The organism is Mycobacteroides saopaulense (assembly GCF_001456355.1).
Taxonomy (GTDB): Bacteria; Actinomycetota; Actinomycetes; order Mycobacteriales; family Mycobacteriaceae; genus Mycobacterium; species Mycobacterium saopaulense.
On record NZ_CP010271.1, the window covers coordinates 2,323,920 to 2,381,590 of the forward strand.

52 protein-coding genes, 1 tRNA gene and 2 pseudogenes (2 of these 55 cut by a window edge) are annotated in these 57,671 nt (G+C 63.1%); 26 read left to right on the forward strand and 29 right to left on the reverse strand.

Going from position 1 to position 57,671, the window contains the following annotated elements:
• From MYCSP_RS11610 to MYCSP_RS11620, 3 genes are all read left to right on the forward strand, one after another.
• On the forward strand, positions 1–478 hold the end of the coding sequence (locus MYCSP_RS11610) for a Gfo/Idh/MocA family protein (protein WP_088413824.1). The gene continues 521 nt to the left of window position 1, outside the view; the window shows 478 of its 999 coding nt (coding positions 522–999); its start codon lies off the left edge, out of view; the stop codon is at positions 476–478.
• 41 nt (positions 479–519) lie between these two features.
• Positions 520–930, forward strand: a complete 411-nt coding sequence (locus MYCSP_RS11615; protein WP_088413825.1) for a hypothetical protein — start codon at positions 520–522, stop codon at positions 928–930.
• Positions 931–992: 62 nt separating this feature from the next.
• Complete coding sequence (locus tag MYCSP_RS11620; protein WP_070910175.1) at positions 993–1,457, forward strand: DUF5078 domain-containing protein; 465 nt, start codon at positions 993–995, stop codon at positions 1,455–1,457.
• Between the two features lie 139 nt (positions 1,458–1,596).
• On the opposite strand, the gene MYCSP_RS11625 is transcribed toward MYCSP_RS11620, so the two are convergent.
• The 4 genes from MYCSP_RS11625 to MYCSP_RS11640 form a co-directional block, all read right to left on the reverse strand.
• Positions 1,597–4,587, reverse strand: coding sequence for an MMPL/RND family transporter (locus MYCSP_RS11625; RefSeq protein ID WP_088413826.1), 2,991 nt, complete (start codon positions 4,585–4,587; stop codon positions 1,597–1,599).
• Positions 4,584–5,000, reverse strand: coding sequence for an MmpS family transport accessory protein (locus tag MYCSP_RS11630; protein ID WP_083013272.1), 417 nt, complete (start codon positions 4,998–5,000; stop codon positions 4,584–4,586). The genes MYCSP_RS11625 and MYCSP_RS11630 overlap by 4 nt, the downstream gene beginning before the upstream one ends.
• A gap of 854 nt (positions 5,001–5,854) precedes the next feature.
• Positions 5,855–8,794 (reverse strand): MMPL/RND family transporter, encoded by a 2,940-nt coding sequence (locus MYCSP_RS11635; RefSeq protein WP_088413827.1) that lies wholly within the window; start codon positions 8,792–8,794, stop codon positions 5,855–5,857.
• Complete coding sequence (locus MYCSP_RS11640; protein WP_207547377.1) at positions 8,791–9,186, reverse strand: MmpS family transport accessory protein; 396 nt, start codon at positions 9,184–9,186, stop codon at positions 8,791–8,793. Before MYCSP_RS11640 ends, MYCSP_RS11635 begins: the two co-directional genes overlap by 4 nt.
• Positions 9,187–9,550: 364 nt before the next feature.
• Here MYCSP_RS11640 and MYCSP_RS11645 point away from each other — a divergent pair, with 364 nt between their 5' ends.
• Positions 9,551–10,216: a TetR/AcrR family transcriptional regulator gene (locus tag MYCSP_RS11645; RefSeq protein WP_083013270.1), complete on the forward strand. Its 666-nt coding sequence runs from the start codon at positions 9,551–9,553 to the stop codon at positions 10,214–10,216.
• Between the two features lies 1 nt (position 10,217).
• Here MYCSP_RS11645 and coaE read toward each other — a convergent pair whose 3' ends face one another.
• Positions 10,218–11,405: a dephospho-CoA kinase gene (coaE, locus tag MYCSP_RS11650; RefSeq protein ID WP_088413829.1), complete on the reverse strand. Its 1,188-nt coding sequence runs from the start codon at positions 11,403–11,405 to the stop codon at positions 10,218–10,220.
• 143 nt (positions 11,406–11,548) lie between these two features.
• Complete coding sequence (gene rpsA / locus MYCSP_RS11655) at positions 11,549–12,994, reverse strand: 30S ribosomal protein S1 (RefSeq protein ID WP_083013268.1); 1,446 nt, start codon at positions 12,992–12,994, stop codon at positions 11,549–11,551.
• A gap of 208 nt (positions 12,995–13,202) precedes the next feature.
• Between rpsA and MYCSP_RS11660 the strand changes: the two genes are divergently transcribed.
• From MYCSP_RS11660 to MYCSP_RS11670, 3 genes are all read left to right on the forward strand, one after another.
• Positions 13,203–14,366 carry a PrsW family intramembrane metalloprotease gene (locus MYCSP_RS11660; RefSeq protein ID WP_407661698.1) on the forward strand — a complete coding sequence of 388 codons (1,164 nt, stop codon included), beginning with the start codon at positions 13,203–13,205 and terminating at the stop codon, positions 14,364–14,366.
• Between the two features lie 45 nt (positions 14,367–14,411).
• Complete coding sequence (locus MYCSP_RS11665; protein ID WP_088413831.1) at positions 14,412–15,893, forward strand: flavin-containing monooxygenase; 1,482 nt, start codon at positions 14,412–14,414, stop codon at positions 15,891–15,893.
• A gap of 131 nt (positions 15,894–16,024) precedes the next feature.
• Positions 16,025–16,294 (forward strand): VOC family protein, encoded by a 270-nt coding sequence (locus MYCSP_RS11670; protein WP_268873086.1) that lies wholly within the window; start codon positions 16,025–16,027, stop codon positions 16,292–16,294.
• Between the two features lie 280 nt (positions 16,295–16,574).
• Here MYCSP_RS11670 and MYCSP_RS23105 read toward each other — a convergent pair whose 3' ends face one another.
• The 7 genes and pseudogenes from MYCSP_RS23105 to MYCSP_RS11705 all read right to left on the reverse strand — a co-directional run.
• On the reverse strand, positions 16,575–17,003 hold the full coding sequence (locus tag MYCSP_RS23105; RefSeq protein ID WP_157886175.1) for a hypothetical protein: 429 nt from the start codon (positions 17,001–17,003) through the stop codon (positions 16,575–16,577).
• Positions 17,000–18,376 carry a hypothetical protein gene (locus MYCSP_RS23505; protein ID WP_070910185.1) on the reverse strand — a complete coding sequence of 459 codons (1,377 nt, stop codon included), beginning with the start codon at positions 18,374–18,376 and terminating at the stop codon, positions 17,000–17,002. The genes MYCSP_RS23105 and MYCSP_RS23505 overlap by 4 nt, the downstream gene beginning before the upstream one ends.
• A gap of 449 nt (positions 18,377–18,825) precedes the next feature.
• The gene (locus tag MYCSP_RS11685) at positions 18,826–19,110 is read right to left on the reverse strand and encodes a hypothetical protein (protein ID WP_157886176.1); all 285 of its coding nucleotides are present in this window, start codon (positions 19,108–19,110) and stop codon (positions 18,826–18,828) included.
• 16 nt (positions 19,111–19,126) lie between these two features.
• Positions 19,127–19,642: an LppU/SCO3897 family protein gene (locus tag MYCSP_RS23720; RefSeq protein ID WP_456080955.1), complete on the reverse strand. Its 516-nt coding sequence runs from the start codon at positions 19,640–19,642 to the stop codon at positions 19,127–19,129.
• Positions 19,643–19,776: 134 nt separating this feature from the next.
• Complete coding sequence (locus MYCSP_RS23110; RefSeq protein WP_157886177.1) at positions 19,777–20,769, reverse strand: hypothetical protein; 993 nt, start codon at positions 20,767–20,769, stop codon at positions 19,777–19,779.
• Positions 20,770–21,860: 1,091 nt separating this feature from the next.
• Positions 21,861–22,451 (reverse strand): annotated as a pseudogene (locus MYCSP_RS23725) (hypothetical protein); the annotation flags it as partial.
• 600 nt (positions 22,452–23,051) lie between these two features.
• Positions 23,052–23,171: pseudogene (locus MYCSP_RS11705) on the reverse strand (MspA family porin); the annotation flags it as partial.
• Between the two features lie 430 nt (positions 23,172–23,601).
• Here MYCSP_RS11705 and MYCSP_RS11710 point away from each other — a divergent pair.
• On the forward strand, positions 23,602–24,804 hold the full coding sequence (locus tag MYCSP_RS11710) for an FAD-dependent oxidoreductase (RefSeq protein ID WP_088413835.1): 1,203 nt from the start codon (positions 23,602–23,604) through the stop codon (positions 24,802–24,804).
• A 9-nt stretch (positions 24,805–24,813) separates the two neighbouring features.
• On the opposite strand, the gene polA is transcribed toward MYCSP_RS11710, so the two are convergent.
• From polA to MYCSP_RS11725, 3 genes are read right to left on the reverse strand one after another with little or no spacing between them, the layout of a single operon-like run.
• Positions 24,814–27,522, reverse strand: a complete 2,709-nt coding sequence (polA, locus tag MYCSP_RS11715) for a DNA polymerase I (RefSeq protein WP_088413836.1) — start codon at positions 27,520–27,522, stop codon at positions 24,814–24,816.
• 32 nt (positions 27,523–27,554) lie between these two features.
• Complete coding sequence (locus MYCSP_RS11720; RefSeq protein WP_083013263.1) at positions 27,555–27,953, reverse strand: VOC family protein; 399 nt, start codon at positions 27,951–27,953, stop codon at positions 27,555–27,557.
• A 10-nt stretch (positions 27,954–27,963) separates the two neighbouring features.
• Positions 27,964–28,389 (reverse strand): winged helix-turn-helix transcriptional regulator, encoded by a 426-nt coding sequence (locus MYCSP_RS11725; RefSeq protein ID WP_088413837.1) that lies wholly within the window; start codon positions 28,387–28,389, stop codon positions 27,964–27,966.
• Between the two features lie 116 nt (positions 28,390–28,505).
• Here MYCSP_RS11725 and MYCSP_RS11730 point away from each other — a divergent pair, with 116 nt between their 5' ends.
• The 4 genes from MYCSP_RS11730 to MYCSP_RS11745 all read left to right on the forward strand — a co-directional run bounded on the left by MYCSP_RS11730 (position 28,506) and on the right by MYCSP_RS11745 (position 31,656).
• The gene (locus tag MYCSP_RS11730; RefSeq protein WP_157886179.1) at positions 28,506–29,216 is read left to right on the forward strand and encodes an SDR family NAD(P)-dependent oxidoreductase; all 711 of its coding nucleotides are present in this window, start codon (positions 28,506–28,508) and stop codon (positions 29,214–29,216) included.
• Positions 29,217–29,284: 68 nt separating this feature from the next.
• Positions 29,285–29,725, forward strand: coding sequence for a Zn-ribbon domain-containing OB-fold protein (locus MYCSP_RS11735; RefSeq protein ID WP_070910194.1), 441 nt, complete (start codon positions 29,285–29,287; stop codon positions 29,723–29,725).
• Positions 29,722–30,927: a lipid-transfer protein gene (locus tag MYCSP_RS11740; RefSeq protein WP_070910699.1), complete on the forward strand. Its 1,206-nt coding sequence runs from the start codon at positions 29,722–29,724 to the stop codon at positions 30,925–30,927. Before MYCSP_RS11735 ends, MYCSP_RS11740 begins: the two co-directional genes overlap by 4 nt.
• A gap of 9 nt (positions 30,928–30,936) precedes the next feature.
• On the forward strand, positions 30,937–31,656 hold the full coding sequence (locus MYCSP_RS11745) for a YwaF family protein (protein WP_088413839.1): 720 nt from the start codon (positions 30,937–30,939) through the stop codon (positions 31,654–31,656).
• Here MYCSP_RS11745 and MYCSP_RS11750 read toward each other — a convergent pair.
• The 6 genes from MYCSP_RS11750 to MYCSP_RS11775 form a co-directional block, all read right to left on the reverse strand.
• Positions 31,638–32,363: an ABC transporter ATP-binding protein gene (locus MYCSP_RS11750; RefSeq protein ID WP_070910196.1), complete on the reverse strand. Its 726-nt coding sequence runs from the start codon at positions 32,361–32,363 to the stop codon at positions 31,638–31,640. The genes MYCSP_RS11745 and MYCSP_RS11750 overlap by 19 nt on opposite strands.
• Positions 32,364–33,299 (reverse strand): ABC transporter ATP-binding protein, encoded by a 936-nt coding sequence (locus MYCSP_RS11755; RefSeq protein WP_088413840.1) that lies wholly within the window; start codon positions 33,297–33,299, stop codon positions 32,364–32,366.
• The gene (locus MYCSP_RS11760) at positions 33,296–34,465 is read right to left on the reverse strand and encodes a branched-chain amino acid ABC transporter permease (protein ID WP_070910197.1); all 1,170 of its coding nucleotides are present in this window, start codon (positions 34,463–34,465) and stop codon (positions 33,296–33,298) included. The genes MYCSP_RS11755 and MYCSP_RS11760 overlap by 4 nt, the downstream gene beginning before the upstream one ends.
• Positions 34,462–35,532: a branched-chain amino acid ABC transporter permease gene (locus MYCSP_RS11765; RefSeq protein WP_088413841.1), complete on the reverse strand. Its 1,071-nt coding sequence runs from the start codon at positions 35,530–35,532 to the stop codon at positions 34,462–34,464. The genes MYCSP_RS11760 and MYCSP_RS11765 overlap by 4 nt, the downstream gene beginning before the upstream one ends.
• A 30-nt stretch (positions 35,533–35,562) precedes the next feature.
• Positions 35,563–36,747 (reverse strand): branched-chain amino acid ABC transporter substrate-binding protein, encoded by a 1,185-nt coding sequence (locus MYCSP_RS11770; RefSeq protein ID WP_088413842.1) that lies wholly within the window; start codon positions 36,745–36,747, stop codon positions 35,563–35,565.
• Positions 36,748–36,844: 97 nt separating this feature from the next.
• Entirely contained in the window at positions 36,845–37,462 is a 618-nt protein-coding gene (locus MYCSP_RS11775; protein WP_083013373.1) for an ANTAR domain-containing response regulator, read from the reverse strand.
• Between the two features lie 124 nt (positions 37,463–37,586).
• Here MYCSP_RS11775 and MYCSP_RS11780 point away from each other — a divergent pair.
• Both MYCSP_RS11780 and MYCSP_RS11785 read left to right on the forward strand, forming a co-directional pair.
• Positions 37,587–37,663, forward strand: a tRNA-Leu gene (locus MYCSP_RS11780).
• Positions 37,664–37,771: 108 nt separating this feature from the next.
• Complete coding sequence (locus MYCSP_RS11785) at positions 37,772–38,320, forward strand: hypothetical protein (RefSeq protein ID WP_088413843.1); 549 nt, start codon at positions 37,772–37,774, stop codon at positions 38,318–38,320.
• Between the two features lie 13 nt (positions 38,321–38,333).
• Here MYCSP_RS11785 and MYCSP_RS11790 read toward each other — a convergent pair whose 3' ends face one another.
• Positions 38,334–38,705 (reverse strand): hypothetical protein, encoded by a 372-nt coding sequence (locus MYCSP_RS11790; RefSeq protein WP_070910200.1) that lies wholly within the window; start codon positions 38,703–38,705, stop codon positions 38,334–38,336.
• A gap of 147 nt (positions 38,706–38,852) precedes the next feature.
• Here MYCSP_RS11790 and MYCSP_RS11795 point away from each other — a divergent pair, with 147 nt between their 5' ends.
• From MYCSP_RS11795 to MYCSP_RS11815, 5 genes are all read left to right on the forward strand, one after another.
• Positions 38,853–39,329: a nuclear transport factor 2 family protein gene (locus MYCSP_RS11795; protein WP_083013257.1), complete on the forward strand. Its 477-nt coding sequence runs from the start codon at positions 38,853–38,855 to the stop codon at positions 39,327–39,329.
• Between the two features lie 73 nt (positions 39,330–39,402).
• A complete protein-coding gene (locus tag MYCSP_RS11800; protein ID WP_083013256.1) occupies positions 39,403–40,665 on the forward strand; it encodes a class I SAM-dependent methyltransferase in 1,263 nt (420 codons plus the stop codon).
• Complete coding sequence (locus MYCSP_RS11805; protein WP_083013255.1) at positions 40,662–41,450, forward strand: glycosyltransferase family protein; 789 nt, start codon at positions 40,662–40,664, stop codon at positions 41,448–41,450. Before MYCSP_RS11800 ends, MYCSP_RS11805 begins: the two co-directional genes overlap by 4 nt.
• Positions 41,414–42,100: a PIG-L deacetylase family protein gene (locus MYCSP_RS11810; protein WP_235629472.1), complete on the forward strand. Its 687-nt coding sequence runs from the start codon at positions 41,414–41,416 to the stop codon at positions 42,098–42,100. The genes MYCSP_RS11805 and MYCSP_RS11810 overlap by 37 nt, the downstream gene beginning before the upstream one ends.
• Positions 42,097–43,122, forward strand: coding sequence for an NAD-dependent epimerase/dehydratase family protein (locus tag MYCSP_RS11815; protein ID WP_070910205.1), 1,026 nt, complete (start codon positions 42,097–42,099; stop codon positions 43,120–43,122). The genes MYCSP_RS11810 and MYCSP_RS11815 overlap by 4 nt, the downstream gene beginning before the upstream one ends.
• A 5-nt stretch (positions 43,123–43,127) precedes the next feature.
• Here MYCSP_RS11815 and MYCSP_RS11820 read toward each other — a convergent pair whose 3' ends face one another.
• Positions 43,128–43,685: a dTDP-4-dehydrorhamnose 3,5-epimerase family protein gene (locus tag MYCSP_RS11820; RefSeq protein WP_088413844.1), complete on the reverse strand. Its 558-nt coding sequence runs from the start codon at positions 43,683–43,685 to the stop codon at positions 43,128–43,130.
• Here MYCSP_RS11820 and MYCSP_RS11825 point away from each other — a divergent pair.
• Entirely contained in the window at positions 43,674–44,804 is a 1,131-nt protein-coding gene (locus tag MYCSP_RS11825; protein ID WP_088415584.1) for a class I SAM-dependent methyltransferase, read from the forward strand. The genes MYCSP_RS11820 and MYCSP_RS11825 overlap by 12 nt on opposite strands.
• Here the strand turns inward: MYCSP_RS11825 and MYCSP_RS11830 are convergent.
• Positions 44,801–45,835, reverse strand: a complete 1,035-nt coding sequence (locus MYCSP_RS11830) for a glycoside hydrolase family 6 protein (protein ID WP_157886180.1) — start codon at positions 45,833–45,835, stop codon at positions 44,801–44,803. The two genes, MYCSP_RS11825 and MYCSP_RS11830, sit on opposite strands and share 4 nt — an antisense overlap.
• 126 nt (positions 45,836–45,961) lie before the next feature.
• On the opposite strand from MYCSP_RS11830, the gene MYCSP_RS23120 reads away from it, so the two are divergent.
• Positions 45,962–46,975: a glycosyltransferase family 4 protein gene (locus MYCSP_RS23120; RefSeq protein ID WP_157886181.1), complete on the forward strand. Its 1,014-nt coding sequence runs from the start codon at positions 45,962–45,964 to the stop codon at positions 46,973–46,975.
• Here the strand turns inward: MYCSP_RS23120 and MYCSP_RS11840 are convergent.
• The 3 genes from MYCSP_RS11840 to MYCSP_RS11850 are packed head-to-tail and all read right to left on the reverse strand — an operon-like array spanning position 46,940 to position 51,446.
• Positions 46,940–47,968 (reverse strand): glycosyltransferase family 4 protein, encoded by a 1,029-nt coding sequence (locus tag MYCSP_RS11840; RefSeq protein WP_235629560.1) that lies wholly within the window; start codon positions 47,966–47,968, stop codon positions 46,940–46,942. The two genes, MYCSP_RS23120 and MYCSP_RS11840, sit on opposite strands and share 36 nt — an antisense overlap.
• Before the next feature lie 14 nt (positions 47,969–47,982).
• Positions 47,983–49,965, reverse strand: coding sequence for a glycosyltransferase (locus MYCSP_RS11845; RefSeq protein WP_083013368.1), 1,983 nt, complete (start codon positions 49,963–49,965; stop codon positions 47,983–47,985).
• Between the two features lie 5 nt (positions 49,966–49,970).
• Positions 49,971–51,446: a flippase gene (locus MYCSP_RS11850; RefSeq protein WP_083013251.1), complete on the reverse strand. Its 1,476-nt coding sequence runs from the start codon at positions 51,444–51,446 to the stop codon at positions 49,971–49,973.
• A 122-nt stretch (positions 51,447–51,568) separates the two neighbouring features.
• Here MYCSP_RS11850 and MYCSP_RS11855 point away from each other — a divergent pair, with 122 nt between their 5' ends.
• Positions 51,569–52,561, forward strand: coding sequence for a glycosyltransferase family 4 protein (locus tag MYCSP_RS11855; RefSeq protein WP_234809079.1), 993 nt, complete (start codon positions 51,569–51,571; stop codon positions 52,559–52,561).
• Here MYCSP_RS11855 and MYCSP_RS11860 read toward each other — a convergent pair whose 3' ends face one another.
• Positions 52,562–53,371, reverse strand: a complete 810-nt coding sequence (locus tag MYCSP_RS11860; protein WP_133054104.1) for a WecB/TagA/CpsF family glycosyltransferase — start codon at positions 53,369–53,371, stop codon at positions 52,562–52,564. It abuts the gene before it with no gap.
• A 55-nt stretch (positions 53,372–53,426) separates the two neighbouring features.
• On the opposite strand from MYCSP_RS11860, the gene MYCSP_RS11865 reads away from it, so the two are divergent.
• The 4 genes from MYCSP_RS11865 to MYCSP_RS11880 form a co-directional block, all read left to right on the forward strand.
• Entirely contained in the window at positions 53,427–54,428 is a 1,002-nt protein-coding gene (locus MYCSP_RS11865; protein ID WP_157886182.1) for a hypothetical protein, read from the forward strand.
• Entirely contained in the window at positions 54,400–55,743 is a 1,344-nt protein-coding gene (locus MYCSP_RS11870; RefSeq protein ID WP_088413848.1) for an O-antigen ligase family protein, read from the forward strand. Before MYCSP_RS11865 ends, MYCSP_RS11870 begins: the two co-directional genes overlap by 29 nt.
• Positions 55,704–57,077, forward strand: a complete 1,374-nt coding sequence (locus MYCSP_RS11875; RefSeq protein WP_083013247.1) for a glutamate-1-semialdehyde 2,1-aminomutase — start codon at positions 55,704–55,706, stop codon at positions 57,075–57,077. Before MYCSP_RS11870 ends, MYCSP_RS11875 begins: the two co-directional genes overlap by 40 nt.
• Before the next feature lie 129 nt (positions 57,078–57,206).
• A protein-coding gene (locus tag MYCSP_RS11880) for a cytochrome ubiquinol oxidase subunit I (RefSeq protein WP_088415586.1) crosses the window boundary here: on the forward strand, positions 57,207–57,671 show its start. Its footprint extends 990 nt past the window's final position; 465 of the gene's 1,455 nt are visible here — the first part of the coding sequence; it begins with the start codon at positions 57,207–57,209; its stop codon lies off the right edge, out of view.

Consider the following 57,671-nt stretch of genomic DNA (forward strand, 5'->3'; position numbering starts at 1 on the left):
AGCATTGCTCGACCTCGGCGTTTATGTGGTTTCGCTGGCCCAGTACTTCTTGGGGGATCCCGCGGCGGTGGTGGCTCACGGCTCGTTGTTCCCCACGGGAGTGGACGCCGAAGCCGGCCTGCTGTTGCGGTACGACGACGGACGCAGCGCAACCCTGCTGTGCTCACTTTTGCATCCCACACCCGGTCAGGCGCGCATCTTCGGCACCGAGGGTTGGATCGACATCCTCCCCCGCTTCCATCATCCGCGCGAGATCGTGTTGCACCGCAAGGGATCTGATCCCGAACCGATAGTACGTCCGCCCGTCGGCGGCGGGTACAGTCACGAACTCGCGGAGGTCACCCGGTGCCTGCTGGAGGGCAGAGCGCAGAGCGCGGTGATGCCGCTGGCCGACACGTTGGCGGTGCAACGGGTACTCAACACGGCCTGCGAACAACTCGGGGTTGATCACACCGAAGACCCCGCTGACCTGGACTGATCGCGTTGCCGCCGTCTCCCGGGCCCCGGTAGGATGCCGATATGCGCGCCTTCCTCCGAGGACTGGGCGCTGGCGGGACGGCGGCGGTAACCCTGGCTCTCCTGGCAGCACCAGCCTCCGCAGCCGAGCTGCACAACATCAGCTACATCGCCCGTGTCGATGGGCTCGGCCGTGGTATCTCCGTGACGTTCAAGACCGATCCGGTGGACCGGCGGACCGAACAACCTCGTTTGGGGCCCGGCGAGACCTGGGAGGTCAACCTGGTGATGGACGACCCGCAGCAGGCGGGGATGACCGTGCGGGTGCTGCCTCCCTACGGTGTCGGATTGCACTGTGAAGTGCAGGTCGACGACGTGGTTGTCGACTCGCAGGACCTGACGGTGCCACCCGCGCTGGGCATCTTCAACGGACCCGTCAACGACAGCGTCACCTGTGGTCACTTCAACTCGTAAGCACGAGTCAAATTAGTCACTTCTGTACCCCGGACCTGCACAAAAACCGCTACAATGGCGCCATGCGCCTGAACTCCATTCGTCGTCCCATTCGCAGTGCGGGAATTGCGATAGTCGCCGCGGGAATTGCCGCGAGCACAATCCCCGCGATTGCCTCCGCCGACTCGACCGATGACTATCCAATTCCCCGGCGAATGCTGAAGACCACGTGTACTGCCGAGCAGTATCTGGCAGCGGTTCGCGATTATGACCCGATCTACTACACGCGGTACATGATCGATAAGAACAACAAGCCCGATTATGTGCAGCAGGCGACAATCGACCGGATTCACGAGTTCTTCGCAAAGGACTACGCCGGCCGCCGCGCGGAGTCCGAGGTTTTCGCGGTGAACTACCCGCCGGAGGCACTGACGTCGCAGTGGCCCAACTGGGGCAAGATCTTCTTCAACAACAAGGGTGTCGTCGCCAAGGGCACCGAGAACTGCAGCAAGTACCCGTCCGACATGTCGGTCTGGGACGGCCCCTAACCAAGCGCATAGAAAACGCCCCGCGGTGATCGCACCGTGGGGCGTTTTTTCTATTCCGGACAGGACCCCGGCGCACCGATTCCCCAACAACGAGTTCGGCCCCCATGCCATAAGCACGGGGGCCGAACTGCACTAGCCGTTAGACCTGCGGTCGTGGAAACTCCGTGGTGACCGGGTCGTCATGTCCGGGACCGACATTCGGTCCAACGGGCACGGGTGCCGGTGGTGGCGGAACCTGCTCGACCGGCACCGGAGGCGGCGGAGGATCCGTCGCGTACTTGCTCACCTTCATGGGCCACCAGAACCACCGGCCCATGAGAGCGGCGATCGCCGGTGTCATGAATGCCCGGATGATGAAGGTGTCGAAGAGCAGCCCGAGGCAGATCGCCGACCCGGACTGTCCGATGGCGATCAGATCGCTGGTGATCATCGATCCCATGGTGAACGCGAACACCAGACCGGCCTGGGTGGCGACGCTTCCGGATCCACCCACACCGCGCAGGATCGCCGTGTTCAGGCCGCCGTGGAGTTCTTCCTTGAATCTGGATACCAATAGCAGGTTGTAGTCCGATCCGACCGCCAACAAGATGATGACGGTGAACGGCAGCACGAACCAGTGCAGCTGCAGGCCGAGGATGTGCTCCCACAGCAGCACCGACAGACCGAACGACGCGCCCAGCGATATCGCGATGGTGCCGACAATCGTGAAGGCCGCCACGATACTTCGCGTGATCACCAGCATGATCACGAAGATCAGGCACAGCGACGCGATGACCGCGATCATCAAGTCGTACTTCACCATTTCGCCGATGTCGTGGTAGGTCGGAGCGGTACCGCCGAGGTAAAGCTTGGCTTCGTCCAGTGGCGTGCCCTTGATCGCATTCTTGGCGGCCTTGAGTTCGACCTCCGTGTTGGCCAGTGACTCATTACTGGCGTAGTCACCCTCGTGCGTGATGATGAACTGCGCGGCCTTGCCGTCCGGCGACATCATCAGCTTGACGCCCTTCTTGAAGTCTTCGTTGTCGAAGGCTTCCGGCGGCAGGTAGAAGAAGTCGTCGTTCTTCGCCTCGTCGAACGCCTGACCCATCACCGTTGCGGTGTCGGTCATGCGATCCATCTGGGTGATCATGCCGTTCATCGTGCTGTACATGGTCAGCATGGTGTTTCGCATGTTCTTGGTGATGGCGATCATCGGTGGCAACTGCTCCACCATCTGCGGCATCAGCTTGTCCATATTGGTCACATCCGCGAGCAACCCCTGCATGCTCTCGGTGAGCTTGTCGATGCCATCGATGGTGTCGAATAGCGAGCGCATGGACCAGCACATCGGAATATCGAAGCAGTGCTTTTCCCAATAGAAGTAGTTGCGCAACGGCCGGAATTGATCATCGAAATTCGCAATGTTGTCGCGCATTTCATTGGCCACTGCCAACATATCCGGAGTAGTGACGGTAGCCATATGGTGCGTTACGCCGACGAGCTCCTTCATGATGCTGTACATGCGTTCCATGATCGCGATCATCGAACCCATATCGTCGGCCATCTTCAACATGTCCGACATGCTGTTCTTCAGGTAATTCATGTTCTCGGTCATGGATACCGATTGCATGCTCACCTGGAATGGCACCGAGCTGTGGTCGATGGGAGCACCCATCGGCCGGGTCATGCTCTGCACCTTGTTGATGCCCTCGACGCGGAACACGTTCTTCGCGATCCGGTCCAGCACCAACATGTTGGCCGGGGTGCGCAGATCCTTGTCTGCCTCGACGATCAGGATGTCCGGGTTCATTCTCGCCTTGGAGAAGTGGCGGTCGGATGCCTGGAAGCCCTGGATCGACGGCAAGCTGCCCGGGATGTAGTACCGGTCGTTGTAGTTGACCGTGTACGACGGCAGGATTCCCAGGCCCAGCAGCGCGATGATCATGGTGACGGCCAGGATCGGTCCGGGCCAGCGCACGATGGCGGTACCGACCTTGCGCCAGGTCCGGTTCTTGATGGTGCGCTTGGACTCCAGCAAGCCGAACTTCGTCGCGACCAGCAGCACCGCAGGCCCGATGGTCAGCGATGCGGCCACCACGACCAGCATGCCGATCGCGCACGGCACACCCAAGGACTCGAAGTACGGCAGACGGGTGAACTTCAAGCAGAACGTCGCGCCGGCGATGGTCAAGCCCGAACCCAGGATCACGTGCGAGACACTGTGATACGTCAGGTAGAAGGATTCGAGACGCTCCTTACCCTCCGCTCTCAACTCTTGATATCGCCCGATCAAGAAGATCGCGTAGTCGGTACCGGCCGCGATGGCCAACGACGTCAGCAGGTTCACCGCAAATGTCGACAACCCGATGATTTCGGCGTTACCGAGGATGGCGACCACACCACGGGCGGCACCCAGTTCCACGAACACCATGAACAGGATGAGCAGCACCGTCGTTATCGACCGATAGATGAACAACAGCATGATCGTGATGACGATGAAGGTGATGCCCGTCATCTTGAGCATGCTCTTGTCGCCGGCGTCGTTCATGTCCATCGTCAGCGCGGCCTGCCCGGTGACGAAGACCTTGAGGCCGTCCGGATATGTGTTGTTCTTCTTTGTCTCGTCGATGAGCTTGGCGACGAGATCCTGGACCGCGGTGACGGACTCCTTGCCTTCCGTCGTGCCCTGGTCGCCCCGCAGGTTCAGCTGAACGTAGGCGGCCTTCTCGTCGACGCTCTGCGCGCCACCGGCGGTGATGCGATCGCCCCAGAAGTCCTGGGCGTATTCGACGTGTTTGGTGTCGGCGCGCAGCCGCTTGACCAGCTCGCGGTAGAAGGTGTGCGCCTTGTCGTTCATATCGGTGGAGAACTTGGTATCGCTCTCCAGCAGCACCATGACCATGCTGTCGGAGTTGAACTGCTGGAACAGTTCTCCTTGACGCTTGATCGCCTGGTATGACGGCGCGTCCTTGGACGCCAACGACACCGAGTGCTCTTTGCCGACCTCTTCGAGCTGAGGCACCACCACGTTGACGATCACGGTCAGCACCAGCCAAGCGAGAATGATCGGCACTGAGAACGTGTGGATGAAACGCGCTATGCGCGAAGGCTTTTGGGTTGCGCCGTGAGTAGGAGCGCTATGTGTACTCATGCAGATTTCACCATGCAGAAGACTTGGGCGTTGTGGTTGGACGCGTTTTGTTCGTCCTTGACTTCACCGTTGGACAGGATGCGGCAGCCGATTTCGTCGCTGTCCCCCATCGCGACGACATTGGCGAAAACGGACGTCATGGTCGTCGTGATGGTCAGCTTCCACGGCAGCGTGGTGAACACGGCACGCTGCGGCTGGGCCTTGTCATCGAGGTAGTTGACCTCGCCCTTTGTCCCCGCGGGACCGAAGATTTCATAGACGATGTCTTTCGGGATGATGTTCTTGGAATCATCCTTGATGCCAATCGCCGAATTGATGCTCGTCGAGCCGAACACCCCGTGAAGCCGATAGACGCCGAAGGCAGCGGCCGCGATGACCACCACAACGACGAGCGGGATCCATACCCGCGTCAATATCTTGAAAATCGTCCGATCCCCTTCACCCGTGTGGCCCGGGGGCCAACAACTCGACTCTGCTTATCGCGCCCCGGCCCAAACGCCGGCGCGATTCGCGCGCAAATAGTTACCAGCTAGTACGACACCGTGTTGTTTTTGCGGAGTCAGTGAGGTCAGGGGGCGTCCGGTCACATCGTCGGTTCATCCCACTTGGCTCCGCTCATGCTGATTTCTCAGTAATTCGTAAGGGATACTACATACGTTTGTCAGGGAACTGTACATGTGTCGTCAGTCACAACTTGCCCGTTTCGTCCCCTGGGCACCCGCAACAGCCTAGTTAGCTACAAGCAAAAGTCAACAACCGATGACACGGTTCTATTCCCCGCTTCTTTTCCTATATGTAACGAAAGGGCCTGCTCGCACATTCGAGTTGGTGTCTGGCCTGAGAATCGCAGCAGCTAACGGACCTACCCACTATTTGCCATCGCTACCTTTGGAGCGACCGCCCGTGACGCCTTTCGGCGCTTGGTGCGGGTCCGATGTGCGTGCGCGTCGCGACGCGCAATGGTGACCGATAACAACAAGCGCCACCGGGCGTGTCGTTGGTCACGAATGGCTGCAGCTCGGTGAGCAACGCCCCTGGGTGCGCATGAAAGCGGTCGCCGGCTGGCCAATCAGCAAACATTTTCAGATGACCGTGGGTCGTTTTGGAGTCCGCGATCGAATCGCCCCAATGCGTCTCAGCCGAGTTTCGCGTCGCGGCTGCGAGTACGGAACACCTCGCATATTACGAAGGGATCTTGAACGGCGCCCAGCTACGCATGCCGCTTCTCGAGGAGAGCGGAATGCGTTCAGGTGGACACGTGACGGAGTCAGACCGAAGGTCTTGGGAACTCCGTCGTCGCGGGGTCGGCGCCGTCGCCTGTGCCCACGGGCACGGGCTGTGCCGCGGCAGGTGTCTTGGGCGGCGGCAGCGGTCGCGTCCGCACGTTCAGCGGCCACCAGAACCACCGGCCGAGGATGGTCGCGATGGCAGGTGTCATGAACGACCGCACGATGAGCGTGTCGAACAGCAGTCCCAACGCGATTGTCGTACCGACCTGGCCGATGATGCGCAGATCGCTGACCACCATGACGGCCATCGTGAAGGCGAAGACCAGTCCCGCAGAGGTCACGACGCTGCCGGTACCACCCATCGAGCGGATGATGCCGGTCTTGAGGCCCCCGTGCAGCTCTTCCTTGAGTCGCGACACCAACAGCAGGTTGTAGTCGGAGCCCACGGCAAGCAGCACGATGATGGCCATCTGCATGACGAGCCAGTGCAATTCGATGCCGAATATGTACTGCCAGATGATGACCGACAGACCGAACGATGCACCCAGCGATAGCGCAACCGTGCCCACGATGACGAGCGAGGCCACGAAGCTTCGTGTGATGAGCAGCATGATCAGGAAGATCAGGCACAGGGCGGAGATACCGGCGATCATCAGGTCGTAGCGGGCACCGTCGGACATGTCCTTGAACACGGCCGCGGTACCACCGAGCTCGATCTTGGCGTCCTCCAGCGGCGTGCCCTTGACGGCCTCGATAGCGGCCTGCTTGATCGGTTCGACGTGCGACAGGCCTTCCGGCGTCGCGGGATCCCCTCGATGGGAGATGATCATCCGGACGGCCTTGCCGTCGGGTGACAGGAACGATTTCATTCCGCGTTTGAAGTCTGCGTTGTCGAAGATCTCCGGCGGCAGATAGAACGAGTCGTCGTTCTTCGCGGCATCGAACGCCTTACCCATGGCGGTCGAGTTCTGGCTCATCTCGTCCATTTGGTTGTAGAAGCCGGACATGGTGCTGTGCTGCGTCAGCATCATCTTCTGCATGTCTTCCATGATCGGGACCATGGCCGACATATCCGACACCATCTTGGGCATCAGCTGATCCATCCGCTCCATGTTGACGACCATGCCGTCCATGGTTTCGGTCATTTCGTCGATCTTGTCGAGGGTGTCGAAGATCGAGCGCATCGCCTGACACATCGGGATGTCGAAGCAGTGCTTCTCCCAATACAGGTAGTTGCGAATCGGACGGAACCAGTCGTCGAAGTTCGAGATGCTGTCCCGCATCTCGTGGATGGTGCCCTGCAGGGTGTGCATGTCACCGACGAGTGAGTGCGTGATGCCCGCCATCGTGGTCATGTTGGCCAGGGTCCGCTTCATGATGACGACGTTCTCGCCCATCTTGTCGGCCTGGACCTTCATATCGGCCATGCGGTCCTTCATCAGCTTCATGTTCTGCAGCTGGCCCACGCTCTGCATGCTGATGAGGAACGGGATCGAACTGTGCTCGATCGGAGTGCCCTGCGGACGGGTGATCGCCTGTACGCGTGCGATTCCCGGAACGCGGAAGACGGCCTTGGCGACCTTGTCGATCACCAGGAAGTCCGCCGAGTTCCGCATGTCGTGATCGGACTCGATGAGAAGCATCTCCGGGTTCATACGAGCCTGGGAGAAGTGGCGGTCGGCGGCCTGGAAGCCGGCGTTGGCCGGGATGTCCTTGGGGATGTACTTTTTGTCGTCGTAGCTGGTCCGGTAGCCCGGCAGGGCGGCCAGGCCGATGATCGCGATCGACAGCGCGGCGGCCAGTACCGGACCGGGCCAACGCACGATGGTGGTGCCGATCTTGCGCCAGGTGCGGATGCGCATGGCGCGCTTGGGTTCGAACAATCCGAAGCGGCTGCCAATGGTGATCAGGGCAGGCCCCAATGTGAGCGATACGAGCACGCCCACGAGCAGACCCACAGAGCAGGGCACGCCCAAGGTCTGGAAGTAGGGCATGCGGGTGAAGCTCAGGCAGTACATGGCACCGGCGATGGTCATACCCGAACCCAGGATGACGTGCGCCGTGCCGTGGAACATCTCGTAGTACGCCGCCTCTTTGTCGGAGCCCATCGCTCGGGCTTCCTGGTAGCGGCCGATGAGGAAGATGGCGTAGTCGGTGCCCGCGGCGATGGACAGCATCACCAGCAGGTTCACTGCGAAGGTGGACAGGCCGATGATCTCGGTGTCACCGAGGAAGGCGATCACGCCCCGCGCCGCGCTCAGCTGGATGCCGACCAGCATGAAGACCATGATCACGGTGAAGATCGAACGGTAGAAGAACAGCAGCATCACCACAATGACCAGGAAGGTCAGTCCGGTAATCAGCTGGAGGCTGCCGTCACCGGCGTGGTTCATATCGGTCTGCAAGGCACCCGGTCCGGTGACGTAGACCGTGAGTCCATCGGGCAGCTTGGCGCCGTCCTTGGTCCAGTCGGCTTCGAGTTGTTTGACGATGTTGCGGGCGGCCTCGGTGGACTCGTTGGACAGCGTCTCGCCCATGTTGCCGGCGAGGTTCACCTGAACGTAGGTGGCCTTGCCGTCGGTGCTCTGTGCACCGGCCTCGGTAAGCGGGTCGCCCCAGAAATCCTGAACGTGCTGAACGTGTTTGGTGTCGGCACGCAACCGCGACACCATCTCGTCGTAGAACTTGTGCGAATCGGGCCCCAGACGCTCCAGCCCCTCGAGCACGATCATGACGACGCTGTCGGAGTCGGACTCCTTGAACATCTTGCCCATGTTCTTCATCGCCTGCATGGACGGTGCACTCTGCGGGCTCAGCGAAACGGTGTGCTCCTTGCCCACCTGCTCCAACTGCGGCACAAACGTATTGAGTGCGAAGACAATGGCTAGCCAACCGATGACGATGGGGATCGACAGGCGCCGGATCCATTTGGCCATGAAGGTGGGTTCGGCCAAACGTCCTGTGTGTGACCCGCTCATGCGGACTTCACAAAGCAGTAGACGTAGGCGCTCACCTCGTTGGTATACCTTTCATCTTTTTTCTCGTCATTGGCCGTGATGCGGCAACCCAGCCCGTCGGCATTGCGGGTTTGCGCCAGGATGTTTCCCGTCATCGACGGTGCCGTCGTGACGATCTCGATCGACCACGGCAACACCGCACCGTTGATCTGATGCGGTTCGCCCTCTTTGTCGATGTAGTTGATGTCGGCGACGGTGCCGGGCGGGCCGAAGATCTCGTAGACCACGTGCTTGGGCTTGGAGTTGTTCTTGTCGTCGGTCATGCTGCCGGCGTAGGTGGGTAACTGGTGGGAGCCGAAGATGCCGCGGATCCGCCACACCGCGAAGCCCGCGATGGCCAGGACCAGCACCATCACCACCGGGATCCAAGCCCGCTTGAGAACGCTGAGAATCGTAAAACCCCTTCACCCGTTGGCGTTTCGCAAACCGTCGCCGCCGCTTGCTCGACCCTGGCTCAACTGCTGATCAGATTCCGCACCCGTCCGCCCCACGTGCAGGAGGCGGCGCAGCAATCGCCGCGTGATGGCTGCTTCGAGCCTCTACCGTCCGCGCGAGCCCGCCCGGACATTTCCCGAAGTAAACCATGCCTAAGGTCCGAACAGTCCGCTCCCTTCCAGCGCGTTTCATCAGGATCTTTAACGCATATCACGTGCGTAACGCACGCTACCGGGTGGTTCGCTGCCTCGCAAATCACACGCCGTGCGTTATCCTCGGCAAGTGGCGCAACTGACATTCCAACGCGCCCGCACTGACGAAAAGAAACGTCAGCGGGCCGCAGCGATCGTGGAAGCCGCGCGATCACTGGCTGTGGAATCCGGTGTCACCTCGGTGACGCTGACGGCAGTCGCCAACCGTGCCGGGGTGCACTATTCGGCGGTTCGGCGCTATTTCAGCTCGCACAAAGAAGTGTTGTTACACCTGGCCGCGGAGGGCTGGACGCGATGGTCCGACACGGTGTGCGCCGCCTTGGCCAAGCCCGGCCCCGACTCCCCCGCTCGGGTGGCCGAGTCCCTTGTGCACGGCCTCGTCGACGACCCGCTGTTTTGTGACCTATTGGCCAACCAGCATCTGCACCTGGAACACGAAGTCGACGTGGAACGTGTCGCCGAGGTCAAGCAAGTCAGCAACGTCGCGGTCATGGCGATCGCAGAATCGATCGAACGCGCGCTCCCGGAAATCGGCCGCAAAGGCTCTCTGGATATCCTCGTCGCCGCGTTCTCGCTGGCAGCGATGCTCTGGCAGATCGCACATCCACCCGAGGGGCTGGAGCACGACTACCGCAGCGAGCCGGGGGTACCGTCGGATTGGAGCCTTGACTTCGAGCCGGCATTGACCAGGTTGTTGACAGCGACCTGCATCGGCATCGTCGAGCAACAGCGCTGAATCAGGGCGCCGGCGGCGTCCAGCCGGTGTCGGCGGCCCAGGCCAGTGCCCGCGGGTACGCCCGCGCGAACCACGGTTCCTTAGCTTCCACGTAGGTTCCCGAATCGCCGTCCGCCGCGCGCTCGGCCGCCTGCTTGATCGAGAGGTACTCGGCACGCGCCTGCTGGTCGGCACGCAGCCAATCCCGGAAGATCAGCGCGAATCGCTGACCTGGCCATCCGTCCACCCGCAGATGCACCAGAGCGGCGCGTCCCGGATCGGCGGCTGCGTGGATGCGTTTGCCCCAGGTGGCAGTTTCGGCATCATGCGGATCATCCGCGGTGATACCCGCGATGGGCGGCAGGCCTATGTCTGCCAAGGGATCCGCCAGAGCGTCCGCCACGTCGAGGGATTCGACGGTCACCTGAATGTCTATGACGTCCTTCGCGTCCAGTCCGGGCACCGCCGTGGAACCGACATGGTCGATGCGCAACGCCTTCGAACCGCAGGCCACCGCGAGCCGATTGATAATGCGTTGCGCCTGTACCGGCCATGTCGGATCCGCGGGCACGAGCTGCGGCTGCCAGGGCGCCCGTTGGCGCGTGCGCAGGTTATGCGCATACGGCAGCAACCGGGCGGCCCAGAGATCACGGACGTTCTGCGCGAGTGCGTCCGTGTCACCCGAATTATCCAGCCACACATCGGCAATCGCGCGGCGTTGTTCGTCGGAGGCCTGCGCCGCCACCCGCGAGCGTGCATCCTTTTCATCCATGCCCCGGTGGCTGACGAGCCGGGCCACGCGGGTTTCGATCTCGGCGTGCACCACCAGCACGAGATGATAGAAGGGTGCGAGCGAATTCTCGGTCAGCAGCGGGATATCTTCCACCACAACGGCATCCTCGCCTGCCGAGGCAATCAACTCGGCCCGGCGAGCCCCGACCAACGGGTGCACGATTCCGTTGAGTGTGGCCCGATGGGCGTCATCCTGGAACGCGATGGCCGCCAACGCTGGGCGGTCCAGAGCGCCATCGGGCCGCAGGATCGATTCACCGAAGGCTTCCACGAGTGCGGTCAAGCCGGGTGTACCGGGTTCCACGACTTCGCGTGCGATCACGTCGCTGTCCACGATGAAGGCTCCACATTCCGCCAGGGTCCGTGACACCGTGGACTTTCCCGCGCCGATTCCTCCGGTCAGGCCGATCCGCAACATGCCCGCAGTCTGTCACCCCCGGTACCTAGGCGATGCGTTGGGGGCGTTGCCCTCTCGCCTTTCCCCGGATACTGCGGCCGGAGAAGAACAACCAAAGAAGGCCCCGGTCGCGATGACCGTGGCCTTCTTTGGAGAACACGTGCTTAGGCGTTGCCTGCCAGCTTCTCGCGCAGTGCGGCGAGCTGCTCGTCGTTGGCGAGTGAACCACCCTGCGAAGCCGAATCCTCGGACCGCGAGGAGCCGTTCGAGGACGCGGCCGCAGCCTCGGCCTCGGCGGCAGCCGCGGACTTCTCCATCTGAATGGTGTGCATCTTGTGGCGACGCTCGGCCTCGGCGTACCGGGCCTCCCACTCTTCACGCTGCTTGTCGAAGCCCTCGAGCCACTCGTTTGTCTCCGAGTCGAAGCCCTCCGGGAAGATGTAGTTTCCGGCCTCGTCGTAGCTGTCGGCCATGCCGTACTTCGAGGGGTCGAACTCCTCGGTGTAGTCCTCGTTGGCCTGCTTGAGGCTCAGCGAGATCCGGCGACGCTCCAGGTCGATGTCGATGACCTTGACCATCGCGTCGTCGCCGACGCCCACAACCTGGTCCGGCACCTCGACGTGGCGCTCTGAGAGCTCGGAGATGTGCACCAGGCCTTCGATGCCCTCTTCGACGCGGACGAACGCACCGAACGGCACCAGCTTGGTGACCTTGCCGGGCACGATCTGGCCGATGGCGTGGGTCCGGGCGAAGTGACGCCACGGATCTTCCTGAGTCGCCTTGAGCGACAACGAAACCCGCTCGCGATCCATATCCACGTCGAGGACCTCGACGGTGACCTCGTCGCCCACCTGAACCACCTCGGACGGGTGGTCGATGTGCTTCCAGGACAGCTCGGACACGTGAACCAGGCCGTCAACCCCTCCGAGATCGACGAAGGCGCCGAAGTTGACGATCGAGGACACGACACCCTTGCGGATAGCGCCCTTGGTGAGCTGGTTAAGGAATTCAGAACGAACTTCGCTTTGTGTCTGCTCCAGCCAGGCACGACGGCTCAGCACCACGTTGTTGCGGTTCCGGTCGAGCTCGATGATCTTGGCCTCGATCTCCTTGCCGATGTACGGCTGCAGATCGCGGACACGACGCATCTCGACCAGCGACGCGGGCAGAAAGCCGCGCAGACCGATGTCGAGGATCAGGCCGCCCTTGACGACCTCGATGACGGTGCCCTTGACGGCCTCGTCCTTCTCCTTGAGCTCCTCGATCGTGCCCCAGGCCCGCTCGTACTGAGCGCGCTTCTTGGACAGGATCAGGCGGCCTTCTTTGTCTTCCTTGGTGAGAACCAGGGCCTCGACCTCGTCGCCCACGGAAACGACCTCGTTGGGGTCGACATCGTGCTTGATCGAGAGTTCGCGGGACGGGATGACACCTTCGGTCTTGTAACCGATGTCGAGAAGAACTTCGTCGCGGTCAACCTTGACGATGGTGCCTTCGACGATGTCGCCATCGTTGAAGTACTTGATCGTCTTGTCGATAGCGGCGAGAAAATCCTCGGCCGAGCCGATGTCGTTGACGGCTACTTGCGGCGAGGTCACGGTGGGACTTGGCATGTGTGGGGTTGCTCCGGACAGGTTGTGTAGTAGGGACAGTGCTGGCACAGCTAGCTTCAGCTGCGGGCGTGCTTATACCTCCGCACGTGCGGCAGAGATGTGCTTCACCTTACTCGACTGGCCTCCACCAGCACAAACCTGGTCTCGTCGACAGGTGCCGGCGCCGGGCCGTCACCGCACCGGCACGGTGGCTCCCAGCTACTCTTCGGTGGTGTCCTACGCCTCTGCGCCCGCACCCATGCCGCCCATGCCGGGATTCTCCCAACGAGTCAAGAAGGTCGGGGCGCCGATCGGCGTCATCATCGCCCTGGCGCTGGTGACGGGATTAATCCTGGCCGGCCTGCTTCTCTCCAACCCGGTCGGCGCGATGATCGGATTGGTCCTGTCGAGCATCGCGATAGGGGTCGTCGTCCTCTGTTATCTCTGGCTGGACCGCTGGGAGCCGGAGCCCTCGCGGCTCCTTGTGCTGGCCTTTGTCTGGGGCGCGTCACTGGCCGTCGTTGTCTCGATCGTCCTCGAGCTGGCCTTCGGCTCAGTTTTCGATCCAGACGGCAGCACCAGCTTCGGGTCGATCGCCATCCGCGCACCCTTCATCGAAGAGGCAGCCAAGGGCGCCTTTCTACTGTTGATGTTGACCGGCCGACGGCGCCAGGAAGTCAACTCGCTCACCGATTGCCTGGTGTACGCGGGCATCACTGCGGCCGGATTCGCCTGGCTCGAAGACATCGCCTACATCGGCAGTGGCAACACCGTGGGCGAGTCGGTGCTCACGGCGATCGTGCGTTTAGGCCTCGGTCCGTTCGCGCACTCGCTGTTCACCACGATGACCGGCATCGGCGTCTACTACGCCATGAAGCAGCACAACGCTGTCGCCAAGTTTCTCTGCATCGCGATCGGCTACCTTGCCGCGGTGCTAATGCACGGCCTGTGGAACGGCTCATCCTTCTTGGGCCTTCAGGGATACCTCGCGGTGTACGTGCTGTGGATGGTGCCCATGTTCGTGGTGGTGATCGTGGTCGGCGTGCGGAGCAGGCGCAAGGAACAGCACGTCGTCGCCGAGAAGTTGCCGGGGATGGTGGCAGCCGGGTTGGTCACCCCCAATGAGGCCACCTGGCTGGGTTCGATCAAGGATCGCAAGCACGCCATCGCGGAAGCCAAGCGAATCGGCGGTGCCCCCAGTGGCGTCGCGGTGAAGAACTTCGCCGCGCAGGTGGTAGAGCTTGCGTTCGTACGCGACCGAATCGAACGGGGCTCCCGCGATCCTCGGGACTTCGCGATGCAGACGGAGGAGGCGTACGCGGTCATGGCCGCTCGTGCCGCGGCGCCGGTCTTGCAAGCACTCTCGGGTTATCGTGCGCCCCTGACGGGGTAGGTTGATGAATCAGATGTTGTCTCATCAACGACGATCAGGAGCATCATGTCGGACATGTCGAAAGACGAGCTCGTAGACGTCCTCATCGTGGGTGCGGGGATATCGGGCATCAACGCCGCCATCCGGTTGAGCGCGGCGGGCCGCAGCTTCCACATCGTCGAGCGCCGCGAGCGCATCGGCGGAACCTGGGACCTCTTCCGGTACCCGGGGATTCGCTCCGACAGCGACATCTACACGCTTAGCTTCGGCTACCACCCCTGGCATGAACGCAACACCATCGCCGACGGCGCCGATATCCGTGACTATCTGGAGCACGCCGCCCGGGACTATGACGTCGACGGGCACATCAGCTTCTCGGCGAAGGTCACCGGCGCGGACTTCCGAACCGACACCGATACCTGGTCGGTTCGCGTCGAGACCCCGGCCGGCCCCACCACCTACCGCAGCCGGTTCCTGTACCTGTGCACCGGCTATTACAACTATGACGACGGCTACACCCCCGAGTTCCCGGGGGTCGAAAACTACACCGGGCGACTGATCCACCCCCAGCACTGGCCGGAAGACCTGGATTGCTCCGACAAGGAAGTGACGGTTATCGGCAGCGGCGCGACGGCCATCACCTTGGTGCCCTCGTTGGCGCGCGCCGGGGCCAAGGTGAGCATGCTGCAGCGCTCACCGAGCTACATCTACCCGATCGCCCGTGTCGACTCGGTGGTGGACCTATTGCGAAAAATACTTCCGCTCAGTGCTGTTCAGCACTTCGCGCGTATCTGGCTGGGCGGTTTCAACTGGATCATGTACCAGGTGTGCCGCAAGGCGCCCGGCTTTGCCAAATGGTTCCTCAGGCGCCGGATCTCCAAGCTGCTGCCGGCGGACTATCCGGTCGACGTGCATTTCACCCCGCGCTACAACCCCTGGGATCAACGCGTGTGCGCCGACACCGACGGCGACCTCTTCGAGGCGATCAGCAACGGCGGCGTTCGGATGGTCACCGACACCATCGACTCATTCACCCCGTCCGGCATCAGACTGGGTTCCGGTGAGGAACTGCGCTCCGATGTGGTCATCACCGCAACGGGATTGAATCTGCAGATCTTCGGCGGCATCGAGCTGAGTGTAGACGGCTCCCCTGTCGATTCCCCAAATCGATTCATCTACAAGGGATACCTGATCGAGGGCGTGCCGAATGCGGCATGGAGCGTCGGGTACACCAACGCGTCGTGGACGTTGCGCGCCGACCTGAGCGCGCGAGCCGTGGTGCGGCTTCTGGACTACATGGAGCAGTATGGATACACCCACGCGTATCCGGACCGGCACGGACAAGAGCTCGAAGCGCGCCCGTTCTTCAATCTGTCGTCGGGATACGTGAGCCGTGGTGATGCGCATATGCCACGGTCCGGGACATCCGGGCCATGGGCCATCCGGCACAACTATCTACTGGATTTCGTTGCGTTCCATCGCGATCGGATTGACGAAAACATGCAGTTCGGTATCGCCAAGTCGAAGGCCGTGTCCTCGGCTGCGTGACGCTGGTGCGATTCCGCGTCGGCAGGCGGAAAGGTGCACAACGTGACGGACCTACGCATCGGCGCGATCGTTGTTCGCGTCGATGACCTGCAGCGCCAGATGGCTTTCTGGTCGGCGGCTTTGGACTATGTGTGCCGCGAGAGACTCCCACCGCGGCCTGGGTTGTGCTGACTCCGCGGGTGGGCTCGGGGCCCAATCTCTCATTGGACAAACACCGTTCGGTTCCGCAGTTGCCGCCGCGCATTCATCTTGATCTCTACACGAGCGATCAGCCGCGGGAGATTGAGCGGCTCATCGGGCTCGGTGCGATGCCAGTGGACTGGCCGCGTCCGACAGGGGCCGACTTTGTCACGCTTGAAGATCCTGAGGGGAACCGATTCGACGTCGTGCAGTTCCCTTAGATCGCTTGTGCCACTGTGGTTTCTGGTGCAACAAACGCGGCCGTTCTGTCGGTGGGCGCCGTTAGCTAGCAGCCTGATGGGATGTGTTGGTGCGTGGTGCAAGCATGTATGTTCCGTTGGAAATTCCAGGTCATGTTTGATGCGGCACGCGTTGCTTGGGTGGTTGAGTTCCTGACCGGTACCATTCCGGCCGGGTTCTCCTTCTGCGGCGGCGAGTGCGTGATGCTGTACTTGCAACGCGGACAAGGGACGAACGTGGGGCGTTGGCACTGCGGCTCGTTTACCTATCAGGATCTTGAGTCCATACGCAATCACCTTTGAACTGCACCGTGCCGCCTGGCGTGGTGAAGTCCAGATGCACGAGATCGGGCCATTGGCTTCGCCCCGACTTAAAGGACTCGCCGGTCGGTAGATAGATTATGTATTCGCAGCTGCCACGGTTGTTTGGTGTGCCGGTCCAGGAGCCGCCGGCGATTTCGCCGCCGTAGTTTTCGTGCGGTAGGCGCAGTGTTCGGTCGCCTTGCACTCTGGTCAACGGCTCGTCCGAACCGGGGGTGGTTTCGTGTACGACTGTCTGCGAGATTGTCGTGCCCTGGTTCTGAATTTCAGGAGCATCCGATTTGGAGGTGCAGGCCGTCAAGAGCAATACGCCTATGACTGGCAGCGCCACGAGGATCGCGCGGTCGATATTGACGAGTGTTTTTGTCACGGCTTGTACTCCGGTTGTAGTGGGCGGTGTTCTGGTTCCCCGGGGACTAGGGAATTCACATGCACGTGGTCCATATGGTTGGCGGTGACACCGCCGCGGTTTGGCATCGGTGTCCACCCTTGGCCAGGTTCCCAGATTTGCTGGTTCCAAATTATCCATTGGATATGAAAGCAGGCGCTGTTTTCAGCGAGGTAGGCCACGATCTTGTCGCCAAGAGCTTGGCCAGTAGTAGTTGACTCACCAAGTATGTCGGTCATGATGTCCGTTGCATGGCCGTCGTAATGCTCCGTGAACTGCACTTCGCCATTGGCATCCCGATCAGGTGGCCTCCAACCACCGATTTCCTTCACATCTGGGAACTCCTTGGCGACGCTGCGCGCAATGTTCACCGCGCCCGGCATCAGCCCCTTTTCGCTTCCTTTGCTCAGTTCTGCGAGGCTGGGTAACTGGACCGTCCCATCCGGCCCGGACTGCCGACATTTTTCCTCAGTTTTGGTTGGTGTCGGCGTTTCTGTTGGTGTCGGCGTCTGTGTTGGTGTCATCTGCTTGGGATCTGGTTGAGCCGTGCCGGTGACTGTTTTGCACGCTAGGCTTCCGATGACCGGCCAGTCGCAGATCCCTTCTTTTGACTGTGGCATTTTCTGGTTGGGCGCGCAGGAGCATTCGAAGGCGGGCTGCCAGCCGCGATCGGGCTTCTTGAACACACTGCCTGCCCCACCCACACCGGATTTTATGAGGCTGACGAACTCCTGCAGGATCCCGTAATCCTCTGCCTGCTGCTCGCACTGCTGCTGGCGCTGCTGATCTTGCTGATCATTCTGGTCGGGCTGCTGAGTCTGCGACGGCGCCTGGCTCGGCTGCTGATTCTGCGTACCCTGTTGAGGCTGGCTTTGGTTGCCTTGTTGGGGCTGTTGGTAATCGGGGTTGGATTGACCGGGCCCTTGGGTATACCCCGGCGCGGTGGAGTAGTTGGGGGGCTGACTGCCGTGCGCGGGCTGATCCCAGCCTTGCTGAGGCTGTTGCCCACCTTGCTGGCCGGGGGCTTGTTGCGGCGCACCCTGGGTGCCAGTGTTGTAAATCGATGCCGAGCCGTCCTGATTCAGCGGCGGCTGGTTACCGCCCTGATAGTCCGGGAGCTGCCCAGGCATTGAAGGCGGGACGAATTGCCCGCCATTCATACCGCCATCTCCACCAGGACCTCCCGTGGGGCCCGTCGGATCCGCCGCACCTGTCGCGATCGTAGAGAAGCCGCTACCAGGGGTGGTGTAGTCGCTGTTCACCTTGACCCCGGCAACAAGCGTCGCCGCCACTGCCGCCACGGCCAGCGCCCTGCGCAGACCGGGCGAAATACGCCGAGGATCCTTCATGATCATCCGATGAGCCCCTCCGAGTGAACCTCACAGTTTCCTGTGAGTAGCCGCTATGGCACCCTCTCACACTGAAAAGGCGATTGTCTACAGAAAGAAAGTTTGCTGGCGTGTTTTCGCAGGTTACTTGCCGCTGACGTTAAACCAATCGCAGATCAAACCGGCAGCAATCTCTCATGATCAGCGCAGGGAGCCGCCTGCGTGGTGACCATGGTTGTAACCCGGCGGGCGGCGCTCATCCGTTTAGCGGAGGTTGTCAGTACGGGGGCAAACACTCGGCCGCCTCACGGCTTATAACCGTCGATGGCTGCTTTGATGGAAAATATGGCGAATGTAGAGCCACCTACGCCACGAGGTGCGGCTAAGCGCTAATGCCACATAGAGGGCAGATCCTGGGTGCTCAGACTGCAGCCAGAAGGGCGGACGCGACGAGCCGGCGTCTGGGAGCCGTCATGTCAAGCAAGACCTCGATATTGGCTGGTGTGGCCCAACTCCTTGGCGGCTTGAGTCACGATCCACCACCGATCCAACGCGACGGCCAGCTCAGCATCACACCACCGCTGCGGTGTGCGACGTGCGCTCGGCTTCAGCACACCTTCGCCGTACGCGATACGAGCCTGCTCGACCGCCGAGATCGACCGCCCCAACTGTCCGGCGACCCGGCATGCGGTTAGCGACCGATCCCGTAACACCGCAAGGTCGTCCTCCGAACATCGCCGCATCCCACGCCGTCCAGCCACAAGGCCAAAAGCTTGTTTAGGGTTGACGCTGCGTACACACCGTGAAACGGCGTTGCGGGTGGGCGTACCCGCCATTCGGGCAGGCGTCGACCACAGTGGTGTTAACAACTACCTTGATCGGCTTGTACTTCTCACGCGCGCTGGGATCGTCACAGGAGACCTTCGTGACAGGGCGGCCCAGGTTTAGGCATGCGCCCTTGTCCCATGCAAGGTCAAGGCAGGCGGTGTACTGCCCGGATTCCTTCGAGTTGCGGTAATAGGAGTGATCGGCGTCTCCGCACTCACGGGATCTGTTCACACGCTGCACGATGCGGTACGTGTACTGCTGCGACCCGCAATCAACGATCGTCAGAACTGCATTGACAGCAGGCCCAGACAGATTCACACACCCACCCACCGGAGCCTCTCGCTCACCATTAGCTGTCAACGAAGCAGGCGACGGAAACTGCCCCGGAATGCTGGAGAAGTCCGTCGAATCCTGCTGAGCGGACGCCGTCGCAGGAACCGTCGCTGACGGTGGAGAAGACTGCATTCCGCACGCCCCAAGCGTGAACGGCACCATGAATCCAGGCAGCAGCAACCTAACCAGAGACACAGTCAAAGTTGGAGTCATCCGCAAACCGCTCACCTTTCTACTTGGGGTTATCCGAACCGAATTCCGGGAGATCATTTTCCAGTGAATTTTTTGATACCCGCCGCGACCACTTGCTTGTTCACGTCGCAGTACCCCCCACGAACTTCCAGGGTTGGAACCATCGTGTTCTCGTCACCCCGGTTGCTCTGGCCTATTTTTACGGGTGGCAATGGATTTCCTGCCATGGCAAATGCAGTGCAACTTTCGGGCCCGTCTAGGCCTATGTAGACGGTGACACCATCTACATCTTCCTTGTGCTGAGCGCTATCGAAAAGAGCACGAGCAACAGGACTAAAGGTAAGGCCAGCTTTGGCCTTCAAACCTGATCCTGAAAAAATACACCTGAAGTACGCGGCTCCGTCCACAAGATACCCGGAAAATCCTTGCAGTTCCGGATACAGGGCGCATGGGTCATTCTCCAGTAACGGGACCGGTATTGGGCCGTCTGCACTGCGCAACGGAAGGCCGCGGTCGAGAATTCTTAAGGCTCCTGTTGCGACTGCTTTCACTTGATCGCAATTGACAACATTGGATCTTTCACCTGGTGGCTCATTGGGCGGCTGACCGGATACCGTTAGCGGGAAGTATCTGTCGAGCATGTCTGCGACTTCCGGGTTCTTCGGTGCTCCTGGCACAGCTGCCAGGTGTAGCGACGCTCGATACATGCAGGCGGTCGTCTCGGATTCTTCCACCGCCATACCGCCTAGAGAGGTCTTATGTGTTGTGCCTATATTTCCGCGGTCGCGCAAGGATATCGTTACCGTTGGGACAGTCTTATCTCCGCCTTTGTCCGCATACAGCGTACATCCGGCGAAACCTTGGGAATACTGGTATTGAGCCCCCGGAATATCCTTGGCTACTTCTGGGTCGATGAACCCGCATGGATCTACTTTTCTCATTGCCTGCGCAATAGCCAGTTGATCCCTTTCGGTCTGCGTTAGTTTCTGGCCATATGCATTGACGGGAGAAGCGAATAGAGATTGGGGGTCGAAATAAGGCCCGGGAATGGACGGCGCCTGGGGCACAGGGGTCCCGCATGAGGAAATCGAACACGTCAGAAGGATAGGTAGAAGTCGTAGTCGTCTAAGTCTCATGCCAGCCCCCAGAAGGTCGTGAGTAATTGGTAAGAATCAAGAATATGGTATCAACAATTTTTGAGGAGATCATAAAGCTCGGATCCGCCCTTCTCCCAGGGGCCATAGTTGTGAAGCCCAGGGTCGGGCTGTCCCGACGGTGTTCGATTTAATGCCCCATAGGTTGCATCGTCAGGATCGCCAGGACCAGAGTTTTGGACTTGCTGAGCAATCGTGTGCATATCCCATTTAGGATCACCGTAGTCTAAACTTTGGCCAGGGAAGTTATCTCCAGTGGAGCCGATTCTATTTGCCTCGACCATCCCCGGATTACTCCCTCCTTCGGGGTGCTGGTAGCCGAGGAAGAATCGTTTCATAGTCTCCTGCACGCTCATCATATTGCTCACGTCGTCGCCCCATATTCCGACCTGTTGCTGAACAATTCCAATGGAATTGTGATCAGATCCGACGTTGGCCCCTACTTGCTCATCCCAGTGTGGCGCGGTCGGGTCTTTATCGGCGGAAGCGAGACTTTCTGGAAACTTGCTACTACCCACATTAACCAAGTTGCTCTCAGCCAAGGCCGTAACCAAGCCTATGGTTATTCCGCGACCCTGTCGGCTATCAGCAGGCAAGAATTGCCTACCTGCATTGATAATCGCTTGGGCGTTATTCCGTTGGGTTGCTACCAGCGTGTAGGGATTGCCACCGCTATCGGTTATGGTCACGGGGCCAGGAGGTGGACAGTCCTTCTGCTCTGGCTGCTTTGGCGTTTCTGTTGGTGTCGGCGTCTGTGTTGGTGTCATCTGCTTGGGATCTGGTTGAGCCGTGCCGGTGACTGTTTTGCACGCTAGGCTTCCGATGACCGGCCAGTCGCAGATCCCTTCTTTTGACTGTGGCATTTTCTGGTTGGGCGCGCAGGAGCATTCGAAGGCGGGCTGCCAGCCGCGATCGGGCTTCTTGAACACACTGCCTGCCCCACCCACACCGGATTTTATGAGGCTGACGAACTCCTGCAGGATCCCGTAATCCTCTGCCTGCTGCTCGCACTGCTGCTGGCGCTGCTGATCTTGCTGATCATTCTGGTCGGGCTGCTGAGTCTGCGACGGCGCCTGGCTCGGCTGCTGATTCTGCGTACCCTGTTGAGGCTGGCTTTGGTTGCCTTGTTGGGGCTGTTGGTAATCGGGGTTGGATTGACCGGGCCCTTGGGTATACCCCGGCGCGGTGGAGTAGTTGGGGGGCTGACTGCCGTGCGCGGGCTGATCCCAGCCTTGCTGAGGCTGTTGCCCACCTTGCTGGCCGGGGGCTTGTTGCGGCGCACCCTGGGTGCCAGTGTTGTAAATCGATGCCGAGCCGTCCTGATTCAGCGGCGGCTGGTTACCGCCCTGATAGTCCGGGAGCTGCCCAGGCATTGAAGGCGGGACGAATTGCCCGCCATTCATACCGCCATCTCCACCAGGACCTCCCGTGGGGCCCGTCGGATCCGCGGTTGCGCCAGGGACTAGGCCGATGGCCCCGATGCCCGAGTCGGTCGAGGTGTGTAGGTGCCAGCCCGCTACCGCGACCGCAGTAATAGCCGTGACCGCAAGTGCGCGCCGCACGCCGACGGGTATCCGGGTTTTCGGTGACTTCATCGGTGTCATCGATGGGCCTTTTCTTGTGAGGACAAACTTGATTCAGCGTCAGGTGCGGCAGTAGCGGTTGTTGTTGCTCGGCGGCCGGGAGGTGTCCGCGGCCGCGGCGACGGGTTGGCAAAGCGGGACGCCCCGCCAATGTTCTGCACGCGGGGCATGTCATCGGGTTGGGGAACCGCATAAGGAATCGGCTTCGGAGGCGGAGCCCCGGGACCGCTCGGGTCGGCATACACGCGAGAGGCGTTGTCGATCATGATCGCCGAAGTAATAACCAGCACAGACAGCACCAGTGCAATCCAAGCCCGATTATGCCGGTGAAATTCCACGCCATCATGTGTGCTGGATGCGGCACGCGCTGAGAGAAGGCGGCTAGTCATGATCCGCACCATGCCCCTCGCACTCCCCACTGTCGACCGGGCCCATTTCTTCACGCCGAGCCGCTGGAGAAAACTCGTTACGGACGAAATGAGCAGTTAAATCGAACACTAGAGCTAGTCAGCTAACTTGTCAATCATCGACAGCGTGCGGCATTCGATCGCCCCCTGCGCGTCGGCGGCGCGATCGAGCTTCGTTGTCCCTACGCGTTCCCGGGGCATGTGTCTACAGGCTCTTGGGTTCGCCGTAGATGGTTTGGGTGTCGTTGCCGTTCTCGGTGCGGATCCGGAACGTGGCGAAGGATTGAATCTTCACCTGACCGCCGCAGCCGTCGGCTTCGACGTTCAAACCCCAGATACGGCATCGAAAACCCTGCTAGGACAATGGGTGTGCGAGCAAGCAGTCCAGGCGCTACAGCCGCAGTAGGCAATGCGGGCACCTGCACACCAATTAGGACGATCCTGGCAAACTTTGTGATCTTTCAGGCCGTACGCTAGTTCGGCTATGACCATTACCGAAGAGCCTGCCACCAGCAGGGCCACTGCCGGCGTCCGTCGCCCCCAGGTTCTCAATGCCGCTATCGCGCAACTTGCGCTACATGGTGAGCGGGGGTTGATCCACCACTGGCGCCGCCGCTAACTACTACAGAACCCGCGAAGCACTGGCGGTGGGTGTGTTCACAGAAGTGCAGAAGCGGCGGCGGGCAGCCTGGGGAGGGCTACCGACCAACGCTCGATGCCGCCCACCACAAGTGGTCCGGGCGTAGCGTCCGGGCATGACGCACGTTCTGCAGACGCAAGTATGTGTCGCCGGTGGAGGGCCCGCGGGTCTGGTGCACGCTCTGCTGCTGGCCAGGGCCGGGATCAACGTTGTCGTCCTGGAAAAGCACGCCGACTTCTTGCGTGACTTTCGTGGGGACACAGTGCATCCCACCACCATGCGGATCATGGACGACATCGGGTTCATCGACGATTTCCTTCGACTACCCCACCAGAAGGTCGACCACATCGCCTTCGACGGCGACGGCCAGATGCGTACATTCGGTGACTTTCGCGCGCTCAAATGGCTGGGATACCACCAGCCGTACATCGCCTTCATGCCGCAGTGGGATTTCCTCGACTTTCTTGCCGAACAGGCCGAGAAATACCCGGAATTCACCCTCATCCGCCGCGCGGCGGTAACCGATTTGATCATGGAGGGTGATCGGGTGGCCGGGGTACGGACACCCGAACTGGAAGTGCGGGCAGACCTGGTGGTAGCGGCGGACGGACGCACTTCCGCAGTGCGGGCCGCTTCAGGACTTGAAACGGCACATGAAAGCTCGCCGATGGATGTCCTCTGGTTCCGGCTGAATCGCCGGCCCGGAGATCCCGAGGAGACGTTTGCGGTGCTGCGCAGAGGACTGCTGCTGGCGATGATTCATCGCGGTGACTACTGGCAGGTGGCCCACCTCATGCCGAAGGGAGCCGGACCGCAGAACGGCTCCCTGGATGCGTTCAAGAAGCGCCTGGTCACGGCGCGTCCTCAGCTGCGCGAGCATGTGAACGATCTGCGCTCCTGGGATGACACCAGCCACCTGGATGTCCGCGTCGATCGTCTCAAAACCTGGTGGCGGCCCGGACTGCTGTGCATCGGCGATGCTGCACACGCCATGTCACCCGCGGGCGGAGTCGGTATCAACTTGGCCGTCGCCGACGCGGTGGCAGCCGCGAACACCCTCGTGGAACCGCTGCGCGCGGGTCACGTCGCCGACACCGACCTCGCCGCGGTGCAGCGCCGACGCGAACTGCCGACCAGAGTGGTACAGGCGTTCCAAGTATTCGTGCAAGACAACCTGATCAAACCTGTCCTCACCGGCGACCTGTCCCCCATCACATTGCCGTTTTTCGTCGGCCGAGGACCGCTCAAGTTCCTCCCTCCGATCGCCGTCGGCAGGGGGCTGCGTCCAGAGCGTGTGCACACACCGGACGTGCACTAGCGCCGCCGCTCAGTGCGCCGCGGCGTCCCAGCTGCGCCCATACCCGACGGAAACCTCGAGTGGCACATCGAGCGGATACGCCGAGCCCATGGTCTCGCGTACCAATGCCTCCAGGCTTTCCCGTTCGCCCTCGGCCACTTCGAAGAGGAGCTCATCGTGTACCTGTAAGAGCATGCGAGACCGTAAGCCCTTGTCGCGCAGGGCCTTGTCGGTGGTGATCATCGCGACCTTGATGATGTCGGCGGCGCTCCCCTGGATGGGCGCGTTGAGGGCCGCACGTTCGGCGGCCTCGCGGCGCAGACGATCACCGCTGTCCAAGTCGGGCAGGTAGCGGCGCCGGCCGAGCACCGTCGAGGTGTACCCGTCCTTGCGTGCCTGATCCACCACGGCGTGCAGGTACTCGCGAACACCGCCGAACCGCGAGAAGTACTGATCCATCTGCTCTTTGGCCTCGTCGTTGGAGATCTTGAGCTGGGTGGCCAGACCGTATGCGGACAGACCGTAGGCCAGACCGTAGGACATCGCCTTGACCCGTCGACGCAGCTCGGCGGTGACCTCGTCGATCGGAACGCCGAAGGCCCGGGCGGCCACGAATGAGTGCAGATCCTCGCCGGTGTTGAACGCCTCGATGAGTCCCTCGTCGGCTGACAGGTGGGCCATGATGCGCATTTCGATCTGGCTGTAGTCGACCGTCATCAGCTCGGAGAAGCCCTGGCCCACCACGAAGCCGTCGCGGATTTCCCGGCCGGCCTCGGTACGCACCGGAATGTTCTGCAGGTTTGGCTCGGTGGACGACAGCCGACCCGTGGCCGCAATGGTCTGATTGAAGGTGGTGTGGATGCGGCCATCAGCGGCAACGGATTTCAGTAGCCCGTCGACGGTGACTTTCAATCTGGTGACATCGCGGTGGGTGAGCAGATGCTCGAGGAAGGGATGACCGGTCTTGTCGAACAGCGTCTGCAGGGCGTCCGCGTCGGTCGTGTAGCCGGTCTTGGTCTTCTTGGTCTTGGGCATGCCGAGTTCGTCGAACAGCACGACCTGAAGCTGTTTGGGCGAACCCAGGTTGATCTGCTTACCGATCACGGCGTATGCGGCGTCGGCGGCTTCCCGGATACCGGTGGCGAACTGATTCTGCAGCGATGTCAGATGATCGCTGTCGATCGCGATGCCCACGGATTCCAGTCCCGCCAGTACGCGCTGCACCGGTAGCTCCATCTCGGCGAGCAGGGTGGCCGATTCGATGCGTTCCAGTTCGATGTCGAGCGCGTCGGCCAGGTCGATGATGGCGCGGGCGCGCAGCATCTGAGCTTGTGCGGCCTTGGCATCGCCGGCTCCGTCCTCGTCCAGCAACGAAAGCTGTTGCTCCCCATCGTCTTCTGCGCGGAGCTCGCGGCGTAGATATCGCAACGAGAGGTCATCGAGCGCGAAACTGCGTTGCCCGGGGCGCACCAGATAGGCGGCCAGCGCAGTATCGGAGGTGACCCCGTCGAGCTGCCACCCCCGTCCGGCCAGCGCATGCATGGCCTGCTTGGCCTCGTGCAGGGCCTTGGGGCGTGCCGGGTCGGCGAGCCAGTCGGCCAGGGCTGTCTCGTCCTCCGGGGTGACTGTTGTGGTGTCGATGTACGCGCCATCCCCATCGGCGGACGCGATCGCGATGGCCGTGGCATCGCCGTCGTACGGCGTGTAGGTCCCGACCACCGCGAGACCGCTACGGCGGCCGTCTGCGGCATGCGTGCTCAGCCAATCGGCAACCGTGCCGGGTTCCAATGCCTGACCGGCGAGTTGGAATCCCTCGTCGACCTCGGGTTCGACGGCCTCGAGGGTTTCGAACAGCCGGTCGCGCAACACCCGGAATTCCAGGTCGTCGAAGAGACGGTGAATCTGGTCGCGATCCCAGGGGGCAAGGGCCAGCTGAGCCGGTACATACGGAAGCGGCACCGTGCGCACCAGATCGGTGAGCTCGCGGTTGAGGATCACCGAGCCGAGGTTGGCGCGAAGCGAGTCACCCACCTTGCCGCGCACGGTGTCGGCCTTGTCGACCAGCTCCTGCAGTGACCCGTATTCGAGGATCCACTTCGACGCGGTTTTCTCGCCGACTCCGGGGATGCCGGGCAGGTTGTCGCTCGGGTCGCCACGCAGCGCCGCGAAATCCGGGTACTGAGTGGGTGTGAGTCCGTACTTCTCGACCACGGCTTCCGGGGTGAATCGGGTGAGGTCGCTGACGCCCTTGCGCGGATAGAGCACCGTCACGTCCTCGTTGACGAGCTGTAGTGAGTCGCGGTCACCGGTGACCACAAAGACCTTGAAGCCCTCGGCCTGTCCCTGCGTGGCCAGGGTGGCGATGATGTCGTCGGCCTCGAACCCCTCCTCGGCGAGCACGGTGATGCCGAGGGCCTGGAGCACTTCCTTGGTGATGTCGATCTGTCCGCGGAACTCGTCGGGAGTGGCCGACCGGGTGGCCTTGTACTCGGGATACCGCTCGGAGCGGAATGTCTTGCGCGATACGTCGAAGGCAGCGGCCACGTGCGTGGGCGCCTCATCGCGCAGCAGGTTGATCAACATGGAGGTGAACCCGTACACCGCATTGGTGGTCAGGCCGGACTGGGTCTTGAAGTTCTCGGCGGGAAGCGCATAGAACGCCCGGAACGCCAGCGAGTTGCCGTCGAGCAGCAGCAGGGTCGGCTGTTTGGTACCGGTCTTGGTCGCAGGCGCAGTCACACACCTACCCTAGGCAACGGGTGCGACAGCACCTACGACCCCGGCGCCTCCTCCGATCCGTACGGCCTGGTGATGATTTCCAGGTAGTGCCCCGACGGGTCCTGGAAATACACGCCGCGGCCGCCGTCGTGATGATTGATCTCGCCGGGGTGCTGGGCCCGCGGGTCTGCCCAATGTTCGATGCCTCGGTCGGTGATCCGGCCGTAGATCGCGTCGAAGTCGTCCTCTCCGACCAAGAAGGCGTAGTGCTGTGGGGTGATTGTCGCGGCGTCTACGGTCGCGAAATCCAAGTTTGCGCCGTACTGCAGCGTGACGTTGAGGAACGGGCCGAATTCTTGTGCGGCCGGTAACCCGAAGAGCTCGACAAAGAAGCGTGCGGACTCATCGCGGTCACGGGAATGAACGATGGTGTGGTTGAACGCGATACCCATGAAGCCCTCGCTACTTCGCCACCAGTGCGTTGTCAAGGGCGGAGTCGAACGCGTTTCTGTGACTGCGGATCTCCTCATGGTGTGTCCGCGCCCAGCGCACCAGCGCGGCGGAGATGCCATGCAGATCGACGCCCAATGGTGTGAGCGCGTACTCCACGCGCGGTGGCACTTCGGCGAACGCGGTGCGCGTGATCAGTCCGTCGCGGCGCAACAACGTCAGGGTGCGCGTCAACATGCGCTGCGAGATGCTCGGCACCGCATCGCGAAGCTCCGTGTACCGGCGGGGTCCATCGTGCAGCGTCGCGATGAGCAGCACGCTCCATTTGTCACCGACACGGTCCAAAACCTCGCGGATGAACTCGCCCTCGGCCAACCCCACGCCGGCACAGATTCGGGGCAACGCGGGATCTGCCACCCCTGCCTGCGATTCGGTCATTACGCACATCCTTGTTCGCCTACGCACACGTATGTGCCTTTTGTACGAGGTTCAAAACTTCTTCATGATGGTGTTACGCACATATCAGAAGAAATGATATGACCTGGAGGTTGACAATGGAAAGAACCATGCTCGTGTTGGGCGCCGGTAGCGGCACCGGTGCGGCGGTGGCCCGCCGATTCGGCCGTGAAGGCTTTCATGTCGCCGTCGTCGGTCGCCGCGCCGAACCGCTGGAAGCCTTGGTCGCCGATCTCGCGACAGAAGACATCGCTGCCACCGCGTTTCCCGCGGACCTCACCGACGACGACAGTGTCAGCCGGCTTCTGGAGACTGTCGCGACCTCACTGCCACCGATCGACGCCGTTTACTACGGCCCCTCGTCTCCGGTGACGTTCACCGCTGCCCGCGTACTAACCGCGGCGGAGGCCGACCGCTACTGGGCGCTGTTGGTGCGTCCACTGATCCAGATCGTCGTCACCGTACTTCCGGGAATGCTCGAGCGTGGACACGGCACGATCCTGGCCGCCATCGGCGGCACCGGCACCAGGGCGATGCCCGAGATGAGCGGACCCGGACCTGCGGCAGCCGCGGCGCGAAACTACCTGCAGGGCCTGCATTCTGAACTGGCACCGCGCGGTATCTACGTTGGCCTGTTGACCATCGGGGCGCTCATCCTGGGCAGTGAGATGGCGGCTCTGACGTCCTCGGGTGACAGCCCGTTCCCGACGGTCGAAGCCGCAGCGCTGGCCGACGACTTGTGGGACATGTCGACGGTCGTCGATACGTTCGAGAAGTTCGTACCGGAGGACTCGCCGTTTCGGCCATGATCCCACCAGGCGGGGCACAAAACTGACACACGTTTCAATTCGTGCATCAGCATGGGTAATCTGACCTGGTGCCTACAGACCAAGCCCCCGCCGTCGACGGCTGGTTCGACACCGACGCATCCGGCCAGCCGCACCTGATCGGCGGCAAGTGCACGCAGTGCGCCACCATCGTGTTTCCGCCACGTGCCAACAACTGCCCCAACCCGGCCTGCGACAGCGATGTCCTGGACCAGGTGCCGCTTTCCTCGCGGGGCACGGTCTGGAGCTACACGGAGAACCAGTACGCACCGCCGCCCCCGTATCCGGCATCCGATCCCTACGAGCCGTACGCGATCGCAGCGGTCGAGCTCGCGGCCGAGGGCATCATCGTGCTCGGCAAGGTGGTGACGGGTACCGGCGCCGCCGACCTCAAAGTCGGCCAGACCATGGAGCTCGCGTTGGAGCCGCTGTACACCGATGACGAGGGCGTGCAGCGCCTGGTCTACGCATGGAAGAAGGTTTCCGCATGAGCCGCACACCGGATCCGGTCTACATCCTCGGCGCGGGTATGCACCCGTGGGGCAAGTGGGGACGGGACTTCACCGAGTACGGTGTGGCGGCCGCCCGCACCGCGTTGCAAGACGCCGGATTGGACTGGCGCCAAATTCAATTCGTTGCCGGCGCGGACACCATTCGCAATGGTTATCCCGGCTTTATCGCCGGCTCGACTTTCGCCCAGAAACTCGGCTGGAACGGCGTGCCGATCAGTTCCACCTACGCGGCGTGCGCCAGCGGCTCCCAGGCCCTGCAGAGTGCGCGCGCCCAGATTCTTGCCGGATTCTGCGATGTGGCATTGGTCATCGGGGCCGACACGACCCCCAAGGGGTTCTTCGCCCCCGTCGGAGGCGAGCGCAAGGCGGACCCGGACTGGCAGCGCTTCCACCTCATCGGCGCCACCAACCCCGTGTACTTCGCAATGCTCGCACGGCGCCGGATGGACCTCTACGGCGCGACCGCCGAGGACTTCGCACAGGTGAAGGTCAAGAACTCGCGACACGGCCTCAACAACCCGAATGCCCGCTTCCGCAAGGAGTCTTCGGTCGAGGACGTGCTGGCCAGCCCGGTGGTATCGGATCCGCTGCGGCTGCTGGACATCTGCGCGACCAGCGACGGCGCGGCGGCGGTCATCGTGGCGAGCGCCGACTTCGCCAAGAAACATCTTGGTTCGGTCGAGGGCGTGCCGTCGGTGCGTGCGGTGGCGACCATCACCCCCAAGTATCCGCAGCACCTCCCCGAACTACCCGATATCGCAACCGATTCCACCGCTGTAGTACCGGCGCCGGAGCGCGTGTTCAAGGATCAGATCGTCGACGCGGCCTATGCCGAGGCGGGTATCGGACCCGAGGACATAAGCCTTGCCGAAGTGTACGACCTTTCGACGGCCCTGGAGCTCGACTGGTACGAACACCTGGGTCTGTGTCCCAAGGGCGATGGTGAAAAGCTGCTGCGCAGTGGTGCCACCACAGTCGGGGGCCGGGTTCCGGTGAACGCCTCCGGCGGCTTGGCCTGCTTCGGCGAGGCCATCCCCGCGCAGGCCATCGCGCAGGTGTGTGAGCTGACCTGGCAGCTGCGCGGGCAGGCCGGAGACCGCCAGGTCGAGGGCGCGCGGGTCGGTATCACCGCCAACCAGGGCTTGTTCGGCAACGGTTCGTCGGTGATCGTCGCCCGATAGCCTCGGGCGATGGGAGCGATCGCGCTACGGGAGTTCCATCAGTACGGCCCATCGCATATCGCCGTGATCACCGTGTTCGTGCTCGGTGCGGCGGCTCTGGTGTGGTTGGGGCGCAGACAAACTGGATTCCAGGCGCACGTGCTTGGCCGGGTTCTGGGCGCGGTGTTGGCGGCGATCTATGCCGTGATACTGGTGGTGGGGCTGATCCCCCCGCGCCTGGATGTGTCTGTGCCGCTGCGTCTCACCGACCTCGTGACGATGGTCGGCGCCTATGCCCTGTGGTCACAGCGACAATGGGCGTATGTGTTGACGTACTACTGGGGCCTGGTGCTCAGTAGTCAGGCGCTGATCTCGCCGGTCCTGACGGGGCCCGATTTTCCCGGTATCGAATTCCTCGCGTTCTGGTCGATACATCTGCTGGTCGTGTGGGCGGCCATCTACCTCACCTGGGGGCGAGGCATGCGGCCGACGTGGCCCGATTATCGGATGGTGGCCGTGGTCAGCATCGCCTGGGCGGCCGTCACCATGGGGTTCAACGCCGTCGTCGGATCCAACTACGGATTTCTCAACCGGAAACCCACGACGGCAAGCCTTTTCGACCTGATGGGCCCGTGGCCGTGGTATGTGGTGACGACTACCCTACTGGTGCTGGTGGTCTGGGCGCTGATGACCTGGCCCTGGGCGCGGGGCCAGAGCAGTACCGGCGGGACTCAGACCACGCCGAGATAGGCAGAGCGAATACTTTCATCCTGCAACAGTTCTCGTCCGGGCCCGGAACGAACCACCGAGCCGGTCTCGAGGATGTAGGCATGATCCGAGCGAGTCAATGCCTGCTGTGCATTCTGCTCAACCAGGACCACCGTTGTCCCGGAAGCGTTGATCTCCTCGATGATGTTGAAGATCTTGGTGATCAACAGTGGCGCCAGACCCATCGAGGGTTCGTCGAGCAAGAGGATCTTCGGCCTGGCCATCAGCGCGCGTCCGATGGACAGCATCTGCTGTTCGCCACCGGAGAGGGTGCCGCCGTGTTGATGCCGACGCTCGGCGAGTCGCGGAAACAGCGCATTGATCCAGTCGAGACGTTCCCTGCGCTCCGACCGTGACTTGAATTTACGACCGTAGCAACCCATTTCAAGGTTCTCGGCGACCGTCATGCCGGGAAATATCCCGCGCCCCTCCGGCGCTTGCACGATCCCGGCCTTGACGCGCTTGTGCGCCTTCATCTTCGAGATGTCCTGGCCCTCGAAAAAGATCGTCCCGGAACTCAGCGGAACCAAACCAGAGATGGCGCGCATGGTGGTCGACTTGCCGGCGCCATTGGAACCGAGCAGGGTGACCAACTCGCCTTCCCGCACATCGAACGAGAGCGTGCTGACCGCCTGGATCGGGCCGTAATGGACCCCTACGTTGTTGAGTTTCAGCTGTACGGGAGGCATCTACCTCTCGCTTTCGGTGTCGGTTGCGGGCGAGTCCAGCCAACCGGGTCCATGGAGGTCTTCATCGGCGACGCCCAGGTACGCCTCGATCACGGCTGGGTCGTTTCTGACCTCGATGGGCAGGCCGTCCGCGATCTTCCTGCCGAATTCGAGGACGACGATCCGATCGGTCACGCCCATGACCAGCTTCATATCGTGCTCGATGAGCAGCACCGTGTATCCGTAATCGCGGATGCGTTGGATGAGCTCGATCAGCGATTCCTTCTCGCTGGGTGTGAAGCCGGCCGCCGGCTCGTCCAAGCACAGCAGCTTGGGCTCGGTGGCAAGGGCCCGGGCGATCTCAAGTCTGCGCTGACTGCCGTACGGCAGATTCTTGGCCTTGACGTCCGCCACGTCGGCGATGCCGACGAAGTCGAGCAGCCCCATTCCCACGTCGACGGCATAGTGTTCCTCGCGGCGGTGCCTCGGTGTGCGCAGCAGCGCGCCCAAGACCGAGGTCTTATGGCGCGCATCGGTTCCCACCGCGACATTCTCCAGTGCCGTCATCTCCCCGAACAGCCGAATGTTCTGGAACGTGCGGGCGATCCCTCGACGGGTGATCTGATGGCGCCGCAACCTGCGTAGTGGCTTACCGTTGAACACGATGCTGCCGGAGGTCGGTTTGTAGACGCCGGTGATGGCGTTGAAGCAGGTGGTCTTGCCCGCGCCGTTCGGGCCGACCAGGCCCAGGATCTCGCCACGGCGGATGTCGAAGCTCACCCCGTCGAGCGCCTGCAGACCGCCGAATTTGAGGGTTAGTTCCTTGACCTCGAGCAGCACCTCGGGCTCGACGGAATCGGCCTCGACGTCCTCGGAGGGCTCAGCCACGGCCTCGGACTCGACCAGCTCGGCGCAGACCTGGTCGTCTTCGGGTGTGGAGTTCTCGGGTTCGGTCATGCCGGTGCCTCGGCTTCATCCTGCTTCCTGGTGCCCAATCGCTCAGATGTTTTGCGCCAGTAAGCCATCAGCTTCTGATGAGCGGGAAACAAGCCCTGTGGGCGGAAGATCATCAGCACAACCAGTGCCAATCCGAAGAACAGATACTTCAGATTGCCCAGATCGACGCCCTGCACCTGTACACCCAGCAGACGATTCGGCAAGTACACGATGATGAAGGCGCCGAAGACCACGCCCAGTTTGTTGCCCTGCCCGCCCAGTACGACGGCACACAGGAACAGCATCGAGTTGATGATGTTGAAGGTGGGCGACGCCACGTATTGGACCTGGCCCGCGTACAGGGCGCCGGAAAGTCCACCGATACTCGCGCCAATCACAAAGGCCCACAACTTGAACCGAAATGTGGGCACTCCCATCATCTCGGCGGCGTCCTCGTCTTCCCGGATGGCCACCCACGAGCGCCCCACCCGGCTGCGCTCCAGATTGCCCATCAACACCAGCACCACCGCAATCAGGCAGAGCCCCAACCAGTACCACCACACGCCATAGTTCAGGTGCCCGCCCGAATTCGCGCTGGAAAAGACCCCGCCGCGGACGTACTGCTCCCCCACGTGCGGATAGGCGACCTTGTGCAGACCGCGCGGCCCGTTGGTGACCTCGAGGTTGTCGGCGAGTAACCGGATGATCTCGCCGAATCCCAGCGTCACAATGGCCAAGTAATCGCCCCGTAGCCGCAGTGTGGGCGTGCCCAGCAGCAGGCCGAAGCAGGCGGTGATGGCCACGGCGATGGGCAGACAGGACAACCACGCCCAGTCCGAGCTGAAGAACGCCGAGGTTCCCATCCGATTCCACGGACTGTCCGGACTGGTGAGCAGGGCTACCGTGTATGCGCCGATGGCGTAGAACCCGACGTATCCCAGATCGAGCAATCCTGCTTGCCCCACAACCACATTGAGACCTATCGCGATGAGGGCGACCATCGCGAACTGGGCCATCACTCCGCCGAAGCTGGTGTTGGGAGTGTCCAGGTACGGGATCTTCCACACCGGAAGCAGCGCTAGGAGCGCGAACCCGATGAGGCCGTACGCCCATTGCACGGGGCGGGCCAATTCAGACCACCACCGGCGTATCGAGTCGCCCGGTGCCAGGGCGCGCGGCGCGCTCATGCCTTGGCCCGCCCTAGACTCTCACCGAGAATGCCGGTGGGGCGGAACATGAGTACCAGCACCAACAGGACGAATGCCACCACATCGCGCCACTGGGTTCCGAACACGGCTTGCCCGTAGTTCTCCATGACGCCCAGCAGCAGGCCGCCGAGCAGCGCACCGCGAAGATTGCCGATGCCACCGAGCACCGCGGCAGAGAATGCCTTGATACCCAAGAGGAATCCGCCGGAGTAGATGATGCCCTGCGGGACCTTCAGTGTGTACAGCAGCGCCGCGGCTCCGGCCAGCAGGCCACCGATGACGAACGTGGTCATGATGATCCGCTCGCGGGAGACACCCATGAGGGTGGCCGTCGTCGAATCCTGTGCGACCGCCCGAATGCCGCGGCCGAACTTGGTGTGGTTGATCGCGATATCCGTGAGGAGGGCCAGCACCAGTGCCGCGGCCACCACGACGACGGTGACATTGGTGATCGTGGCCTGGAACGGGATGTGATGACCGCCGACGTCGAAGGGACCGAATGTCCACACCGGTCTGGGTGTCACCAGCCTGATCGGCTGTTGCGCGTTACTGCCGCCGTAGCCCTTGAGGATCTTCGGAAGTACGAAATGCACGAACTCCTGGATGACGAAGGACATCCCGATGGCCGTGATCAAGAAGGTCAGCGGGCGTGCGCCCCGGCGGCGCAGTGGACGGTAGGCGACCGCTTCCAATCCCAACGCCGTGGTGGCCGAGACCGCCATCGCGATCAGCATTGCGACACCGAGATACAGCACGGTCAGCGAGACACCCTTGTTGTAGGCGTTGCCTCCCGGTGAGAAGCCGAGTATCACATCCAGCGCGAAGTACGCGCCGAACATGCCCAGCATGAAGACCTCGGAGTGCGCGAAGTTGATGAGCCGCAACACCCCGAAGACCAGTGTGTAACCCACCGCGACCAACGCGTAGATGGCTCCCCACGCCAAACCGTCGATCGTCAGCTGTCCGATGCTGCTCCACAGTCCGTGCAGATCGAACGAAATTGTGCTGGCCTGCACACCCGTCTGCGCCATCCACCCCGAAATCATTTGCGGCTGAGCCTAGTCCCCTCGAATGTCCTACGTGACCTTATACACCCAGATGAGTGTCGAGGTTAGCTCACCGTTCTCGTTCCACTTGTATTCACGCGCCACACCTTGCCCCTGGTAGGTCCTGACCCAGTCGAGCAATCCGGCCCGAGTCGTCTTTCCCGCGTCGATTCCTTTGAGCAGGATCGTGGCCAGGTCGTATCCTTCCGTGCTGTAGGTCCCCGGCTCCTGGTTGAACTTCGCGGTGTACTCCTTGGCGAAGGAATCCGAGGCGGGCCCGCACGGGCAGGACAGCAGCGCGTCCTTAGAGGAATCTCCCGCCTGCTTGACGAACTCCATGTCCTTGGTGCCGTCGGCCGACACGAAGGTCGCGGTGACCCCGGCGTTGCGCAGCTGTTGCACCAACGGCGCAGCTTCCGCGTAGTAGCCGCCGAAGAACACCGCATCCGGTGTCGCGTTCTTGAGCTGCGTGACAGCCGCGGAGAAGTCTTTGTCCCCCTTCTTCACCGAGGCGTTGCAGTCATTTCCGAGCGTCCCGCGCACCGCGTTGGCCAATCCGGATCCGTAGTCGGTGCTGTCGTCGACCACGCAGATCTTCTTCTGCCCGAGTGTCTTCTTGAGGTAGTTGGCCACGGCCGGACCCTGTACCCCGTCGTTGGCAAGGCCGCGGAAGAACGTCTTCCACCCCTGCTGGGTGAGCGTCACGTTGGTGGCGGAGGCGGTGGTGGACACCAGACCCGCCTCGCTGAAGATCTGGCCCGTCGACTTCGTCTCCCCGGAGAACCCGGGCCCGATGAGCCCGACGATGGTCGGGTCGCCGATGATTTGCGGGGCGATGTTGCTCGCGTTCTGCGGCAGGCCCTCGGTGTCGAATTCGCGGAGTTTGACCTGACAGCCGGGATTGGCGGCGTTGTGCTTGTCGATCGCCAGCTTCGCGCCGTCGAGGATGTTGATCCCCAGCGCCGCGTCGGGTCCGTTCAGCGCGCCGGCCATGGCCAGAGAAACGTTGGCGCACTGTGCTTTTCCTTCACCAGCCGGGTCGGCCGGCGACGTCGCGTTGGATGCCGGCACCTCACTCCCGTCCTGGGCGATCTGAACCAGCGGCGAGATCTTCAGATTGGTCTGATTGGAGTCATCCGACTGAGAGCCGGCGTGACAACCGGCTAGGGCGAGGGTTACCGCGCCCAGCATCAACACACTCGCGCGTGCACGCACGATTACCTCCGAATGGCTGGGGCCGACAGGTCGAAACAAAAACGCTGATCAGAAAACATAGCCAACCGGGAGGCAACGCGCAGTGCTTACCCGAGTTTCAGCGCGGCGCGTCGGTGTCCAGCGTTTCCAGCACCACTTCGGCAACGCGCTTCATGGTGGTGCGGCGGTCCATGGCGGCACGCTGGATCCATTTGAAGGCCTCGGGTTCGGTGAGGCCCTGGGTGGACTGTAGGACGCCCTTGGCACGCTCGACCAGCTTGCGGGTCTCCAGCCTGTCGGCCAGCGTCTGAACTTCCTTCTCCAGCGCGGTGAGCTCCCCGAAACGGCTGACCGCCACCTCGATGGCGGGCACCAGGTCGGTCTTGGAGAACGGCTTGACCAGGTATGCCATGGCGCCGGCGTCGCGGGCCTTCTCGACCAGGTCGCGCTGACTGAATGCGGTGAGGATCACGATCGGGGCGATGCGCTTGGTGGCGATCTCCGACGCGGCGTCAATGCCATCGCGGCGCGGCATCTTCACGTCCATGATCACCAGATCGGGCTTGAGCTCCTCGGCGAGGTCGACGGCTTCCTGCCCATCTCCCGCCTGTCCCACCACGTCATAGCCCTCTTCGTGGAGCATCTCGACCAGGTCGAGGCGGATGAGGGCTTCGTCTTCGGCGACGAGCACGCGGCGAGCGGGTGCCGCCGGTTCGGTGTTCTGAGGGCCGGTCATGGCGACCATTGTGACGCATGTGGTCGTGTGAACGGCGATACCCTGGTGAAAGTGACGAGCGCCATCCCTTAAGGTGGGAGATCGCGCGACCGGCCACCGGCCGTCAAAGCGCCGATAACGCCAGGCCCTCGTATCCCAACTGGCAGAGGAAACGGATTCAAAACCCGTGCAGTGTGAGTTCGAATCTCACCGAGGGCACCACAACGTTCATGTTCGGTCCATGAGGTGCCCGACGCCCCTGGACGGGTGGGCGATGTCGAAAGTCACCGAGGGGGCCACGGACTACCGCCCTCATGCTTTGATTCCCGCATGAATCGAGCGATTGTCGGCCTGCTGACGCTCGTGGTGTGTGCCGCTACGGTCACCGCGTGCCAGGCATCGTCCGGTATCACCCGGATGTCGGGGGCATCGTCGACAGGCACGTCAACCGCCACGACGAAGACCTTCACCGCGTCGACCGTGCCCAGGTCCACCTCGATTTCGCCGGCCCCCAATGCCGGCGCCGAAGAGCCGGCCAAGCGCATCCGCGACGCGTTCCGTAGCCTGCAGAACCCCGTCATCGCCGCTACCAAGGACGCAACAGGCAGCTATGACATGCCGGTGCCACCCCAGCCGTCGGCGTCGGGACCAACCGCCTACATCGGGGCGCTGTGCACCGGCGGCCCGCCGATCAACATCGCTCTCGACGGCACGCCCGTGCCCGGCGGTGGCCTGTGTGGAGACGATCCCGGCAAGGTGGGCATCATCGTGATGCTCCTTGCCGTCAGAGCCGATCCGGCGGCGCCGCACACCGTCAAGGTGCAAGGAGCCGCCGGTCAGCACAGCTGGGTGTCAATGGCCTACGGCCAGATGTATTAACCCGCCCGGCCGTCTAGCCGACGTCGGTACAGGTGACCCCGGGGTTCTCACAGTCGGCACCGGTGTCACCGGGCGCACTGACCCAGCCGTTGTCGTCGTCGTGTCCGGGACCGAGATCGGATTCGGGCGGGTTGTTGTCGGAACCGCAAACCACCCAGGCGTTCTCGCACTGGGAACCCGCGCCGCGGGGCAGATAGCCCCAGCCGCTGTTTCCGTCGTCACTTGGCTGGTCGACCAGCGATCCGTGCGAAGGCGAGTTGGGCGCGCCCGGGACCGGAGGCGCCGGAGACGGGTCGGCCGAGGCCACCACCGTTCCGAATCCGACGAAGGCAGCGGCGACCACACCGACGGCGGGCGCCACGATGAGACGGGCGATGGAGTTCATGGGCACCTCATTCAATGGCCGACAGATACAGGACAAATGTACTCTCACGCACAGGATTTACAGATGATCTTGGTAGGAACCGCACACCATGTCTAACCCCTACCGATGTGGCACGCGACGCGTCGCCGCGTGCTAAGACTGGCGATCATGACTCTCGCCACACTCGTCGACATCCACGAGATCACCGAACTCAAGTACCGCTATGCCCGCACCCTCGACAACAAGCTGTGGGATGAATTCGCCGACACACTCACCGAGGACGTCCAGGCGACATATGGCACCGCGGTACATGGTGCACCCCTTGAGTTCACCTCGCGTGCAGGTGTTGTCGACTACATGCGTTCCTCGCTGACCACCGACATCACCAGCGTGCACACCATGAGCCATCCCGAGATCCACGTAGACGGCGACTCCGCTACCGGGAGCTGGGCCATGAGCGATGTCGTCATCGTCCCGGCGCATCACGTCCTCATCACCGGGACCTCGTACTACACGGATCGATACCGCCGTGATGCGGACGGGAAATGGCGCATCAGCTACATCTCCTATTACCGGCTGTACGAGGCCATGCAGAACACCAAGGACATCGGTTTCAACCTGATCGCGAACCGCTGGTCGCAGTAGCGCTCAGAACCGGGTACCCTAGCGCCGAGTTTGGAGACATCCGTACTCCACATTGCTGGCTAAGGAGGAACCGGTGCGCTGCCGCCTGTGCGACTCGACGCAGCTGCTCAGCGTGGTGGATCTGGGCGCCACCCCGCCCTGTCAGAAGTTTCTGCATGCGGCCGAGCTCGATCTTCCGGAGCCCACCTACCCTCTGCACTTGAGACTCTGCCGGGATTGCATGTTGCTGCAGATCCCCGCGCTGATCAGCCCCGAGGAGAACTTCACCGAGTACGCATACTTTTCGTCGTACTCCGACAGCTGGGTCGACCACGCGCGCTCATATGTCACCAACTCCATTGCACGACTGGAACTTTGCCCCGACCGCCACGAAGACTTCGTTGTCGAGGTGGCCAGCAACGACGGCTACCTCCTGCAACACGTCGTCGCAGAGGGGATTCGCTGCCTTGGGATCGAACCCTCGGTGAATGTCGGACAATCGGCGCGCGACAAGGGTGTTCCGACGCTGACGGCATTCCTGGACGAGGACACCGCCGCCCGCGTTCGTGCCGAGCACGGCCCCGCCCGCCTTGTCGCCGCGAACAACGTCTACGCGCACATCCCGGACTTGCGCGGTTTCACGCGCGCCCTGCGCGGGCTGGTCGCCGACGACGGTTGGGTGAGCATCGAGGTGCATCACGCGCTCAATCTCATCGAACTCGGCCAGTTCGACACCATCTATCACGAACATTTTCAGTATTACACCGTGCTGGCGGCCCAAAGGGCGCTCGCGGTGGGAGATCTGGAAGTTGTCGATGTCGAACTCCTTGATACACACGGTGGTTCGATCAGGGTGTGGGCGCGTCCGCGCGAATGCCGTCCCAAGATTGCGCCGTCGGTGGCCGAGGTCCTGGAGTTGGAACGGCGTGCCGGCCTGCACGAACTGTCCGGGTACGAGCGGTTCCGCGCCACGACAGAGCGAATTCGCTTGGAACTCTTACAGTTCTTGCTCACCAGTAAGGCGCGAGGCAAGACCGTCGTGGGCTACGGTGCGCCCGGCAAGGGCAACACCCTGCTGAACTACTGCGGCATCCGAACCGACCTGCTGGCTTACACCGTCGACCGGAACCCCTACAAGCAGGGCATGTACAGCCCGGGTACCCGAATTCCGGTGCACTCCCCCGAGCGCATCGACGAGGACAAGCCCGATGTGGTGCTGGTGCTGCCCTGGAATCTGGAAACCGAGATCACGCAACAGTTGCGGCATATCGGCGAATGGGGCGGCAAGCTCGTTTATCCGCTGCCGCAGCTGCATGTCGTCGAACCCCACGTCGAGCCCGAAGGAGCATCGGTATGAAGGTCGTGCTTTTCTGCGGCGGCTTCGGAATGCGCATGCGCAACGGGGCCGGCGACGTGATCCCCAAGCCGCTGCAGATGGTCGGGCCCCGTCCGCTCATCTGGCATGTGATGAAATACTATGCGTACCACGGGCATAAGGAATTCATTCTGTGCCTGGGGTACGGCGCCGAGGCCATCAAGGACTTCTTCCTGAGCTACAACGAAGCGCAGTCCAACGATTTCATCCTGGCCGACGGACAGGTACGACTGCTGAAGTCCGACATCGCCGATTGGACCATCACGTTCGCGGATACCGGTGCCGAGTCACCCATCGGTGAACGACTTCGCCGCGTCCGCCACCACCTCGGCGACGACCGCTACTTCCTTGCCAACTACGCCGACGTTCTCACCAACGCCCCCCTGGACGACCTGGTGGCCAAGTTCCGGAACTCCGGCGCCGCGGCGTCCATGCTCCTGGTCCCCCCGCAATCGTCGTTTCACACGGTGGATGTGAACGAGGGCGGGTCCATTACCGACATCACCGCAGTGTCCAAGCTCGACATGTGGGAGAACGGTGGCTACTTCGTGCTCTCCCAGGACGTTTTCGACTATCTGCCTGCCGGGGGCGACCTGGTCGAGGACGCCTGTGGGTCGTTGGCCAAGGAGGGCAGGATGTTCGGCTACAAGTTCAGCGGATTCTGGAAGCCTGCGGACACGTTCAAGGAACGCGCCGAGCTCGACGAGGGCTATCGCAAGGGCATTCGCCCATGGATGGTCTGGGAGCAGGAGTCGGCCACCGCGTGATCGAACTCGGCACCGGCTCGATCAGCGAGATCGCGCTGCTGGCAGCACATTGCGACGATATCGCCATAGGCATGGGCGGGACACTGCTGACCGTGGCGGCCCGGCATCCCGGCCTGCGTGTGCGAGCGCTGGTGCTGTCGGGCGGTGGTACCGAACGGGAGAACGAGGAGCGAGCCGCGTTGGGTGCGCTGTGTCCCGGGGCGCATCTCACCGTCGAGGTACTCGACTTTCCCGATGGCCGGGCACCCGCACACTGGAACGCGGTCAAGGAGGCGGTGGCGGTGTTTCGTCGTCAGTCCGCGGCCACGGTGGTATTCGCGCCGCAGCGACATGACGCTCATCAGGATCACCGAATGCTGGCCTTATTGGCACCCACCGAGTTTCGCGACCACCTGATACTCGGCTACGAGATCATCAAGTGGGAGACCGATACGCCCACGCCGACCGTGTTCCAGCCGCTGAGCGATGAGATCGCCAGCAGCAAAGCTGAACTCATCTACACCCACTATCCGTCCCAGCGGCCACATGACTGGTTCGATCGCGAGGCCTTTCTGGCGTTGGCGCGGGTGCGCGGTGTCCAATGCCGCAGTCGGTACGCGGAGGCATTCGTACTGGAGAAGGCAACAATCAACGTGGGAGCAGCACTGTGAAGGTTCTCATCACCGGCCATCAGGGCTACCTCGGCACAGTCATGTCGCAGGTGGTCGCCGACTCCGGTCACGAGGTCGTCGGTCTGGATTCGGGCCTGTTCGCCGGCTGCGTACTGGGCCCGGAACTCGCGGATCCGCCGTCGATTGCCGTCGACCTGCGAGACGTGACGGCCGATCAGCTGTCCGGTTTCGACGCGGTCATTCACTTGGCGGCGCTGTCGAACGATCCGTTGGGGGCACTGGCACCCGACCTCACATATGACATCAACCATCACGCCTCGGTGCGCCTGGCGCGCCTGGCCAAGGACGCCGGAGTGAGCCGGTATTTATACGCCTCGACCTGCTCGGTGTACGGGTCCGCCGGCGAGGATCTGGTGAACGAGAGCGCTCCGCTCAAACCCCTCACCCCGTATGCGGAAAGCAAGGTTCGCGTCGAAGACGACGTGGCGGCGATCGCCGATTCGGGGTTCTCGCCGGTGTTTCTGCGCAACGCCACGGCTTTCGGGTACTCACCCCGGCTCCGCGCCGACATCGTGCTGAACAACCTGGTCGGTCATGCGGTTCTCACCGGAGAGGTGCGGGTGCTCTCGGACGGAACTCCGTGGCGCCCGTTGGTCCACGCGCGCGATATCGCCACCGCATTCCTTGAATGCCTTACGGCACCTCAGGACGTCATCCACTGTGCGGCGTTCAACGTCGGCACCGAGGAGAACAATCAGACGGTCGCACAGATCGCGGAGGCCGCCGTCGCCGCGGTGCCCGGCTCGACCCTGACCATCACCGGCGAAACCGGCGCCGATCCCCGCTCTTATCGTGTCGACTTCTCGGCGATTCGGGCGGCGTTACCCGGGTACCGGGCTCGGTGGTCGATCGCGGCGGGCGCCAAGGAGCTCTATGAGCAGTGCGTCGCCGGAGGTCTGTCCGAATCGATGTTCCGCCAATCCTTTACCCGCCTGGCGCACCTGAAGAGCCTGCGCGAATCCGGAGCCGTCGACGACAGTCTGCGACCGGCAGCGCGGTGAGTGGATCATCGGCCGGCCAGCGTGGCCCAACTGCCCGCGGCGGCGTCCTTGGAGCTGATGACCGTGATCGCGAGGGGCCAGTCGATGGCGAGGTCGGGATCGTCATGGGCCACAGCGACATCCTCGGCCGGGTCGTGGGGCCGGTCGATGCGGTAGCAGAGGTCGGCCCACTCTGTCAGCGCTTGATGGCCATGCAATATGCCGGCCGGAACGAATAGGTGCGCCAAGGTGGAATCGTCGAGCGTGAAGCTCTGCCAGCGCCCGAAGCTCGGTGAATCGGGACGTGCGTCCACCAGCACGTCGAACACGGCGCCGCGGGCGCACCGGATCAGCTTGCTTTCGCCCTCGCCGGACCGTCCGTGCAAACCGCGGACGACGCCTTGTCGGGAACGTGATTGGGAGTCCTGGAGAAAATCGCCGGCCCGCACCGCACGTCCCGCGGCGTGTTGGTACTCGTCGAACAACACGGCATCGAACGTGCGGGTGAAGAACCCGCGATCGTCGTGGTGCGGTGTGGGTTCCATCAACAGCACGCCGTCGATCTCGGTGGTATGGATGCGCACCACGTCATCCTGCCGTACCTCGGAAGGAATGGGGCGCCAACGGTGATCACCTGCCGGTACTGCCGCAGCCACCGTCTGCACCGGGTGCTCGACTTGGGTGCGGTTCCCGCCGCGGACCTGTTTCCCGTCGCTGCCAGTTCGCCCACCGACGACGCGGTGCACCCCCTGGCGATGGCGCTGTGTACGGATTGTGCTCTCGCCCAGCTTGAGACCGACGACACCGATACCGAAGAGCCGCGGGCCGTGGAACCGCAGGCCCTCCGCGATCAGGCTGCCGATGCGGTCGGCCGAGTGGAGGCCGCCGGGCTTCTCATCGGACGCACCGTGCACGAGTTCACCAGCCCGCACGGGGGAAGCTGGCTCGACCTCGTGGTCCCCAGAGGTTTTCAGGTCGCAACCGACGAGCCGGCCGACCTGGTGCTCGATAGCTTCGGCATGATGCACGATCCGGATCAAGCCGACGCCATCGCGATGCGTGCAGACCGCACCGGAGCCGACGGCGTGTTACTTCTGCAGTTCCACTCGATCGCCACGATCGTGGAACTTGGGCAGTGGAATTCCTTGCGGCATGGTCATTTCGCCTACTACTCCCTGACCGCACTGCGCCGAATGCTCACCGATGCAGGGATGTCGATAGTGCAGGCATGGGAGTTCGACCTCTACGGCGGCACCGTGCTCGTGGCCGCACGACACGGAACCCACCCGCTTCCACCGTCGGCGCAGCAGATGCTGGAGCGTGAAAAGGCAATCGGCGCGGTGACCGCAGATGGCTTACGCCGGTTGCACCAGGTGGTTGACGAGCAGGTGCGCCGCCTCGTGCTGTGGCTCGACCAGAGGCGTTCTTCGGGAGAGACGGTGTACGCGTACGGAGCGCCGTCGCGTGCGGTGGCCCTATTTCACCGCGCGGGCCTGACGTCGGAATCGATACTCGCGGTCGCCGACGCCTCACCCGCCAAACAGGGCCGCCGTATGCCCGGGACCGACATCCCCATTGTGCCGCCCACCGACCTTCTGGCCGCAGATCCCGAGCAGGTGCTGCTCACCCTGCCAGATCTGTATACGGAGGTGCGCCTGCGCTTCCCGGAGCTGGAAGGCCGCTGGGCGACCGGACTGTGTTAGCCCAGTAGTGCGGTCGCCAATGTTGGACTGAACTCTCCCCCGGGCGCATCGGGCGCCACCCCACAGGGACCGTTGGAACTGCCGGGCGCGAGAACCCAGAGGTTCATGTCGAGGCCGTCGGATTGCCCCAACACCGCCGGTTTCGTGCCGAGTCTGCGCCCCGCGGGATTGCACCAGTCGAAGTTCCACTCGGGGTTGCCGTTCTGCGAGGTGTCGACCACATAGCGCGGATCCGGCACACCGAACCAGCGCTGCAGCGCCGCCCTGATCCGTTGGGCATATGTGGTGATCTCGTATGTGGGGGCGAAAGACGAGACATTGACGGCGTATCCCACCCGATCGGAAACCCCAACCCTCGCGAGCAGAGCGGCCATCCGCTCAGGAGTCACCGAACCCGACGAGGTTCCCGCGTCCACGTAGACGCGCACATTGCGGTTCCGTGTGGAGAAGGTGTCCACCACGTACCGCAGGGAACCGATTCGATCGCCGAAATCGGTGCCCTGCAAGGATTGTCGATCGGCGAACCACAGGGCGTCCGGCTCGACGATCAGTACCAGCCGAGCATCGCCCACGAGCAGCGACACGCGGTCGACCCAGGCACGATAGACCGCGGGGGTAACGGCGTGGTGTGGTCCGGAGAAGCCGTCGTCGCGATCCGGAATGTTGTACAGCACCAGTTGCGCGGTACCACCCGCGCGTCGCGCACGCGCGACGATATCGCCGATGTTGCGGCTGTCGTTCTCGTCGTCTCCGGTGGCCCACATCGCAATCGGATGGTGCGCGATCCGATCCCGGATGGCAGCAGCTCGAGGATCCTCGGGATGGGTCCGCACCCACCACTGCACGTCCAGCGCACCCGGTACCAACGCACCGGTGTCGAGTCGGTGCGGGGCCGTGTCGACTGCGCGGGGCGCGACGAACTTGCTGGAGTCGCGAGTCAGCACCATCGCAGCTATCAGCGCCAGCACCGTCAGCAGGGCAATCCCGGCCACCGATGGATGGCGGTCTCGCACGGTTCGCGCACCGGTCACAGCCAGGAACGATACCGAGGGGTTGAGCTCTACACTTGGCCCGTGCCCCACTCCTCGCCAGCGCCCGGGCCGGTGCGCGTGTTGGCCGTAGGTCCGGCCCCGGCCAGCCTCGAGAGCAGGGGTGGCATGGCAACCGTCATGTCCCATATGGCGGCGTTGACTGACCCGGCCGTCACGGTGCGTGTCGTGCCCACCTATGTGGACGCCGGACGGTGGCGTTGGTTGTGGGTCGGCATTCGCGGCATGCTGTTGTCGTCCTGGTTGGTCCTGACCGGACAGGTCGATGTGTTGCATGTCCATCTGGGCCACGGCGGAAGTGTCGTCCGCAAGGCCCTCCCCCTGCGCGCCGCACACATCCGGGGAGTGCCGACACTCATCCACGCCCACAGCTTCGATTTCGCCGGGTGGTATCGGGGGCAACGGCCGGTGGTGCAACGCGGTGTGCGTTGGGGACTGCGTGCCGATCGGTGGATCATCCTGGGCCGCCGCCTGGCCGACGAGTATGCCACCTGTCTTCAGCTGGAGCCCCATCGCGTTGCCGTGCTGCAGAATCCGGTGCGCATTCCCGATCAGACGGCCGCCCCTTCGGGTGGGGGCTTGGTGACAGCGGTCAGCCTGGGCCGACTCGGTCACCGCAAGGGCACCTACGACATCATCCGGGCGGCAACCGTTCTCGCACCACAGGTGCGTGCGACCCTACGTGTCCACCTTGCCGGCGACGGCGAGGTGGAACAGGCACGGGCCGCGGTGGCGTCGGCCGGTGCTGCCGACGTGATCACCGTGCACGGCTGGTTGGATGCGCATGCGGGGGCACAATTGCTCAGCGGTGCAGATATTTTCGTGCTCCCCAGTCACGCCGAAGGGCTGCCCATGGCGCTGTTGGAGGCCATGGCCTCGTCCGTCGCGGTGATCACCACTCCGGTCGGGTCGATCGGCGAGGTGGTGCGTGACGGAGAAAACGGTGTGCTTGTCACACCCGGCGATGTCGATGCCCTGGCAGCGGCCCTCACCCTGCTCACGAACGACCACGGGGAACGTGCCAGGTTGGCGGCCGCAGGGCGGGAAACGGTCCGCGGCCTCGACATTGCACACTGGGAGGCGCAGCTAGTGCGTACCTGGAAGTCCCTGGCAGATCGTTAACAGCTTGGCGGCCGCGTGCGGTGCGGAGAAGTTCCGGGCGTAGTGCGCGCGTGCTGCCGCACCAAGTTCGGCGGCGGTGACCGGATCGGCATGGCAGTCGAACGCCGCCGTGAGACCGGCCACGTCGTCACGATCCAACGCGGCTTGCCCGGGTGGCTGAAATTCCGGCAGCGCTCCCTCGGTGGAGACGATGACATTGACCCCCAGCTGCATCGAGAGGGTCTGGACGCCGCTCTGCGAAGCCTGCCGATAGTGCGCTATCGATGCCTTGGCCCGGGAAAGTGGTGGTAACACCTCGTCATAGCTGTACCGGCCACGGACCCACCGCACGGAATCCGGCAAGGCACCGCCGATGTCGCCGTCGCCGATGAGCACCAGCTGATCACCGCGCCACCCCGGTCCGGCGACATGCGCCTGCCACGCACGAAGGATCACGTCGACGTTCTTGTAGTCGTTGAGTCGGCCGACCAGGACGAAGTCCCGGCGTCCGGACGCGGGGACCAATGGCGGCACGCGGTACGCATCGAGATCACTGGCAAGTGGAACCACCCCGACGGGAGAAGATGCCCGGGCGGCTATCTGCCGCGCGACGTAGTCACTGAACGCCACGCGGTGAACAGCGCCAGCCTCCCACCGGCGGAATGCGCCACTGCGCCATCGAGATATGGCCTCGGAGGCGTCATGCGGACGATCGTCGTGGACGAGCAACACCCGCGGACGATCGCCGCCGAACACCTGCCAACGGGGATCGCGAACAAGCTCGGCGATCACCACGTCGGCCCGAAACGCGCGAACCCGCGGCACCGCGCGCGCCCAGGAAGCCCATCCGGCAGGCGACTTGAGCGAGGGCTGCAAGACGAGTTCGTAATCGCGCGCCGTGTCGGACTCGGGATGCTGATCGGAGGTCACCAACAACACCGAGGCGCCGCGAGCTTGTAGGGCCTCGGCGTGGACGCGGGCCAGCGAACGCATCCACGGCGATAACCAGAGAATTCTCATCGCGGATGTCAATCCTTGAGCACCGAGGTGAAGGCCTGCTCGTACGAGTCCGCCATTGTCTCAATGGTGTACAAATCACGCATTCGCTCAAAGCCATTGCGCCCGAGTGCCGTCAAACGCTCTGGGCGGCGAAGGACATCCCGCAGTGCGGCGCGCCACGATGTGACATCTATCGGGTCGACCACCACACCACTGCCGTCGGCGAGCATGTCGGGAACCGAGCAGACCGCCGATCCGATGACTGGTACCGCGCGTGCCATCGCCTCCAAGATCACCAAGGGAAAGGCCTCGCTGCGACTGGGAACGCAGAGCACATCGCAGTCGGCCAGGGCGTGCGCGGGTCCGGGCGACCAACCACGCCAATGAATCCGGTCACGCACCGTGTCGGGGGTGAGCGCCTCTAACCTGGGACGGTCGGGCCCGTCGCCGAAGATGGAGAGCTGCCAATCGTATTCGGTGAGCCCGCTCAGGGCCTCCACCAGCAGGTGCGGGTTCTTGTGTTCGACGATCCGGGACAACATCACGAAATGCAAGGGCCTGCTGGAGATCCGGCGCACCGGTGCTGTCGCGGGCAGGTCGCTGCGGTTCACCACGCCATTGGGGGCGGTGAAGAAGCGGGCGCCCACCCGCTGATGCGCGGACACCTCGTCCCAGTGCCGGCGCGACAGCGCGATGAAGCCGTCGGCGCGGTTCATCGCGGCCGCCAGCGGCGCCGAGTAGGTCCCGGTATCCAGCGCCGGCGGAATGTGTGCCGCCACCAGCCACCGGCGCTCACGTCCGGACGCGCGCCACAGCGTGGCGCAACCCGTTTCGGTGTTGGTATCCCCGGAGACCAGGATCGCGGGCCCCTCCCCGATCTCGAATGCCGGACACCACCACGGCTGGCGTACCACCCGCACGGTCGCGGGAATCTCCGCCACCAACGGGCCGAAACGCTGCATGCAGGCGATGGTCACGGCATAGCCCCGCCGGTCCAATTCTGTTGCCAGCAAAACATGTTGGCGTTCTGCTCCCCCGTACACCAGCCGATTCGTCGTGAGAATGATCTGGGGGCGGCCCGTACCGGTTCGAAGCCGCGTCTGGCGGAGCCGGCGCGCGGCGGGCTGGACACGGTCCAGCACCGATGTGCCGGCCAGATACAGATCCGCTGTGCGCACGCCTTTCGCATGTTCCAGTGTCAACGCGATATTGGCTCGCAGCAGATCGTCGGAGCGAATGCTGCGCTCACGATCTCCGGTGACGGTTCCCTTGGCGCTGTGCGTGACACCGAGCTCGTCCGCGAGGACCAGTTGCCAGCCCGCCGAACGGGCACGCAGCTGCCAGTCGGCCTCCTCGCCATAGAGAAAGAACTCCTCGTCGAAAGCGCCGACTTCATTCCACGCCCGGCGATTGATCAACAGACATGCCCCGGTGAGGTAGCCGTCGACGTTGGTGGGGCGCGCGCGATACAGCTCGGAGATCACGCGGCCGCGCCAGGCAGGCGCATATCCTGCACGCGATACCAAGGCGCGCAGCAGGTTCGGAGAGCGATGGCTGTTGTCCCAGGGAAGCTCGCCGGGATGCGGGTTGGCCGGATCGATCTGCGGCGCTGCCGCGGCGACGCGCGCACCGTATGCGATCTGGTTTCGTGTCTGAGCCAGCGGGCCGGTGACGACGGCATCGGGATTCAGCAGCAGCAGATTGGCACCCGGAACGAGGGCCGCCAGCCGATTCACAGCAGCGGCGAATCCGAGGTTTTCACCCGTTCCATGCCAGCTGACCTCAGGATGGGACGCCCGAACAGCCTCCATACCGGGATAGTTCGCGCCGGAGTTGTCCCATACATGAATCGGCAGATCGGCGAGATGCTCGCGACAAGACCGTAGACAGTCGTCCAGCAGATCCGGGCGGCGGTATGCCACCACGCACACCGCGATGCTCCCATCGATCTCACCGGCCTGGGGTTCCGGCAGATAGGCCCGATTGAGTTCCCTGCGTCTGTTCCTACCCACACCGATCACTCTTCTGCGCCCTCCTTGCGGAGTAGTTCACGGACATCATGCAGATGTACCGGGCCGGCCCACAGATTCACACCCACGTAGACCACGGCAGCGATCGCCGCGGCCGTCAGATCAGGCAACCATCGTGCGGCAAGTCCCAGTGCTCCGACAGCGGCCAGTGTCGGTATGGACAACCGGATCAAGAACATCCAGGGCGTGCGGTACGAGGTGCAGGTGGACAGCCTGATGCTGGCGACGATCAGGCCCACGACCTCGCTGGCCACCAAGGCGATCGCGGCGCCCAGCGAGCCCAGGTGAGGGATGAGCGCGATGTTGAGAAGAACGTTTCCCCCGAGATTGAAGACGTTGAGACGCAACAGAAAAGCTTGACGATGCGCGGCGAACAGGGCTTGGCTCACGGCGCCCGTAAGGAAGGTCAGACCCACCGCGACCAGAAGTAGCGGCATCACCAGGTTCGACTTGTCCACGAACTGCTCGGAACCGAGGAACGCGACCAGGTCGCGGCCGACGAAGAATCCCACGACCGCGATGGGAACCGCGATCGCCAGCATCAAACCCATCGAGCGCTCGATGAAGGCCGCGAACCTCTCACGCGAGGAGGCGAAGAGCCCCGCCATCGTGGACAACGTCGCGCCCAGAAAGAAGTTGCCCATGAGCGACAGGGTGAAGGCGGTCTGGTACGCCAGGCCGTACCGACCAACCTCGGCGGGTGTACTCAACAGACTCAGGATCACACCGTCGATGCGCCAGTAGAGCACCCCGATCACGAGCACGATGGTCTGGGGCAAGCTCTCGCGCACCAAGCTCCATGTCTCGCTCGCCGACATGACCAAGCGCAGCGGGGTGATCCGGTGCGCCGCGATGGCCTGGACCACGAGCAGCATGGCAGGGGCGACGACTTGGGGCAGCGCGTACCACACGTGGGCGGAGCCCATGGTCACCAAAACAACCGTGACCGCGAGCATCGCAACACGCGACAACGTGTCGGCCAGCGCCACCGCTGAAAACCGCACCGCGGACATGAATATCGGGTTGAGGCAGCTCGACAGCGTCGTCAATGCGAGGCTTGCGCTGACGATCAGCAGCATCGACTGCACCTCGGGCTGATCGGTGTAGACCACCCAGCCCGATACGGCGGCCAGGGCGGCAAGCGGCAGGCAATAGCTCAGCGAGAAGGCAAGATTGATGCCGACCAACCGTTGCAGGCTCCCCGTCCCCGCCGAGACGCGCCGCACGATGACCACGCCGATACCCAATTCGGTCAGGCTGGTCCACAGTCCGATGAAGAAGATCGCGGAGTTCAGGTGCCCGTAGGACTCGGGGCCGAGGGCGCGGGTGGTCAGCGCGATGGACCCGATCGACGCGATCGTGCCCAGCACCCGGCCACCGAGCTGCCATGCCACCGCACCGGCGATCCGGCGTCCCGACGCCGGCTCGGTAACCGGGGATCCGTCGGCGCGTTCCGACGTCATGTGCTACCTTGCGCCGGTACGGGATGGGAACAATGCAACCGAATCAACAAGTGCGCGCGTATGTGGCTTTGCCGCATGGCGTTTCGGCTTCGCAATGGAAAGCTCGCCACAGTGCCGATCAGGTGCCCGACCGGGCGCCGTACGGACTGCATCGGCTGTCCAACTACGGGGTGGCGCCCACCTTCGGCGAGTTCTCGTTCGGCCGACGCATGGAGCGAATAGCTGGTCAAATCCGCTACCGCACCGGCGATCTGGAGATCTTGGAGACCGTCGCCGACCGGACGGCCAGGCGCACGAGCGATGTCGTGTTCTGCTACGACGAACGTACCGGCGTGCCCGCTGCGGTTGCCAGCGCCCTCGGCATGGGTCCGCCGGTGGTCACCGGAGTGGGCTGGCTTACTCAACCCGCGGATTCTCCACCGGTTCATCGCCGACTCGTGCGTCACGCATTGGCGCGCAGTGCAGCGGTGTTCTCGCAGTCCCCTCCCCAGGTCGAACTGCTCGCCCGGGCATGGGGTGTCGAGGATGCGCGCCTGTATTTCGCGCCGGTGGGCATCGATACCGATTTCTACCGGATACAACAGTGGGATGGCGCCCACACTCCTCTGGTGGTGAGTGCGGGTGAAGACGTTCACCGAGATCACGCCCTTCTTGTCCAGTCGGTGCTGACGGCCCGCGAACGCTGCCCCGGCCTCACCCTCGAACTGGCCACGGCATTGCCGATCAGCGCGCCGCCCGGACTGGTCAGGTTGCACACCGCGCGTCTCTACGGGCGCATGCGCGACCTGTACCGCCGATCCACTGTCGTGGCGATTGCGGTGCGCCCCAACGTGGTCACTGGTTCTGGGCTCACGGTGGCACTCGAAGCCATGGCCAGTGGGCGGCCCGTGGTGATGACCGACAACCCGGGCATATCCCATTACGTCCGCCACGATGTAGATGGACTGTTGGTGCCTCCCGGGGATCCCGACGCGTTTGCCCGTGCGCTTGCCGACCTGGCGCGCGACCCCGAGCGGGCCAAGGCCCTCGGGCAGGCGGGGGCGCAGCGAGTGCGGGCGGAGTTCAGCTCCGAACGAATGGCTGAGCATTTCGCGAGCATTATGCATGGGGTTTAGCTACGTCGCGTGTCCAGATTGCGGGGACTCGATCGTGGCCTTCCGCAAGCGCACCACAGACGCGGGCCCCTGCACCAGATAGCGTCGCGCCATGCGCCGAGGTTCACGCCCCAAGCGATAGGACCATTCCAGCCCGCAGCGCTGCATCCACTCCGGTGCCCGCACGGCAGCACCAGCCAGAAAGTCTGCCGACGCACCGAAGGCCAACAGGACGGCCGCTCCGGTATCTATACCGTGGCGTGCAATCCACAACTCCTGCAAAGGTTTTCCCAGTCCAACCACCAGCATGTGCGGGCTCGCCGCCGCGATGTCACGCGCCAGAACGTCGCTGCGCCCAGGATCGGTGAGCTCGGATCGATCCGGCCCCCAAAAACCGGCGATCTCCAGACCCGGATAGCGCTCGTGGATCACCGCACGCAGCTGGTCATGGGTCTGCGGCAGCCCACCCAGAAAGCCGACCCGGTGCCCCATCCGCATGGCCTGCTCGAGCAGGAGAGGCAACAGATCGGCGCCCGTGATCCGGGGCCAGTGCCGGCGCGTCTTGAGGCGGGCACGCGCCACGATCGGGGCGCCGTCGGCAAGCATCAACCAGTTCAGCCGAGGTTCCGTTGCCGCGCAATCGGGGTTCGCACGACCCGCACCGAAGTGATGCAGATGGTCCAGATTCACCGAGCCGGCGACAAGCGGTGGCCCATCGCGCACCGACGCGCGCCGACCGACCGCGGCGAGCACATCGGACACTGAGCAAAGATCCACCGCCACCTGCGAGATCATCACTCGAACTGGCGGTCCCAGCGCTTCTGTCGACACGGCGGACAGCCTAGCCCGGTTGATTCCATAGGGCGGGCAAGTGTGGGTTATGCTCGTGACCAATAACGCTGGTTATGGGACGGCGCGCCTGCTGCGGATAGTCCGGACGATAGCGAGAGTCGGAGCGGCCGTGAACGTCAACGACCTGGTCAAGCGGATCTTGAGCCGGCGAGGCGCGTTATTCCTGGTAGCGATCCTGGTATGCGGCGCCGGCGCGTACGGATACACCACCGGCGTGACCGTTCGGGCGTCGACCGCGTCGGCCGTCGTGATCCCGCCCCCCACCTATTCCTCGACCGGCGACACGCTCGGCGCCAACCCCATGCTGAACCTGTCGCCGGAAAAGGCCCAGCTTGCGGGAATCCTCGCTACCGCGATGTCCAGTCAGCCCGCGCAGGCAGCCGTCGCTGCAGCCGCGCCCGGAGTGGACTACAAGGTCACCAACACCATCGACCTGGGGCCCAGTAATCAGCAGCCGTCGCCGCAAATATCGATTCTGGTGCTGTGCGGCGCCACGTCCGATTGCCAGGCGGGCGCTGCGGCGCTGTTGGACGTCGCACGCGACAATCTGGTGAAGCTGCAGGTCGGCGCCTCGGTATCCCCGGAGAACTGGGCCAGTCTGACCGTCCTGCAGGAGCCCACGGCACCCGTCGTCATGTCCAGCAGCGGCATGAAGTCCGCGGGCTCCATGGCGGTCGCGGCACTGCTGGCGGGAATCATCGTGCTCTTGGTATACGACGCCCTGACGGAACGTCGCCGCAAAGAAAAGTCTACTGATAGGCCAACCAAGAAGAAGGCGCGGGCGAAGACCGTGACCACCCCCTCCGAGGGCACCTCAATGCCCGTCTCCGAGCCGGCCGAGGAGACCGAACCATCGGCTGCCAGTGACAACGGGCAAGTTATGGCAAACACGTCGGTGCCCATGATCATCGATGACGACCTGGACAACGTCGAGATCGATGACGAGGCGTTGGCCCAGGCGGTGCTGAACTGGACTCCACCCCGACTGACCGATTTCCGTAACTGGCGTGACGACAAGCCTTCCGCAGACCGGTAGTGCTCCCGCCGCGGTGGCCGACCGCGGGTTGCACACCGCAAAATTCACGGCACTGGCATTGATCGTGCTGCTGGGCACTCGCCAGGTCTACGCGGTATACGCGTTGAAAGGGTTGAGTCCCGCCCAGGTCGCGTTGGTTCTCGTCGGAGCGCTGGGCATCTACTGGATGGTGTCCGGCCGCAGCCTCGCCCTAGGCGCACGGGGGCTGACCATCGCGGTCCTGGCATCCCTGCTGATGACGGTGGCGTCCTTCAATGTGGCCGTGACGCGCATCCTGCCGCATGTCGCCCTGATCCAGGCCGGACAGGGCGTCGCCGCCTTCGCCGTCACGGTGATCGCACTCATCGGGTTCGTCTTTCTGTTCGCCGCCAATCCCGAGAGTTCGGCACGCATCATCGAGATCCTGCTCAAGGCTCTGCTCATCGGTGGCTCGGTCACCGCGGCGTTTGCGTTGATCCAGTTCGCGACGGGATTCGATCTGGCCGCAATGATCCGGATTCCCGGCGTCATGAAGTTTCGGGATTCCGGTGTGGCGTACGGGATCGTCCGTGAAGGTGTCGTCCGCGCGCAGGGCGCCGCCGGACATGCCCTCGAATTGAGTGCCGTGCTGACCGCCATCGCACCGGTGGGCTTGGCGCTGGTGTACAGCGCCAAGGCCGCAGGCCGGAAGGCGTGGCCGTGGGCCGTACTGACCGCCGTGGTGATTGCCGGCTCTGTGGTGACGGTCTCGCGATCGGCGTTCATCGGATTGGCGGCCGCTGTCCTCGTGATGTCCTGGCGCTGGCCGGTGCGTCGCCTGGCCGGGCTGATATGCGCCGGACTGGGTGCCGCTGCACTCGCCGCCGTCAGTGGGCTTGGCGTCTTCGAGGCGATCATCAGCACCTTCATGGGCAGCGCCGACGATCCCTCATTGCAATCGCGTGCCCGCGGGATCGACTACGTGATGTCTCATTGGACCGAGCATTTCTGGTTGGGACAGGGATCATTCACGTACCCCCTGGGACCCGAGCAGCCCGTACTGGACAACGAGTACCTCAGCCGGCTCATCGAAGGCGGCATCCTGGGCCTGCTGACACTGATCATCCTGATGATCACGGCAATCGCCTACGCGGCCAAGGCACGCAACCACTGTGAGGACACCGCCACCACCGAGTTGATCAACGGTGTGCTCGGTGCGCTCGTTGCGCTCACCGTGGTCAGCACGGTACTGGATGTATCTGCTTTCCAGCAGGTTTCGATGGTTCGGTGGCTGCTCATCGTGCTGGCCGGCGCCGCATGGGCGCTGGTCAGTCCCGACAAGGAAGTACGGACGTGACGCACAGGGGCTTCGATCAGTCGAACGCATGGCAGGCGCGGCTCCACCACGCGGTGCCTGGGGGCGCGCACACCTACGCGCGCGGCGCCGATCAGTACCCACTCGGCATGGCGCCCGTGCTGACCCATGGATCGGGTGCACGAGTGTGGGACGTCGACGGCAACTCCTATGTCGAGTACGGCATGGGGCTGCGGGCCATCACCCTGGGCCATGCGTACGGCCCGGTCGTCGATGCTGTTCGCGAAACACTGAGCCGGGGAGTAAGTTTCAGCCGACCCACGGTGAACGAGGCCGAAGCGGCCGAGGACTTTCTACGCACTGTGCCGACTGCAGAGATGGTCAAGTTCGCCAAAAACGGTTCCGACGTCACCACTGCGGCCATTCGCCTGGCACGCGCCGTCACGGGACGCACGATGGTGGCCGCATGTCGGCAACCCTTCTTCTCCACCGATGACTGGTTTATCGGTACCACCGAGATGAATGCGGGCATCCCGAAGGCCGCGACGGACGATGTGGTCAGATTCAACTACAACGACCTCTCATCCCTGACAGCGCTTTTCGACCAGTACCCGGGCGAGATCGCCTGCGTCATCTTGGAGGCGGCAAGCGCGGCGGCCGAGCCTGATCCTGGATTCCTGGAGTCCACCAGGGGGCTGTGCACCGAACGCGGTGCACTGCTGATTTTCGACGAGATCATCACCGGGTTCCGATGGTCCCGCGCGGGTGCTCAGGCGGTGTACGCGGTGACCCCCGACCTGTCCTGCTGGGGCAAGGCGATGGGCAACGGATTTGCGATCGCGGCGCTCGCGGGCAAGCGCGACTACATGGAGCGCGGCGGCCTGCGCACCGACGATCCGCGGACCTTCCTGTTGTCCACCACGAATGGACCGGAGACGGTGGGGCTGGCCGCGTTTCGCGCGGTGGTGCGGTCATACCACGACGACGCCCCGGTACGCGCGATGGACGCCGCGGGCCGCAACCTCGCTGCGGGTATAGCGGAAGTCACCGCGGAACTCGGTGTGGGCGAACATATCCGGACGATCGGCCGACCGTCCTGCCTCACCTTCACCAGCCTCGGTCCTGACGGGCAGCCCTCGCAGGCCTACCGCGCCCTGCTGCTCCAGGAGCTGCTGTGTCGTGGCGTACTGGGGCAGTCTTTCGTGATCTCCGCCGCACACTCACCGACCGATATCGAGTTGACCGTCGACGCGTTGCGGGGAGCCGCCGAGGTGTATCGACGCGCCCTTGAAGCCGGCAGCACCGATGGATTCCTGCTGGGACCGCCGGTCGCGCCGGCATTGCGCGCACTCGCTGCGCCGCGCCGGCTTCCCTGACACTGCCTCCCCTGTGGCTTCACGCGTTTACCGCCCCACGTTCGTCTGGTTGGCGTATTAGTAAATGTGGCCCGTATCGCGTTGATCTTCGATTGCAACTACTACTACGCTGCGTCGTAGGAGGTGGCGATGAACGCCCTGGATGTATCCCGATGGCAATTCGGCATCACCACCGTGTACCACTTCATCCTGGTGCCGTTGACCATTGGGCTCGCCCCTCTCCTTGCCATCATGCAGACCGTGTGGGTCGTCACCGGCAACAACGCCTGGTACCGGCTGACCCGGTTCTTCGGCAAGCTCTTCCTCATCAACTTCGCGTTGGGAGTGGCCACCGGCATCGTGCAGGAATTCCAGTTCGGGATGAACTGGAGCGAATACTCACGATTCGTCGGCGACGTCTTCGGTGCTCCCCTGGCGCTGGAAGGCCTCGTCGCGTTCTTCCTGGAGTCAACCTTCCTCGGCCTCTGGATATTCGGCTGGAGTCGTCTGCCCAAAGTGGTACATCTGGCATGTATCTGGATGGTGGCGATCGGCGTCAACGCCTCCGCCTTCTTCATCATCGCCGCCAACTCGTTCATGCAGCATCCGGTCGGT

What these genes read in the sequence shown, in the direction of transcription:
- MYCSP_RS11615 (WP_088413825.1), top strand. Translation starts at nt 520, where the DNA reads ATGCGCGCCTTCCTCCGAGGACTGGGCGCTGGCGGGACGGCGGCGGTA.
- MYCSP_RS11620 (WP_070910175.1), top strand. Translation starts at nt 993, where the DNA reads ATGCGCCTGAACTCCATTCGTCGTCCCATTCGCAGTGCGGGAATTGCG.
- MYCSP_RS11625 (WP_088413826.1), bottom strand. Translation starts at nt 4,587, where the DNA reads ATGAGTACACATAGCGCTCCTACTCACGGCGCAACCCAAAAGCCTTCG.
- MYCSP_RS11635 (WP_088413827.1), bottom strand. Translation starts at nt 8,794, where the DNA reads ATGAGCGGGTCACACACAGGACGTTTGGCCGAACCCACCTTCATGGCC.
- MYCSP_RS11640 (WP_207547377.1), bottom strand. Translation starts at nt 9,186, where the DNA reads ATGGTGCTGGTCCTGGCCATCGCGGGCTTCGCGGTGTGGCGGATCCGC.
- coaE (WP_088413829.1), bottom strand. Translation starts at nt 11,405, where the DNA reads ATGTTGCGGATCGGCCTGACCGGAGGAATCGGCGCGGGAAAGTCCACG.
- rpsA (WP_083013268.1), bottom strand. Translation starts at nt 12,994, where the DNA reads ATGCCAAGTCCCACCGTGACCTCGCCGCAAGTAGCCGTCAACGACATC.
- MYCSP_RS11665 (WP_088413831.1), top strand. Translation starts at nt 14,412, where the DNA reads ATGTCGGACATGTCGAAAGACGAGCTCGTAGACGTCCTCATCGTGGGT.
- MYCSP_RS23505 (WP_070910185.1), bottom strand. Translation starts at nt 18,376, where the DNA reads ATGATCATGAAGGATCCTCGGCGTATTTCGCCCGGTCTGCGCAGGGCG.
- MYCSP_RS23720 (WP_456080955.1), bottom strand. Translation starts at nt 19,642, where the DNA reads ATGCAGTCTTCTCCACCGTCAGCGACGGTTCCTGCGACGGCGTCCGCT.
- MYCSP_RS11710 (WP_088413835.1), top strand. Translation starts at nt 23,602, where the DNA reads ATGACGCACGTTCTGCAGACGCAAGTATGTGTCGCCGGTGGAGGGCCC.
- MYCSP_RS11720 (WP_083013263.1), bottom strand. Translation starts at nt 27,953, where the DNA reads ATGGGTATCGCGTTCAACCACACCATCGTTCATTCCCGTGACCGCGAT.
- MYCSP_RS11725 (WP_088413837.1), bottom strand. Translation starts at nt 28,389, where the DNA reads ATGACCGAATCGCAGGCAGGGGTGGCAGATCCCGCGTTGCCCCGAATC.
- MYCSP_RS11730 (WP_157886179.1), top strand. Translation starts at nt 28,506, where the DNA reads ATGGAAAGAACCATGCTCGTGTTGGGCGCCGGTAGCGGCACCGGTGCG.
- MYCSP_RS11740 (WP_070910699.1), top strand. Translation starts at nt 29,722, where the DNA reads ATGAGCCGCACACCGGATCCGGTCTACATCCTCGGCGCGGGTATGCAC.
- MYCSP_RS11745 (WP_088413839.1), top strand. Translation starts at nt 30,937, where the DNA reads ATGGGAGCGATCGCGCTACGGGAGTTCCATCAGTACGGCCCATCGCAT.
- MYCSP_RS11750 (WP_070910196.1), bottom strand. Translation starts at nt 32,363, where the DNA reads ATGCCTCCCGTACAGCTGAAACTCAACAACGTAGGGGTCCATTACGGC.
- MYCSP_RS11755 (WP_088413840.1), bottom strand. Translation starts at nt 33,299, where the DNA reads ATGACCGAACCCGAGAACTCCACACCCGAAGACGACCAGGTCTGCGCC.
- MYCSP_RS11760 (WP_070910197.1), bottom strand. Translation starts at nt 34,465, where the DNA reads ATGAGCGCGCCGCGCGCCCTGGCACCGGGCGACTCGATACGCCGGTGG.
- MYCSP_RS11765 (WP_088413841.1), bottom strand. Translation starts at nt 35,532, where the DNA reads ATGATTTCGGGGTGGATGGCGCAGACGGGTGTGCAGGCCAGCACAATT.
- MYCSP_RS11775 (WP_083013373.1), bottom strand. Translation starts at nt 37,462, where the DNA reads ATGACCGGCCCTCAGAACACCGAACCGGCGGCACCCGCTCGCCGCGTG.
- MYCSP_RS11785 (WP_088413843.1), top strand. Translation starts at nt 37,772, where the DNA reads ATGAATCGAGCGATTGTCGGCCTGCTGACGCTCGTGGTGTGTGCCGCT.
- MYCSP_RS11790 (WP_070910200.1), bottom strand. Translation starts at nt 38,705, where the DNA reads ATGAACTCCATCGCCCGTCTCATCGTGGCGCCCGCCGTCGGTGTGGTC.
- MYCSP_RS11795 (WP_083013257.1), top strand. Translation starts at nt 38,853, where the DNA reads ATGACTCTCGCCACACTCGTCGACATCCACGAGATCACCGAACTCAAG.
- MYCSP_RS11805 (WP_083013255.1), top strand. Translation starts at nt 40,662, where the DNA reads ATGAAGGTCGTGCTTTTCTGCGGCGGCTTCGGAATGCGCATGCGCAAC.
- MYCSP_RS11810 (WP_235629472.1), top strand. Translation starts at nt 41,414, where the DNA reads ATGGATGGTCTGGGAGCAGGAGTCGGCCACCGCGTGATCGAACTCGGC.
- MYCSP_RS11825 (WP_088415584.1), top strand. Translation starts at nt 43,674, where the DNA reads ATGGATGCGCACCACGTCATCCTGCCGTACCTCGGAAGGAATGGGGCG.
- MYCSP_RS23120 (WP_157886181.1), top strand. Translation starts at nt 45,962, where the DNA reads ATGGCAACCGTCATGTCCCATATGGCGGCGTTGACTGACCCGGCCGTC.
- MYCSP_RS11850 (WP_083013251.1), bottom strand. Translation starts at nt 51,446, where the DNA reads ATGACGTCGGAACGCGCCGACGGATCCCCGGTTACCGAGCCGGCGTCG.
- MYCSP_RS11875 (WP_083013247.1), top strand. Translation starts at nt 55,704, where the DNA reads ATGGGCGCTGGTCAGTCCCGACAAGGAAGTACGGACGTGACGCACAGG.